This window comes from Fundidesulfovibrio sp. YSD1 (genome assembly GCF_055397115.1).
This window is the reverse complement of record NZ_AP043666.1, coordinates 947,641-1,003,444: the sequence shown is the minus strand read 5'-3', so window position 1 is coordinate 1,003,444 and position 55,804 is coordinate 947,641. Positions and strand designations below refer to the sequence as shown.

The following is a 55,804-nucleotide window of genomic DNA, read 5'->3' as shown; positions in this document are numbered from 1 at the left end:
TGGTAGCGGCCCGAGAGGATGGACATGAGCGTGGACTTGCCCGCTCCGTTCTCGCCCAGAAGCGCGTGGATCTCCCCGGCATGGGCCGTGAGGCTCACGCCGTCGTTGGCCAGGGTCTGGCCGAAGCGCTTGGTGATGCCGGAAAGCTCCAGGGCGGCGCTCATTTGGCCTCGCGGAAGACGGGGTCGGGAAGTTTCGCCAGGTAGACCAGGGGCGAGAGCGCCGGGTTGCCTTCCACGGCGGCGCAGGCCATGGCCAGCACCGGCGGGGCGTGGTCCAGGCGGGCGAAGCGGGCGGCCTCGTCCACCAGGGCCATGAGCGCGACCATGGTCGAGCCCGAGGAGACCACGTCGTCCAAGAGGATCACGCCGTCCGCGGCCTCGGTGACGATGGAGAGCGAGCGCTCGTAGAGGGCCAGGAACTTGTCGCCGCTGGTCACGGAGTCCGCGCCCACCTGGATCACCGGTCGGCGCGAGGGCTCCATGTGCGGCTTGATGCGGTTGTGGGCCACGGCGATCTCGTCGAAGCCCAGCTTCTCGGCCACCACCTGGGCCAGCTGGAGGGCCTTCTCGGTGGCGGTGAGGATGGTCACGCGCTTCTTGCCCTTGATCAGCGGGCGCAGCCGTTCGGCCAGCACCGCGCCCATGTCGCGGTTCAGGCGCGTCTGGCCCACCAGGTCCAGGGAGGCGATGCGCGTCTCCCCGCCGTCCGAGGGCAGCCAGACCCACGGCAGCTGGATGGAGTAGTCCAGGCCGTCCACCTCCAGGGTGTACTTCTCGCCGGATTCGCGCACCGGGCGCTCGTAGGACATCGCGACCTCTCGGAAAAAAACCGGGGACGGACCGGTGGCCCGGCCCGTCCCTTGTTGATATGATGAACTATTCAGGCAGCTTGCCGTTGACGCCCTTGAGCAGCCAACGCATGGTGTAGAGTTCCTTCACCGTGGCGCGGGTCCCCTCGGGGATCATCACCTTGCCGTCCTGGGCGGTCATGGGGCCGAGGAAGGAGTTGTCCGTGCCTTTCTTGATCAGCTCGAGCTCGGCCAGCACCTTCTGGCGCACCTCGGCCGGGACCTTCTCGCCGAAGGGCGACAGGGCCAGGGCGTTCTTCTCGAAGCCCCAGTAGAGCTCCTCGGCCTTCCAGGTGCCGTCGAGCTTGGCCTGGACCAGGTCGATGTAGAACGTGCCCCAGTTCCAGATGGTGGAGGCCAGCACGCACTTGGCGCCGAAGGCCGCCGCGTCCGCGCCGTAGCCGATGGCGGGCACGCCCTTGGCGCAGGCGGCCAGGGAGGCGTCCGGGGTGTCGGCCATCTGGCGGATCAGGGTGCAGCCGCGCTGCACAAGGGCCTCGCTCATGGCGGTCTCGCCGATGGGGTCGCGCCAGCTCTTCAGCCAGACCACGGTGTTCACGCTCTCGGGGTTGAACTTGGTCCCGGATTCCTTCAGGCCCTTGATCAGGCCGTGGGTGAAGCCGTTGATGCCGCGGATGGGCTCGGGGATGGGGTTGGTGGCCACGGTGCCCACGTTGGTGAAGCCCATGAGCCCGGCCATGTAGCCCACCAGGTACTCGCCCTGCTCGATGCGGGCCATGTAGTTGCCCATGTTCGGCGCGGTCTTGTAGCCGGAGCAGTGCATGAAGGCGGTCTTGGGGAAGTCCTTGGCCACCTGGAGCATGGGGTCCATGTGCTCGAAGGTGGTGCCGAAGATGATGTCGTAGCCGTCCAGGGCGTACTGGCGGAAGACGCGCTCGGCGTCGGCGGCCGTGACCTTCTCGGTGTAGCTGACCTCTATCTTGTCGCCGAGCTTCTTCTTGAGCGCCTCGATGCCCAGGTAGTGGGCGTGGTTCCAGCCCTGATCGTTGACGGTGTCCAGGAGCGCGAACGCGACCTTGAGTTTCGCGGCGTGGGCGAAGCCGGGCAGGACGGCGAGCACTGCTGCGCAGCAGAGCACGGTGAACGAGCGCCTTAGCATGGAGCCTCCTATGGGAATGTTTCTGATGTGCGGCCGTAGGCGGCCAAAGTGATGCCGCATTTGACCGCGATTGTAAATCATCCCGGGGCGCGTTGGGCGCGGGGCCGCCTCGCGCTTGAACTGCGCGGCGTTTCGGGTGTAGGCATGCCCATGGCCGATGAACCCAAGGACAAGCGGGAGGACGTCTCCGAACTCAAGGAGTTGGTGGCGGACCTGGCCCGCCGCGAGCGCCACTGCCAGATGCTCAGGCGCATGCTCGACGACCTGCGCGAGGAATACCTCTCGCTGGCCGAGTCCGCGCCGGACGCCATCGTCTCCGTGGACGCTGCCGGGCGCATCGTGTTCTGGAACCACGCCAGCCAAGTGCTCTTCGGCTACGAGGCGGCCGAGATCATGGGTCGCCACGTCTCCGTGCTCGTGCCCGAGCGCCTGCGCGACAGCCACGACAGGGGCTTCGCCAAGGCCCTGGACGCGGGCAGGGTGCTCAAGCCGCGAACCCCCACCGAGGCGACCGCCCTGCGCAAGGACGGCGGCGAGGTGCCCATCGAGATCACCCACTCCAGCTGGAAGCGCGGGGCCGAGATCTTCTTCGCGGCCTTCATCCGCGACATTTCCGAGCGCAAGCGCTACGAGAAACTGCGCGAGGACGTGGAGCGCATCATCCGCCACGACCTCAAGTCGCCGCTGCTCGGCATCGTGGGCTTCGCCAAGCTGCTCATGGGCGACAAGGCCCTGCCCGGGAAGCAGAGGGAGTGGGCCAGGCTCATCTACGACTCGGGGATGCAGATGAACCTTCTCCTGGCCAACTCCCAGGCCATGCTGCGCATCCACCAGGGCAACTACAGGCTGAACCCCAGGCCCGTGGACCTCGCGCGGCTGCTGGAGCGACTTGGCAGGCGCTTCGAGCCGGTGATGCGCGGCAAGGGCGTGCGCTACGAGTGCGCCCCGGACGGGGGCGAGCACGTGCACGCCATGGGCGAGGAGGCCTTCCTGGACGACATGTTCTCCAACCTGGTGAAGAACGCGGTGGAGGCCTCGGCCGAGGGCGGCGCCGTGAAGGTGCGGGTCTGGCGCGAGGGCGCGGACGTGCTGGTGGACGTGCACAACTCCGGGGTGATCCCCGAGGAGATCCGGCCGCACTTCTTCAAGCCCTACGTCACCAGCGGCAAGGAGGGCGGCACGGGCCTGGGCGCGCACAGCGCCCTGCTCATCGCCAAGGCCCACGACGGCGACATCTCCTTCACCACCGACGAGCGCGAGGGCACGCACATGCTGATCCGGCTGCCCGGGGCCTCCCCGGACGCGGGGCCGCTGGACTGACGCGCCGCCGGTTCGCGCGGCCTGTTCGAAACCGCGCCTTGCCGGCGAGGATTCCGGGACAGGCCGCTAGCGCTCCAGCACTTCCTCGAAGACCTCTTGAAGGTTGAACTCGTTGTAGTAGCGGCATTCCACGTCGGAGAGAAGCTCCAGCACCTTCTTCGCCTGCTCCGCGCACCCCGGTTCGGGGGCGTCGCGAAAATGCGCGGCCAGGGTGGCGCGCAGGTCGTCGAAGATGTGGGCGGCGGAGGCCTTGACCACTTCCTTGGCCACGAACTGGGCGTACTGCCTGGAGTACGCCTCGCATGCGGTGTTCTTCATCTGTGCGGATCGATGCGTTTGCCCCGCGCGAGCGCGGGCGTGTTTCTCGTTCTCGGACGGGCTAGGCGTATTCCTTGTCCAGGAACCCGGCCTCGTCGACGCAGCCCTTGAGGGGCAGCTTCACCGTGCACACAACCTCGGACCCGGCCTGGGCCAGGCGCACCTGGCCGAAGCACTTGCGCGCCGCCGCCCTGGCGATGGCCAGGCCGAAGCCCGTGCCCATGGGCTTGGAGGAGTTGAACGGCAGGAAAAGGTGCTCCACGTCCTGGCCCCGGGGCAGCTCCCCGCTGTTTCGCACCTGTACGTCCAGGTGCGTGGGCGAGGACCCGTCCTGCCGGGAGCTCAGCGTGAGGACGGCCCCGTCCGAGGAGCCGCAGGCTTCCAGCGCGTTGACCAGCACCTCCTTGAATATCTCCTTGAGCAGCGACGGGTCGGCCTCCACCTCGGGGTGCCCCGGGTCCAGGGCGAGGGCGGGGGTCAGGCCCTCGGGCCAGTTGGGGCCTCCCTTGAGCCCCTCCAGGGTCTGGCCCAGGAAGGCGGCCAGGTCCACCGGCTCGAACACGGGCTCGGCGTTCTGCACGGAGTTGAACGTGGAGATGTCTCTCGTCATGCGCTCCAGGCGCAGGGCCTCGTCCAGGATCACCTGGGCCATGCCGCGCACCTCCTGCCCGCCCGAGCGCATGATGCGCATGGCCGTGCCGCCGATGACGGTCAGGGGGTTTCGCGTCTGGTGGAAGATGCCCTGCAGAAGCGGCTCAGCGCACCGGGCCAGGTAGGAAGCGTGGCCCTTGGCGCGCACCATCAGGCACAGGTCCAGGAGGATGTTCACCGCCGAGATCACCTGGCCGCGCTGGTCCGGGGGCACGGTCTCGCGCACGGTCTTGACGAAGAGCTGGCGGCACTTGATCTCGCCAAGCATCACGTACTGCAGGTCGATGCCCGCCCGGGCCGAGTTGACCCCCTGGGTCCAGAGCTCGCGCAGGAAGCTCCCGTCCCACGGCCTGGTCCAGAGGGTGGAGTACCAATTGGTCCAGAACTTCCCGTAGGCGTACTCCTCGAAGTCCATGGTCAGCTCGAGCCTGGCGCGCGGGGCGGCCTTGCGCATGAGCGCGTCCAGGTACTTGCCCGCCTTGCGGCTGCGCTGGGCCAGGCTGGCGGCGTAGGGGCGCAGGGCGGCCATCTTGGCCTCGTCCAGGCCGATTTCCTTGCGGAAGTATTCCAGGCGCTTGAGCGGGATTTCCTTGGTCACGGCGACCTCCGGGAGGGGCGGGCGCGCGGGGCGCCGGGAGGGGCGGGCGTGGCGGTCATGGCTTCATGAAAACACATTCGCGTGCTTCATGAAAGCCTCAAATCAACCGTCGGCCTTGAGGGACTGGCCGGCGGCGAAGCCCGAGGCCCAGGCCCAGTGGAGGTTGTAGCCCCCCAGCTGGCCCGTGACGTCGACCACTTCGCCGATGAAGTAGAGCCCGGGGCAGGTCAGGCATTCCATGGTTTTGGAGGAGATGGCCTTGGTGTCCACGCCTCCGGAGGTGACCTCGGCCTTCTTGTACCCGGCCAGCTCCTTGGGGACCATCTCCCAGCCGCGCACGCGCTTGACGAGCCAGGCGGCCTCCTCCTTGCGCAGCTGGGCCACTGGCTTGGCCCCGAGCTCCGGCGGGATGAGCGCGGAGGCGAGCCTCGCGGGCAGGATGCGCCCGAGCAGCGTCTTCACCTGGGACTTGGTGCCCTTGGCCTTGCGCAGGGTGTCCTCGAGCCTGTTCTTCGGGTCGAGGTCCACGCTCACGGGCTTGCCCGGCTTCCAGTAGGTGGAGATCTGGAGCACCGCCGGGCCGGAGAGGCCCTTGTGGGTGAAGAGCAGGTCGTCCTCGAAGGAGGCCCCGCCGAACTGGATGCGCACGGGCAGCGAAATGCCCGAGAGCGAGGACATCTGCCAGCCCGGACCCGCGTTCAGCGGGGTGAGCGCGGGCTTGGGCTCGATGAGCTCCAGCCCGAAGGTCTCGGCCACGCCGTAGCCGAAGCACGAGGAGCCCACCTGCGGCCAGGCCAGGCCTCCGGCGGCCACCACCAGCTGCCTGCCGGGCACGGTGCCGCCGGGGTAGGAGACGCGGAAGGCGTCGGTGCGCTCGATGTTGTTGATGCGCACGCCCAGGTAGAAGTTCACGCCCGCTTCGCGGCAGAGCCGCTCCAGGAGTTCCGCCACGCGGACCGCGCCCTCGCGGCAGAAGAGCTGCCCGTGGCGCTCCTCGACGCTCGAGAGCCCGTGGCGTTCGAGGAGCTCCTTGAAGGCGAGGGGGCCGAAGCGGTTCAGGGCCGAGTGCACGAAGTGCGGGTTGGCGCTGACGTAGTTCTCCGGGCCGACGCTCACGTTGCCGAAGTTGCAGCGCCCTCCGCCCGTGACCTTGAGCTTCTTGCCGGTCTGGGCGTTGTGGTCGAACACGGCCACGGTGAGGCCCCTGCGGGCTGCGGTCAGGGCGCAGAAGAGCCCGGAGGCTCCCGCGCCTATGATGACGACGTCGTACCCAAGCATGGGGGCCTCATACGCAAACAACGCCCCGGGGGCAAGAATCCATTGCGCTATTGACCGTTTCCGGCCGGGTCGGGCGCGGTTACAAATCCATCTCCAGGCCCACCGGGCAGTGGTCCGAGCCCATCACGTCGGAGGCGATCCAGGCCCGCTTCACCTTGGGGCGAAGCTCCTCGGAGACGAAGAAGTAGTCGATGCGCCAGCCCACGTTGCGGCTGCGCGCCTGGAAGCGGTAGTCCCACCAGGTGTAGTGCCCGCCCTCCTGGGTGAACATGCGGAAGGTGTCCACGTAGCCAGCGGCCACGAGGCGGTCCATCCAGGCCCGTTCCTCGGGCAGGAAGCCCGAGGTCTTCTCGTTGGACTTGGCGTTCTTGATGTCCAGCTCCGTGTGCGCGGTGTTCACGTCCCCGCAGAAGATGATGGGCTTGCCCTTCCTGAGTTCCTGCGCGTGGGCGAGGAACGCGTCGTAGAAGGCCATCTTGTAGGTCAGCCTGTCCGAGCCCATCTGGCCGTTGGGGAAGTAGACCGTGAAGTAGTGGAAGGCCTCGTACTCCAGGTGCAAAAGCCTACCCTCGCCCTGGAAGGCCGGATCGGGCAGCTCGGCGTTCACGGCCAGGGGGTCGGCCTTGTAGTAGACGCCCACGCCCGAGTAGCCTTTCTTGACGCTGCTCGAACAGAACACGGCCTTGTAGCCCGGGGCCCGGGTGAAGCCGTCCTCGTGGTCCTTCTGGAGCTTGGTCTCCTGGATGCCCGCCACGTCCGCCCCGGAGGCCGCCAGCCACTCGGGAAAACCCTTGCCCGCGCATGCGCGCAGTCCGTTGACGTTCCACGAATAGAAGATCACAGGCCGGCCTCCCGGATGTTTTTCAGCTCGGCCCGAAGGGCGCGGCCGTCGTAGTCCATGCGCACGTAGCCCCCGGCGGCAAGCTCCCCGGGGTTTATGACCACCGTCGGGCCGATTCGGTCCACGCTTCTCGCCTCGTGGATGTGGCCCGTGATGCAGAGCGCGGGCTTCGCCTTCTCGATGAACTCCCGCACCGCGCGCGAGCCCACGTGCGCGCCCGAGCCGAGCATGTCCGCCCTGGTGCCCTGGGGCGGCGTGTGCGACACGAGCACAAGCGTGTCGAAGCCGGAGGCCTGCGCGTAGGCGGCCTCCAGCCACTGCCCGATCTGCTCGTCCGCGGCTTCGCTCGGCGTGCCGAAGGGCGTGGGCGTGGACCACCCGGCGGCCACGAGCCCGAGCCCGGGGGCGAGCTCCACGGCCCTGGCGTGGATGCCGTAGCCCTTCTCGTCGAGCCAGGCCTGCACGGGCAAGAAGTCCATGTTGCCGATCTGGGCCAGCACGCGGGGGTTGCGCCGGGCCACCGCCTCCACCACCGCGCCCGCCTCGCGCACGCCGCCCTTGACGGTCAGGTCGCCGGTGAGGATCACGGCCCGGGCCTTTTCCAGGTCCGGGATGCGCGCCAGGTTGGCGGTGTGGCCGTGTATGTCGCCGAAGGCGATCCAGAAAAGCTCGCCTGATGCCATCTTGGTCCTCGCTGCAAAGCTGCTTTTCCGCCGGAAGGTTGCATGATATCATCAAAATCCATGCCCCTCAACGCAAGCCCCCAGGGCCTTGGAAAGGCCGAGTTGAGAAGAGCCGTGCTGGCCAGGCGCGCGGCGCTTCCGCCCGGCGAGGTGCGCGAGGCGAGCCTTCGCGCCTGCGCCCTCGTTCAGTCGCTCGAACCCTGGCGGCAGGCCGACGAGGTGCTGGTCTACTTCGCCTTCCGGGGCGAGCTGGACCCGGCCCCGCTGCTTCAGGGGCTGTGGCGGCGCGGCGTGCGCGTGCTGGCCCCGCGCTGCCGCCCGGGCGAGGCCGGGATGCTGGACGTGGCCTGCGTCACCTGCCTGGAGGAGATGGCCCCCGGAGCCTACGGCATCCTGGAGCCGCACCCGGAGCGCTGTCCGGCGCTAAAGGACCACGCGCCCGGCGCGGCATTGATCCCGGCCGTGGCCTTCGACGCGCGCGGAGCGCGCCTTGGCTTCGGCCAGGGCTACTACGACAGGCTCCTGGCCGGTCCGGGGTTCGCGCGCACCTACCTTATAGGATTGGCCCACCCTTTCCAGGTGGTGGACACGCTGCCCGTGGAACCCTGGGACAGGCCCGTGCACGCCGTGGTCACCCCGGACGGGGTCATCAAGGCGGGGGAGTGACGAAGGGGGGGGAAGCCTCCGGCGGCCAAAGGGCTCCCGCCCCTTGGAATCCCTACGGAGGATGGAGCCCGCAACTTCTGGACATGGGAAGATTCATGAGCCCGACAGTGATTCCGTTCTGTTTTCCCGGCGTGCCCGGGGTGCGCGCCGCCTTCACCACGGCCCAGTCCGGCCCGGAACGCGGCAACATCGCGTTGGGCACGGCCCGCGACCCGCAGGCCGTGGCCGCCAACAGGCAGGCCCTCAAGGACGCCCTGGGCTTTTCCGGCTGGTGCTCGCTCAAACAGGTGCACGGGGCGGACATGGCCTTCGAGCCCGACCCCGTGGCCCTGGACGCGTCCTCCGTGCTGGTGGCGGACGGCTCGGCCACCAGCGCGCCCGGCATGGCCCTGGTGGTCAAGACCGCCGACTGCCAGCCCATCCTCCTGGCCCACGAGGGCGCGCGCCACGTGGCCGCGCTGCACGTGGGCTGGCGCGGCAACGTGATCGGATTCCCGCAGTCGGGCGTGCGGGACTTCTGCGCCCGCTACGGCCTGGACCCGGCGGAGCTGTGGGCCGTGCGCGGCCCGAGCCTGGGTCCGGCGGCCAGCGAGTTCACCAACTTCGAGGCCGAGTTCGGAGCGGACTTCCGGGAATTCTTCGACCCGGCCACGGGCACCGTGGACCTCTGGCGGCTCACGCGCCGCCAACTGGCCGAGGCCGGGATAAGGCCCGAGCGCATCCTGGGCATCGACCTGTGCACGCGCTCGCTTCGGGAGTTCCACTCCTACAGGCGCGACAGGGGAGCCTCGGGCAGGCAGGCCAGCCTGGTCTGGATCGAGGAGGGGCGGTGACGGCCCTCCCGCGAGCGGTCAATCGGCCGCGTCACCGGACTTTCGCTTGCCAGGGGGGCTTGCGGGCCTTATGGAGTGGCCTCCACAAATTCCGGAGAACCCCCGCATGAACACTTCCTCCAACGAGAGCATCCGCAATATCGCCATCATCGCCCACGTCGACCACGGCAAGACCACGCTCGTGGACGCCATGTTCCGCCAGAGCGGCACCTTCCGCGAAAACCAGGAAGTCGACGACCGCGTCATGGACTCCATGGACCTGGAGCGCGAGCGCGGCATCACCATCGCCGCCAAGAACTGCGCCGTGTCCTGGAAGGGCGTGAAGATCAACATCATCGACACCCCCGGCCACGCCGACTTCGGCGGGGAGGTGGAGCGCTCGCTGGTCATGGCCGACGGGGCCATCCTGCTGGTGGACTCCTCCGAGGGCCCGCTGCCCCAGACCCGCTTCGTGCTCAAGAAGGCCCTGGAGCGCGGGCTGACCATCATGGTGGTGGTGAACAAGATCGACCGCAAGGACGCCCGCCCCGGCGAGGTGCTGGACGAGATCTACGACCTCTTCATCGACCTGGACGCCAACGAGGAGCAACTCGACTTCCCCGTGCTCTACGCCATCGGCCGCGAGGGCATGGCCAAAGAGAGCCTGGAGGCCGAAGGCAAGGACCTGACCCCGCTCTTCGACGCGATCCTCAAGAACATCCCGGCCCCGCGCTACGACTCCACCGCGCCCTTCCAGATGCTCGTGGCCGACCTCGGCTACTCCGACTTTCTGGGCAGGCTGGCCATCGGCCGGGTGATGAACGGCTCGGCGCGCCAGAACGAGACCCTGGTCTGCATGGGCGAGGGCGGCGAGGTGAAGCAGCTTCGCGTCACGCGCCTGCAGACCTACCAGGGCCCGAGCCTCGTGGACGCCACCGACGCCTCGCCCGGCGACACCATCGTGCTCTCGGGCATCGAGGACGTGAAGATCGGCGACACCATCTGCACCGTCCAGGCCCAGAAGGCCCTGCCGCGCATCACCGTGGACGAGCCCACCGTGTCCATGAAGTTCGCCATCAACACCTCGCCCCTGGCCGGGCGCGAGGGCAAGATCGTGCAGTCGCGCAAGATTCTCGAGCGCCTGGAGCGCGAATCCCTCTCCAACGTGGCCGTCAAGGTGGAGCAGAGCGAGGACAAGGACAGCTTCATCGTCAAGGGGCGCGGCGAGTTCCAGATGGCCATCCTCATCGAGACCATGCGCCGCGAGGGCTTCGAGCTCTCCGTGGGCAGGCCCGAGGTGATCTACAAGGAGAAGGACGGCAAGCGCCTGGAGCCCATCGAGCGCGTCTTCGTCGACTGCGACGAGACCTTCCTGGGTGTGGTCACCGAGAAGCTCTCCATCCGCAAGGGCCGCATGGTCAACCTGGTGAACCACGGCAAGGGCCGCGTGCGCATGGAGTTCTCCGTGCCCTCGCGCGGGCTGATCGGCTACCGCGACGAGTTCCTCACCGACACCAAGGGCACGGGCATCATGAACTCCTACCTGGAGGGCTACGAGCCCCACCGGGGCGACTTCCCCACGCGCTTCACGGGCTCGCTGGTGGCCGACCGCCTGGGGCAGGCCGTGGGCTACGCGCTCTTCCACCTGGAGCCGCGCGGCGAGCTGTTCGTGGCCCCGGGCGACCCCGTGTACGAGGGCATGATCGTGGGCGAGCACAACCGCGACAACGACCTGGACGTGAACCCCACGAAAGAGAAGAAGCTCACCAACATGCGCGCCTCGGGCAAGGACGAGAACATCATCCTCACCCCGGTGCGGCCCATGACGCTGGAGCGCGCCATCCACTTCGTGCGCGAGGACGAAATGGTGGAGGTGACGCCGCAGTCCATCCGGCTGCGCAAGACCGAGCTGTCGGCCTCCAAGCGCCACATGCTCCACGGCCAGAAGAAGAAGGCCGGGGCGTAGGGAAGCGGGGCGCGAGGAGGCTCGGACATGGGCAGGCCGCGTCTTTCGAGATTGGCCGGGGCCGCGCTGGCGGCCCTGGCGCTCTGCGCCGGGCTCACCCGCGCCCCGGCGCGGGCGGCCGACCTCACGGCCAGGGCGGACAGCCTGCTCGGCATCCCCTACCGGCCCGACGGCGTGCGCGACGAGTCCGGCCGCTGGACGCTCTTCGAGCACCCCGAACAGTCCTTCTCCACCCCGGGGCTCAACTGCTCCGGGCTGGATTTTGCGCTCATGCGCCTTCTCGCCCCGGGCGGCCCCACCATCCGCCAGGCCGCGCGCGACCGCCTGGGCGACTCGGGGCCGGGCGCGTCCATGGGCCAGGACTGGGACTTCGGCTTCGACCTGATCCTGAACCTCACCGAGGGCCTGCCCAGACGCTGGCTGACCCCTGAGCCGAGGGCTCTCTCTTCCGCCGACAGCGGCAAGGCCAGCCTGGGCTTCCCCGTGGCGGACAGGGCCGCCTGGAAGAAGGCGCTCTCCCTGATCGGCCCGAACCAGGCCTGCCTGGTCAGCTTCAGCCAGACCGGCAGGCGCGCGGGCTACACCCTGCAGCACTACCACGTGGGCGTGATCCTGCCCGGCTCCTCGGGCTCGCGCTGGCTCTACCAGGCCACGCCCAAATCCGGCGCGCACAAGATGGACCTGGCCGACCCCAAGGGCATGGAGCGCTTCCTGGGTTCGTTCTCCGGCGGGGACAAGCGCGTGCTGCTCCTGGCCGTGGACCTGCCGGCGGCCGCCAGGTAGTGCGGGCCGGCGGGCAGCGCCGGGCGTCCCGCCGGGGGGAAGTTGCCCCCCGGGCGCAAACAGGCTACACCCCTTCGCCACCTCAATTTTCCCAAGGAGCACAGCGTGGGCAAGGAAAACATGAGCCTGGACAAGATCCAGACCCAGCCCGAATTCGACCTGGAATACTACATGGAGATCAGCGGGCTTATGCGCATCGAGCAGCCCCTGGCCGAACTCCTCGAGAAGTACTGGACCAAGTGGGAAGGGCAGATCAAGGCCTACCGCATGGATCCGACCAGGAAGGACGCGGACGACGGCTTTTTGCTGGTCTACCTGGACGAGGACACCGAGGCCGAGGTCCAGAAGGCCTTCGAGGAGAACGCCCAGCACGGCTTCGCCTTCCACCACCTGGCCATCACCCTGGTCTTGAGCGCGGCCCAGAGCGTGATGCCCGAGTTGATCGGGGGCTGCATGCCCATGCCCACGCCCTCGCGCGAGGCCCGCAAGAAGTTCAAGAAGCTGGGCCTCGAATGGAACGAGAACAGCACCATGAACAGGACCTATGTGGTCTTCACCGCCTACCCCTACAAGGGCGGCTGCGAGACGTGCCACTCCTGCGACACCTGCCCGTCCAGCCAGATGAGGGAAATCGGCCGGATGGAGGACTGATCCGCCGCCCCGCGTTCACGCGGACCCTTTCCAGGCGCGCTTTCGGGCGCGCCTTTTTTATTCCGGCATGAGGAAAAGGAAGGGATTTCCGTAGGTCGTGCTAGGGAAATCCTGCCACGAAAAGGGCCAAAATGGGGCAAAAAGACACATTTTCGATTGCCGCTTGCCGAAATCCTTTGTGTTGATAAGAAGATACCCATATGCCACTGCCTTACGCGGCCCTCTCAAGCGCGATCCCTTCCCGGACGGAGCAACCGCTGGTTCGTCGTGGAGCCCTCTTCATTCTGGCGTTCCTGGCCGTGCTCGTTGCGGCGTTTTTCCCGGGCAGGGCTTTTTGCGACGACGCCGGGCGCTTCGAGAACATCCGCATCGGCGTGCTGGCCAACCGGGGCCTGGAAAAATGCCCGGAAGACTGGGACGGCATGATGCGCGGCCTGCGCCAGGCCATGCCCGGGCACCGCTTCTCTCTCGTCCCCCTGCGCTTCGAGGACATCGAGCCCGCAGTGGCCGGGGCCTTCGTGGACTTCATCGTGGTCAACCCGTCCATGTACGTGAACCTCGAGGTCCGCTACGACGTCATCCGCATCGCCACCCTGGTCAACCGCGTCGGCGGCAAGGCCTCGGCCAGGTTCGGGGGGGTGTTCATCGCCCGGGCCGACCGGGGCGACATCGCCACCCTCAAGGACGTGAAGGGCAAGCGCATGGCCGCCACGTCGCGCTTCTCCCTCGGGGGCTGGCTCCTGGGCTGGGACACGCTGCGCCGCATGGGCCTGGACCCGGAGAAGGATCTGGCCGCGCTCATGTTCTCCGGCACCCACGACAAGGTGGTGGAGGAGGTGCTCGCCGGGCGCGCAGACGTGGGCACGGTGCGCACGGACACCCTGGAGCGCCTGATGATCGAGGGCAGGCTGGACCCGGGGGAGCTCAAGCTCGTGCAGCCCCCGGGGTTTCGCCCCGAGGGGGCCTTCCCCTTCCTCTCCTCCACGCAGCTCGTGCCCGAGTGGCCGTTCGCCAAGCTGAGCCACACCCCGGACAGCCTGGCCGGACAGGTCGCGGCCGCGCTCCTGCTCATGCGGGACGGCCCCGAGCAGGGGGGGCCGGGCGAAGGCCGCGAGTGGACCGTGCCGCTGCCCTACGAATCCATCCACCTGATCATGCGCGACCTGCGCGTGCCGCCCTACGAGGACTTCGGCAAGGTCCGCGTGGGGGATTTCATCAGCCAGCACCTGGCCCTGGTGATCCCGGCGCTCCTGATGTTTCTCTGGCTGGCCGCGTCCGTGGACTACCTGCGCAGGCTCAACAAGCGCCTGCGCCAGGCCATGGCCAAGCTGCGCGACGCCGAGGCCGAGCTCATCGCCCAGGCCAACACGGACATCCTCACCGGGCTTCGCAACCGCAAACGCTTCAACGAGATCGTGGAGCGCGAGATAGCACGGGCGCTTCGCTACGACAGGCCCCTGGCCATGATCCTCCTGGACCTGGACCACTTCAAGGCCGTCAACGACCGCCACGGCCACCCCGTGGGCGACGCCGTGCTCATGAGCGTGGCGCGGCTCATCGTGGCCACGGTGCGCGGCAACGACTTCGCCGCGCGCATCGGCGGCGAGGAATTCGCGGTGCTCTTGCCCGAGACCGGCCTGGACGAGGCCGCCACCGTGGCCGGGCGCATCCGCGAGGCCGTGGGGGGGGCGGTACTGGCCCGGGGAGGCGACGCCGCGCAGGCGGAGGTGCGCTGCACCGTGAGCATCGGCGTGGCCGACGTGTGCCCCTCCATCCAGAACTACTCCGCGCTCTACACCGCGGCCGACCAGGCCCTGTACATGGCCAAGGCCCAGGGCCGCGACAGGGTGGAGAAGTCCACCGCCTGCATGATCTGAGCGCGCCCGGGGCTCACTGCCCCCGGGCGTCCGAAGCCGCCAGCGGGAGCCGGATGATGAAGGCCGTTCCCCGGCCGGGCTCGGAATCCACCTCGATGTGCCCGGCGTGGTTGGACGTGACGATGAAGTAGGACACGGAAAGCCCGAGGCCGGTGCCCTCGCCGGGGCCCTTGGTGGTGAAGAAGGGCTCGAAGATGCGCCTGCGCGTGGGCTTGTCCATGCCCGGGCCGTTGTCGGCGATCTCCACGCGCACGAAGCCGTTTTCCGTGGACGCTCGCAGCGTGATGACCGGGGGGAGGCCTTCGGCCGGTCGCGCGTGCATGGCCTGGGCGCTGTTGCGCAGGATGTTCATGAACACCTGCTCGATCTGCGTGCGCGAGCAGCGCACGGGGGGCAGGTTCTCCTCGTAGCGGCGCTCGATGCGGATGTGCCGGAAATCGTAGTGCTTCTTCAGGTCGTAATCGCTCTGGCAGAGCTCCACGGCCCGGTCCAGCACCGCGCGCAGGTCCTCCTCGGCCGGGGCCGAGCCGCTGGGGCGCGAAAATTCGAGCATCCCGGCCACGATCTTGGCCGCGCGCTTGGCCGAGCCCCGGATGTGCTCCAGAAGGGTTGCGACCTCCCGCTTCTTCACGAACGCATGCAGGTTCTCGATGGAACACCCTGCCTCCTCGGCCGCCTTGCGGTTGACGGGTGAGTCGTCGCTCAGGCGCGCGAGCACCACCTGCGAGGCCTGGAGGATGCCGCCCAGGGGATTGTTGATCTCGTGGGCCATGCCCGCCGCGAGCCCGCCCACGCTCATCATCTTTTCCGTCTGGATCATGACCTCCTCCATGCGCACCCTGGAAGAGATGTCCTGGGCGACGCGCAGCAGGTAGGGCTTCCCGTCCACGTCGAAGCGCGCGAACACGCACTCGAGCACTGCCTCCCTGCCGTCCGGGTCCTTCACGCGGACGTCCTTGCGGCGCATGCCCAGGCCCGAGAGGGCTTCCTCGGCCGTGGCCGCGAGAGAGGTCTCGCGCCAGACGGGGTAGTCCCTGAAGCCTCGCGGGGTCAGGTGCCCGTCCCGGTCGCCCAGCAGGTCCCCGAGCACGTCGTTGGCCGCGACGCACTGGCCGGTTTCTCCATCGTAGACGGAGAGCCCCACGGGGGCGTGGCGCATGAGCATCTGGTTGAAGGCCAGGGCCTTGCGCAGGGAGTCCTCGGCGTTCTTGCGCTCGGTGGCGTTCTGGATCACCCCGTCCAGCCAGAGCAGCTCGCCCGAGGCCCCGCGCACCCCGCGCCCGCGCTCGTGCACCCAGGGGACCCGGCCGTCCTTGTGCAGGATGCGGTACTCCAGGTCGTAGACGCTTCCTCGCTTGACCGCGTGCTGCACGGTCTCCCAAACCATTTCCCGGTCCTCGGGGGCGATGACGTCCGCGAAGCACCTGGTGCCGCGCCCGGTGAAATCGGAGGCCGGGTACCCGGTGAGTTCTTCGACGCCGTCGCTCGCGTAGGCGACGGTCCAGCTCTGGTTATTGGCGCAGCGGTAGACCGCCCCGGGGATGTTGCCCACGAGCGTGCGGAAGCGCTCCTCGCTCTGTGCCAGGCGCTCCCTGTCGTCCAGCGCGCGAGTGACGTCCTCGAAGATCACCAGGAAGCGGTTTTCCCTGCCCAGGCGCAGCACGTCCACCTCTGCGGAGAAGTAGCCGCCGCCGGCGCGCCTGTAGCGCCGTGTCAGGCGCGTGGCCTGCCCCGGGCCCAGGTTGTCGCGCACGGCGCGGTCGGGCAGGGCCTTGAGGTCGTCGGGGTGGATGAAGGAGTCCGGGCGCGCGCCGACCATGTCCCGGACCCGCGCGCCGAACATCTCCAGGCCCTTGGCGTTGATCTCCAGGACGCCCCGGCCCTCTTCCAGGAGCATGATCCCCACCGGGGCCACGTCGAAGAGTTCACGGTACCGGCCCTCGCTCACGCGCAGGCGTTCCCGGGTCAGTTCGAAATACCACAGGAGCTGCCCGACCCCGGCCAGCGTGCTGAGCGCCGCCGCGATGACGAAGCCCCACGGCGCGAAGATGCCCAGGGGCCGAAGCAGCGGGTAGTCCATCTGGTGCAGGCCCCAGGCGATGAGGGCCCAGCCGGTCAGCCGGCCCGCCAGGCCCATGAGCCGCTCCTGGCGCAGGAATGTCACCCCGGCCAGGATGTGCAGGAACCCGGCGTAGAAATAGAGCGGATATTCGACCCCGGCCCTGGAGGCCCCGGCCAGCGGGGCGGCCGCGATCCAGGCGGCGAGGCACGCGCCCGCCAGGGGCCAGTACTTGCCCCAGGGGCGGCCCAGGAGCATTTCCGTGCCGCGCAGGATGGCCACGGAGCCCGCCAGGGTGATCAGGTTCTCGGCGGCAAAGAGCAGGGGCGGGCGGCCGAGGGAGAGTCCGGTCAGGAACAGGGCGAACTTGACTGCGTTGAAGATCCATGCCCACAGCCACCATTTGAGAAACGGTTCCCGGAAGCGGGCGCCCATGTACGCGAAGATGAGAATCAACGTGAGACTGCTGACCAGGCGTGCTGAAACCGCGGATATGATCCAGTTGGAATCCATTCGTTAAGGGCACCCGTTCGTTTCGAATCAGTCTGTCCGTATCGAAGACCACCCTCTATTATACTACGGATTCGTCCATGGGCGGTCAAGTCGCCCCGGGCCGGGCAGAGTTTATAGCCGGTGTCCGCCCTGCTCAATAGGCTGTGTCTATGGTGGCGTGTCAGCCGGATAACGACAAACGATTTGCCCTTTCTTTCCGCATGGTTTCCATTGTCGCGCAGACCTGTCCGGCCGGCGCCGGGCAAAGCGAGGCGGCATGAGAGAGCACAGGCCGGAGCACTGGAGCTTCGACGACGAATTCGACGGCGGCGAGGAGACGTGCGGGCGGGTGATCATCAACCTGCACACCTACGTCAAGCCCCTGCCACCAGGCACGCGCGTGCTGCTTGTCTCCAAGGACCCCGCCGCCAGGGTGGAGTTCCCGGCCTGGTGCCGCATGACCAGAAACGCCCTTCTGGACATGGACCATCCCTACTATCTGATCGAACTCAAACCCGAACTCAAGGAGCAGGGAAATGGCTGAGAAATTCTGCGTGACCATCACCCACTGCCGCACCGACGGCGACAAGGCCACCCTAGGTTTCGTGGTGGCCAACGCGGCCCTGGGCAGCGAAAAGGACACCATGATCTTCCTCTCCACCGACGGCGTGTACTGCGCCGTGAAGGGCGAGGCCGAGAAGATCGACGAGGGCGCGCCGTTCGCTCCGCTCAAGGAGCTCATCGCCAAGTTCCTGGGCGCGGGCGGCAAGATCTGCGTCTGCACGCCCTGCCTGAAGAAGCGCGGGCTCTCCGAGGCGGACCTGATCGAGGGCGCGGTCCCGGCGGGCGGGGCCGTGTTGGTGGAGTGGCTTTCCAACGGCTCGCCCTGCGTGGCCTACTAGTTTCGATCACTGCCCGCGCCGGGGACGCTCCCGGCGCGGGCGCTTCACGCGGGAGGACCGCTCGATGACGGCGCTCACACCCGAAGGCCTGTCGGCCTTGAGCCCCGCCGTGGTTTTCGACGGCGGCGACCTGGACTGCGGCTCCGGCCTGGCCCTGCTCATCCGCGAACACATGCTCACGGTCCCGCCCGGGGAGGTGATGGAGATGGTGAGCCGCGAACCCACCGTGGCCGACGACCTCCCTCCCTGGTGCAGGCTCTCCGGCCACGAGTACCTGGGCAGCCTGCCCGGCGAGTCCGGCGTGCGCTACTTCCTGCGCAGGGGCGCGGGCGCGCGGGCCGCCGGGGACGAGGACGAGCGCCGCGCCCTGGAGGAGGACAAGCGCCGCGCCAGGCAGTACGAGTGGCGCCTTCGGGTGCGCGCCGGGGAGGGGCAGACCGGCGTGGTCTACTGCCGCAATTTTTCCTGGAAGCTGGGCCAGCCGGCGAGCTTCGAGGAGCGCGACCGGCACCCCAGCGCCGTGGAGGCGCTCCTGGGCGCGCTCGGGGCCGCGCTGGCCACGGGCTACGCCACGGAGTGCTCGCGCCGGGGCATCGAGATGGACGACGTGGAGGTCACGGTGAAGGGGACGCTCGTAAACATCCTGGCGCACCTGGGCATGGAGGAGGGCGACCCGTCGTTCAAGTCCATCGAGGCGCGCTGCTTCGCGACCACCCTGGACGACGAGGGCAGGGCGCGGGAGGCCTGGGAGGCGGCGGTGGCCCGCTCCCCCCTGGCCGCCACCCTGGCCAAGGCCGTGGCGCTCAAGACCACGTTCACGGTGGCCTGAGCATGGCGGCCTTCACCACCACCCAGGTCGGCAGCTGGCCCCGTTCCAAAAAGATGCTGCGCGCCCTGCGCGACAGGCGCGCCGGAAGCTTGAGCCGTGCCGGGTTCGACCGCGTGGCCGACGAGGAGGTCCGCCGCACCGTGGCCATCCAGGAGCGCGCGGGCCTGGACGTGCTCGTGGACGGCGAGCACCGCCGGGACAACTTCTATTCGTTCGTCACCGAGAAGCTGGAGGGCACCAGGCTCATGAGCCTGGCCGAGATGCTCGACGAGATGGAGGACAAGTCCGGCTTCGAGGAGATGCTGACCACCCTGGACGTGCCCGCCTCGGCCATCCGCAACCCCACCTGCATGGGCAGGCTCTCGCGGCGCGAGCCCCTGGCGCTCGCCGACTTCCGCTTCGTCAAATCGCTCACGGACAAGCCCGTGAAGATCACCCTGCCCGGGCCCTACCTGCTCACGCGCTCCATGTGGGTCGGGTCCTACACGAAGAAGGCCTACGGCTCCCAGCGGGAGATGGGCGACGACGTGGTGCGCATCCTGCGCGAGGAGCTTTTGGACCTGGCCGCCGCCGGGTCCGAGTTCGTGCAGTTCGACGAGCCCGTGCTCACGGAAGTGGTCATGAGCGGGGAGTGCGGCCGCCGAACGTTCATGTGAGCCACGCTCGCCACCCGCCGTGACGTGGGTGAAGAACTCGATTACGCAGCCGAACTCGTGAACAGGATAGTCGAAGGCGTGGTGGACGCGCCCAAGGCCCCGCGCATCGGCCTGCACATCTGCCGGGGCAACTGGAGCACGCGCGAGGACGTTTTGCTCACGGGCGACTACCGCCCGCTTCTCCCCGCGCTGACCAAGATGCGCGTGCGCCAGTTCGTGCTGGAGTACGCCACGCCCCGCGCGGGCGAGATCGAGGTGGTGGGCCGGGCGCTCTCGGGCAACGTGCCGGGCACGACGCTCGCGCGCGAACTCGGCCTCGGGGTGGTCAACCCCAGGACCGTGGAAGTCGAGGAGCCGGAAGCCATCGCGGCCCAGGCCGAAAAGGCCCTGGAATTCTACGGGCCGTCGCAGCTCTTCTTGAACACCGACTGCGGCTTCGGCTGCTTCGCCAACCGCTGCGTGAACGTGGAGGACGTTGCCGAGGCCAAGATAACGAGCATCGCCCGCGCAGCCGGGCTGCTCCGGGCCAGGCACGGCGGCTGAGGGAGCAAGCTCCGGAGGGAGTCTTCCAGCTTTTCCGCGGGCACGAAAAAAGGACCCTCGCGGGTCCTTTTCCGGCTGTCGCCGGGCCTCTCCCGGACGTACCGGGAAAGGCTCGGCAGGCAGTAAGCGTGTACTAGTTGGCGGGGGCGGCCTTCTTGGTCTTCTTGGCCTTCTTGGCCATCTGCTCGATGTAGGAGCCCTTCTTCTCGATGGAGGACTTGCCTTCGAAGGCGAAGGCGGCGGAGGTCATGAGCAGAAAGGAAGCGATGGCGATGACGAGAGCCTTTTTCATTACGAATCTCCTTGAGTGTTGCGGACTGCGGACGGGCGTGGGGGCGCGCAGCATTGTTTCGCTGTCGCGGCACGTCCGCATCGTGTTTGAAGGTGGCTACGCGCGGGCCCATTACCGGCCCCTTTCCGCGCAGTTACAGAATTGAAATCGTGGCGTCGTGCGGTGTCGTTGACAGCGCGCCCTGCGCGGGTCTATCTCCCAGAATCATGCGCATTCTGCTCGTGGAAGACGATTCCAAGATCGCCGCGTTCATCGCCCAGGGCCTCAAACAGAACGGTTTCGCCGTGGACCACTGCGAGGACGGGGCGGACGGCCTGCACATGGCCCTCTCCGAAACCTACGCCGCCGCCGTGGTGGACCTCATGCTCCCGGGCCTCGACGGGCTCAAGCTCATCGAGGAGATGCGCAAGCACAAGGTGAACACCCCGGTGATCATCCTTTCCGCCAAGCGCTCGGTGGACGACAGGGTCAAAGGGCTCCAGACGGGCGGGGACGACTACCTCTCCAAGCCCTTCTCCTTCGCGGAGCTTCTGGCGAGGCTCCAGGCCCTGATCAGGCGCTCCACCAGCGCGGCCGAGACCACGCACCTGGGCGTGGGCGGGCTGTCCATGAACCTGCTCACGCGCGAGGTGGTGCGCGACGGTGCGCCCATAAGCCTCCAGCCCAGGGAGTTCTCCCTGCTCGAATTCTTCATGCGCAACCCCGGCAAGGTGCTCTCCAAGACCATGATCATGGAGCACGTCTGGAACTACAACTTCGACCCCCAGACCAACGTCGTGGACGTGCTGGTCTGCCGCTTGCGCAACAAGATCGACCGCGATTTCGAGCCCAAGATGCTCTCCACTCTGCGCGGGGTGGGCTATGTCCTCAAGCCTCCTCGGCAGGATTAGGCGCAGCACGGTCTTTAGGCTGACAGCCAGCTACGCGTTCCTCTTCATCGCGAGCTCGCTGGTGCTCTTCGTCATGGCCTACGTGCTCCTGGCCAACGTGGTGCGCGGCCAGGACCAGAAGTACCTCTCCGAAAAGATCAACGAATACGCCTTCATCGACCGCACCAAGGGGGCCTCGGCTTTGGTGGAGTACATCCGCCGCGACGCCGAGGAGTCCGAGGAGGTGGACTCCTACGTGCGCATCCTGGACCCCTCCGGCGCGGAGCTCCTGACCATCGCGCCCTCGGGCTGGGAGCTGCCTCCGAAGAAGGAGGTGGACGCCCAGGCCAGGGAAGGCTCCAGGTGGTGGCTCTGGGGGCCTTCGCGGCCCGGCGGCGGCATCTACGAGTTCAGCTCCCGGAAGCTGACCAGCGGCGCGCTGATCGTCGTGGGCGGCGACGCCAGGCAGCGCGAGCTGCTTCTCGCGCAGTTCCAGCAGATCTTCCTCTTCATCACGGCCACGGTGGTCATCGTGGGCGTGGGCGTGGGCGCGGTGCTGGCCAACCGGGCCCTGGCCCCGGTGCGCGACCTCATCGCCACGGTGAACTCCATCGGCGGCGGCAGCCTGGAGGCCCGCGTGCCCACGCGCGGCAGCGGCGACGAGCTCGACGAGCTGGCCAGCCTGTTCAACTCCATGCTCGGGCGCATCTCCACGCTCATCCAGGGCATGCGCGACGCCCTGGACAACGTGGCCCACGACCTGCGCACCCCCCTGACCAGGGCCAAGGCCGTGGTGGAGACGGCACTGCAATCGAACCTCTCACAGCGGGGCCTGCGCGAGGCGCTCATGGACATCGCCGAGGAGAACGAGCGCATCCGCACCACGCTCAACACGCTCATGGACATCTCCGAGGCCGAGACGGGAACCATGCACCTGGAGATGGAGCGCCTGGACGTGGCCGGGATCATCCAGGAGAGCGCCGACGTGTACGAGTACCTGGCCCAGGAGGGCGGGGTGAGCCTGGAGGTGGCGGCGGACCAAGGCCTGTACGCCATGGCCGACCGGGGCCGCGTGCGTCAGGTGCTGGCCAACCTGCTGGACAACGCGCTCAAGTATTCCCGGCCGGGCGGGAGGGTCCGCGTGGCCGGGCGGCTGGCCAACGCCATGGTCTGCGTGACGGTGAGCGACGAGGGGGAGGGCATCCCGGCGGAGGACATGCCCAGGATTTTCGAGCGCCTCTACCGGGGCGACAAGAGCCGTTCGCACCGGGGCCTGGGCCTGGGGCTCTCGCTGGTGCGGGCCGTGCTCAAGGCCCACGGCGGCGAGATACGGGTGGAGAGCGAGGTGGGGCGCGGCAGCGCGTTCACCTTCAGCCTGCCTGCCGCGTGATTCCTCGCCTCAGAACGGCTGGCCCTTGGGCCAGTGTTCGCTCCTTTCCTTGAAGACCTTCTCCAGCTTCGCGTATTCCTTCCTGTCCTCCTCGGACTTGGCCAGGCCCTTGGCCTTGTCCATCTGAATCATGGACTGGCGCGGGTTGTTGGAATACACGGCCGCGTAGGCCATGTTCAGGTAGGCGTGGAAGAGGTCGCCGGATTCGCCCTGGATGCGCCCGAGCTGCTGGCGGACCTCGGGCGATTCGGGCGCGAAGGCCGACACCCTGTTCATCAGGCGCAGGGCTTCCGTGTAGCGGCGCTCCTGGGCCAGGATCTGGGCGTATTCGGCAGAGGCCACCATGTCGTTGGGGTTGGCCTGCACGGCGCGGCGCAACACGTCGCCCGCGCGGGAGAAATCCCGCACCTTCAGGTAGAACCGCCCGGCCTCGCGCAGCCAGAGCGCGTCGTCTCCGCCCTCGCGCAGGGCCGCCTCGAAGGCCTCGCGGGCCTTGGCGTTGTCGTTGGTGCGCCCGAGCGCCATGGCCAGGCCCAGGCGGTCGACCTTGGTCATGGCCTGGCCCTTCTTGGCGTAGTAGGCGATCACCGTCTGCGGGTCGCCGTAGCGGGCGCGGATGATGGTCTGCACGCGCAGGAAGCGTTCGTCCTTGTCCGGGCGGTTGGCCACGTTCTTGGGCATGCGGCTCACGCGCTCGCCGAGGTAGCCGATGCGCTCGTTGATCTCCGGGTGGGTGGAGAGGTAGGCCGGGATGGAGCCGTAGCCCTTGAAGATCTTCATCTTCTGCATGATGTCGAAGGCCTCGGGCAGGCCGCGCGGGGGGTACCCGGCGGCGGTGAGGTAGTTCATGCCCACCTCGTCGGCCTCGCGCTCGTCGTCCCGGGAATAGTTGAGCATGGTCTGCTGGGCCGCCGCCTGCGAGCCGATCATCATGGCCCCGGCCGCGTCGCGCTGGCCCGTGGCCGCGCCCAGGGCGAAGCCCGCCAGGGCGCCCAGCATGGCCGCGATGCTCAGCACGCGCCCCTGCTCCACGCGCTTGGCGATGTGGCGCTGGGTCACGTGGGCCAGTTCGTGCGCCAGCACGCCCGCCACCTCGGACTCGTGCTCCATGTTCAGGATGAGCCCGGTGAACACGAAGACGTAGCCCGCCGGGGCGGCGAAGGCGTTGATGGCGTTGTCCTTGACCACGGCCACGCTGAACCGGAAGGGTTGCGGGGGCATCTGCTGGGCCAGGCGCTCCACGATGCCGCGCACGTAGTCCACGACCTCGGAGTCCTCGATCATGGGCAGCTTGGAGCGGATGAGCACGTTGAACTTGTCGCCGAGCTCCTTCTCCTCCTTGATGCCGAAGCTGAAGTAGCCCGCGCGGGCAGGGGCCACGGCCAGGGGGGAGGGGAGCACGAGGGCCACGGCCAGAATGACGGCCAGGGCGCGAAGGGATACGGCTGCGATGCGGCTCGGCATGGGCTCTCTTATAAACCCTTCGGGGCGGTTGGCAACATCCTCCGGGGGGCTCAAGGATTGTCGCCCGGAGAGGCGCCGGGGTTACGCGAAAAAAAAGAGGCGGACCATTGGCCCGCCTCGGCTTCTCATGGTGCCTGGCCGCTCGCGGCTACGCAAGCGCCCTGCGGGCCGCTCCGGGCAGGCCGGCCTGCCCCGCGCCCGCGCCGCTCTCCCGCTTCATCTGCTCGATGAGGTTCTTGAGCACCTGGGACTGGTTGGCGAGCTCGTCCACGGCCTGGGCGGACTGGCGCATGGCGTCGGACATCTCCGAGGAGATGCGGTTGACGTCCTCCAGGCTGCGGTTGATCTCCTCGCTGGCCGAGGACTGCTGTTCGGAGGCCGTGGCGATGGAGCGCACCTGGTCCGCGGCCAGGTCCACCATGTGCACGATCTCCTCCAGGGCCTCGCCGGACTGCCTGGCCAGGCGGGTGGCCTCCTCGATGGCCTTGGCCGTCTGCTCCACGTTGGTGATGTTCTTGCGCGTGCCCTGCTGCACGGCGCCGATGGCTTCGCCCACTTCCTTGGTGGCGGTCATGGTCTTTTCCGCGAGCTTGCGCACCTCGTCGGCCACGACCGCGAAGCCGCGCCCGGCCTCGCCCGCGCGGGCGGCCTCGATGGCCGCGTTCAGCGCCAGGAGGTTGGTCTGGTCCGCGATGTCGCTGATGACGTTCAGTATCTGGCCGATGCCCTCGGCCTGCTTGCCGAGCGCCCCCATGTCCGTGCGGGACTGCTCCGAATTGGTGAGCACCTGCCCGATGATCTCGACCACCTGACCGACGACTTCCGAGCCCTGCACGGCCTTGATCCTTGCCCCGGCGCTGGTTTCCGCGGCCTGGGAGGCGTTCTTGGCCACTTCCAGCACCGTGGCGTTCATCTCCTCCATGGCCGTGGCCGTCTCGCCCACGCGGTGCGCCTGCTGCTCGGAGCCCCGGCTGGACTGCTCGATCTGCGCGGAGAGCTCCTCGGAGGCCGAGGTGACCACCTCCACCACGCCCTCGAGCCTTCCGGCGGCCTGGAGCATGCCTTCGGCCTTGGCGCGCTCGGCCATGGCCGTGGCCTCCTCGGCGCGCCTGGAGGCCTCCTTGGCCGCCTCGGCCTCCCTGGCGGCCTCGCGGGACTGGTTCTCGGCCTCGGCTATCTTGGCCTTCAGGTTTTCCACCATCTTCACCAGCACCCCGTAGACGCCGCCCTGGCCGTGCACGGGCTTGAACGCGAACTCCAGGTTGCCCGAGGCGATCTCCCCCGCCACGGTGCGCAGGTAGCCCGGGTCCTCGCCCAGTTGGCCCAGCACGTTGCGGCTGAGCAGGAGGGCCAGGCCCGCGCCCAGGAGCACGGAGACGATCATGGCCGCCACGGTCATGGTCCTGCCGGTGGCGTAGGATTCCAGAGCCTCGGCAGCGGTCTTGCCGCCGCCCTTGGCGTTCACCTCCACGATCGCGTCCAGGTACTTCTGGGCGGACTGGAACGTCCTGGCCGAGTCTCCGGCCGCTATCTTGGTGGCCGCCTCGTTCTCGTGCTTGGCCGCGAGCTGTTGGACGGTCTTGTGCAAGTCGAGGTACTTCTTCCAATCATCAAGGAACTTCGGGAAGTTGGCTCGTTCCTCTGGCTCGCTGATCATGGGCTCGTATTTCTTGATTGTCTTGTCGATCTCCACGACCAAGTCGGACATGCGTTTCTCGTAGTCACGCATCTGGCTCTCTTCGCTGCTCAGAATGTGCACGAGCTCATAGCGGCGGAACTGGTTGATCTGCTTGCTCAACTCCCCGACCACCTGGATGCTGGGCAGCCAGTTGGTGGCCAGGGCCTTGGTGTCGTCGTTGATGTCGGACAGGCCCTTCAGGGCGAAGGCCCCGAGCCCGCAGGTCAGGGCCAGCATGAGCGCGAAGGAGAGGATCAGCTTGGTGGAGAGTTTCATCTTGAACTCCGTCTTCTGGTGAACATTGGTCCGCCGCCGCAAGGCCGCACCGGGGCACTTCCGGCCGGGACGCCTCCCGGGCCGGGGCCTGAAGGCCGTATACCGAATATTCCTAGTAGCCCGAAAGAACTGTTCGATGCAAGGCGGCCACAAGGCAAAAGACCTGGTCATGGAGCACGAAAAAAGGAGGCCGGAGCCTCCTTTTTCGCGTGGGGGGGCGCAAACCCGCCCGTGACGCCAGTCGCGGACTCTTCCCCCGGCGCGCTGCCGCGCCGGGGAAGAATCGCATTAAAGATTTGAAATCACTGACCGCTGCCGGGCGAAAAGCGCGGCCTAGCGGTTCATCATGTCCAAAAATTCCTTGTTGCTCTTGGTGCCGCGCATCTTGTCCAGGAGGAACTCCATGGAGTCGATGGGGCTCATGGGCGAGAGGAACTTGCGCAGAATCCACACGCGGTTGAGCTGATCCTCGGGCAGGAGCAGTTCTTCCTTGCGGGTGCCGGAGCGGTTGATGTCGATGGCGGGGTAGATGCGCTTCTCGGAGAGGTGGCGGTCCAGGTAGAGTTCCATGTTGCCGGTGCCCTTGAACTCTTCGAAGATCACCTCGTCCATGCGCGAACCCGTGTCGATGAGCGCGGTGGCGATGATGGTCAGCGAGCCGCCTTCCTCCAGGTTGCGCGCCGCGCCGAAGAAGCGCTTGGGGCGCTGCAGGGCGTTGGCGTCCAGGCCGCCGGAGAGCACGCGGCCCGAGGAGGGGGTCACGGCGTTGTAGGCGCGGCCCAGGCGGGTGATGGAGTCCAGCAGCACCACCACGTCGCGCTTGCGCTCCACCAGGCGCTTGGCCTTCTCCATGACCATCTCGGCCACCTGCACGTGGCGCTGGGGCGGCTCGTCGAAGGTGGAGCTGACCACCTCGGCCCTGACCGTGCGCTCCATGTCCGTGACTTCCTCGGGGCGCTCGTCGATGAGCAGCACGATAAGGTAGACGTCGGGATGGTTGGCGTTGATGGAGTTGGCGATGGTCTGCAGGAGCATGGTCTTGCCCGTGCGGGGCGGGGCCACGATCAGGCCGCGCTGTCCCTGGCCGATGGGGGCCAGCAGGTCGATGACGCGCGAGGAGTAGTTCTTGTCCCCGTTCTCCATCACGATGCGGCGGTTGGGGTAGAGCGGGGTGAGGTTGTCGAAGAGCACGATGTTCTTCGAGGCCTCGGGCGGCTGGAAGCAGATCTCGGAGACGCGCAGCAGGGCGAAGTAGCGCTCGCCCTCCTTGGGGGGCCTGATCTGGCCGGAGACCACGTCGCCCTTGCGCAGGCCGAAGCGGCGGATCTGCGAGGGCGACACGTAGATGTCGTCCGGGCCCGGCATGTAGCTGTACATGGGCGAGCGCAGGAAGCCGAATCCGTCGGGGAGGATTTCCAGCACGCCCTCGCCGAAGATGGAGCCGTTCTGGGAGGCGCAGTTCTGCAGGATGCCGAAGATCAGTTCCTGCTTGCGCATGCCGCTCGGGTTCTCGACGTTGAATTGGGCGGCCAATTCCATGAGTTCGGGCATGCTCTTGAGTTTGAGATCCGATAGGTTCATCGAAGACTCCGTCAGGATTGAGAAGAAGGCTGGAGGTTGTCCCGCCGGGCGGCAAGCCCGGCCAGGGGAGGGGGCGCGTCAGTAATCTCGACGCAGTGTCTCGTAAAAACGGTTCTAGGCATAGCAACTCGCCGCGGAACGAGGAACATTTTGTCTGTTGTTGGGGAGGCCCGGCTCCGCGCCGGTCACGGATGGGCCAGTGGCTGTAGCGTTGATACGGGTTTTGTTCCGCGAAAACGCACCTTTCGCGCAACGATCCGACAGAATCCGCATGCGGCGGATGCCTACCGGGACCGTCCGGCCCCGGGCGTTTTACTGGCGAAGTGTCGCGAAGTGTGTCGTGATTTAAATAACGAGTGTGCCCAAGGGCTCCATATATGATTTTGGATCGGTGTCAAGGGCGCGCGGGGAGGGAGGGGGAAAATGCGTGCCCCCAGGGCCTCATTCGGCTGTTTTCGGCTTGAGCACGTCCTCGAAGAGGGTGTTTATGCGCTCCTTGACGTCCTCCTGGGGCTGGCCCGTGGCGTAGGCCACCTCCAGGGTGAGCAGGCCCGTGGCCTGCTCCAGCAGGCGGCGCTCGCCGAAGGAGAGCTCCTTGCCGCCGCCGATGAGCAGAAGCTCCTTGAGCACGTAGGCCACGTCGGCCAGGTTGCCGCTTTTGAGCTTCTCGGAATATTCGCGGTAGCGCCGGTTCCAGTTCTGGCCCGTGTAGCCCGTGAAGGTGGAGCGGTCCGCCAGGGACTCCATGATCTCCTCGGCCTCGGAGGCCGGGCAGACATGGCGCAGGCCCACGTTGGCCGCGTTCTTCACCGGGACCATCAGCGTGACGTTGTTGGTCAGGATGCGCACGATGTAGAAATCGACGGACTGACCGCCGACGGTCTGCGATTCGATGCGCTCGACCTTGCCCACACCTTGGGCTGGATAAACGACCAACTCGTCCAGGGAAAACACTTGGGCGACACTCCTTGCTGTGACGAAAGCCGGGGAGACGCGATGGGAATGCCCGCTCCGTCCCGTCGCAGGACGGCCGCGACGGCTAGGAGCCGGGCCGCGCTCTGGCGAGGACGCGATTCGGCACGCTTGTCTTGTTACCCCAAGTGAAATAAAGAGTCTAGCCTTCCCCTCCCGGCCGGGGGACGGCCGAGAACTGTCCTGCCTCGCGCGAGGCCGCGTCCAGGCCCTGATTCAGGTAGAGCCGCAGGGCGGCCACGGCCGCGGGCACAACCTTGGCCACGATTTCGCGCTCGTCGGGGCGGAAATCCTGGAGAACCCAGGCGGCCACGTCCATTTTTCCTTCCGGGCGGCCTATGCCCAGGCGCAGGCGCGCGAAGTCCTGGGTGCCGGTCTCGGCCGCGATGGACTTGAGCCCGTTGTGCCCGGCCAGCCCCCCGCCCTTTTTCATGCGCATGCGCCCGAGCGGCAGGTCGAGCTCGTCGTGGACCACCATCAGTTCCCGCGGGTCGAGCTTGTAGTAGCCCTGCACCCAGGCCACGGCCCGGCCGGAGAGGTTCATGTAGGTCATGGGCTTGAGCGCCAGGACCTCGGCGTCGATGCCCGGCAGGCGCACGGCGTGAAGCTCCCCCAGCTTGCCCATGGAGAGCTGCCGGGAGCTCCCGGCCTCGATAAGCGCGTCCACGGCCATGAAGCCCAGGTTGTGCCGGTTGCGCTCGTACTTCTGGCCCGGGTTGCCGAGCCCCGCGATGAGGATGCGTGAGGATGACATTCTGGTCCGCGCCTAGTTCGTTTTGGCCGGGCCTTCGCGGCCGAGATCCGGCCACCTCTCGGCGATGGCCGCGCCGATGGCCCGGTAGCCCTCGGCCGTGCAGTGGGTGTCGGCGGGCTGGAAGTACGCGCAGCGCTCCGGCGAGGCGCGCAGGACGCCCGTGGTGTCCAGCACCTCGAGCCCGGCCTTGGTGAAGATGTCCACAGCCCCCTGGCGGACCTCGTCCAGGGCCGCCGCGATGCGCGGCAGCTCCGTGGCCATGGGCGAGGCCGGGTCTATGGCCGCAAAGTCCAGGTCGTTCTCCAGCACCTGCAGCGAGGAGGGCACGAGCACCACGCGGATGGTCAGCCCGCGCGACTCCAGGGCCTTGAGCTCCGAGATGAGCTTGTGCGCCAGGGGCAGCTGGGAGGTGAAGTTCTCGCGCGTGAGGTAGGAGGCGTAGCCCGGGTGCCAGGCGAAGGGCAGCCCGCCCGGGGTGGCGCAGGTGAGGGGCACCGGGGAGTAGCGGCCCGTGGGCGCGGCGAAGGCCGGGCGCAGGCCGTAGCTGCTCAGCAGGTACTTGGCCCAGGCGCGCAGCGGTCCGAGCTGAAGCTGCCAGGACGTGGCGTCCTCGGAGTACTTCTGGCGGACGCTGTAGAGCATCAGGTCCGAGCCCAGGTCGTTGCCCAGGTAGCAGATGACCACCACGTCGCGGCCCTTGAAGCGCTTGTCCTCGGGCAGGCCTTGGGTGAGCTTGTCGATGATGCGCACGTACTGGCCGATGCCGTAGCCGCCGTTGCTGGCGTTGTAGACCTTGGCCCCGGTGAGTCCGGCGTACACGGCCGGGGGCGAGAGCCTGGTCCCGGCCGAGGCCCCGTTGGTGAAGGAGTCGCCCGCGAAGAGCACGTTTGCCTGGCTGGGGAGGATGGTGTTGGGCCAGCCCATGAAGTCCGAATCGTCGTCGTCCACCTGGGTCTGGAGGATCTCGCCGTAGGCCTGGTAGGTGTCCATGGTGTAGGTGATGTCGCGGGGGGCGTCGGGCTTGCGCACGAAGTTGAGCAGCCAGTCGCGGTAGAGCGGGTGCGCCTGCGCCGAAACCACGCCCGAGGAGATGAGCGTGTCGCGCTTGGCCTCGGGCAGCATCTCGAGCACGGACCACGGCAGGTGGTAGATCCCGAAGGACAGCCCGGCCAGGGCCGCGTAGGTGACGATGGCCGCGAGCACGAGCCCCTTGAGGGCGGAAGCGGGCTTTTTCATTGGGGCAATCCAGGATTCGGCCGTTGCCGGCGTCGGGAAACACAAGCGGCCGGGACCGCCCCGGAGGCGGCCCCGGCCGGGGAAACGCTTGCGGCCGGAAGGCTATTTCGCGGCTTCTTCCTCGCCCTCGGCGGCGGGGTTGACCACGCCGACCATGGCGAAGGCCTGCTCGTAGACGGCCTTGACGCCCTCGGGCAGGACGAGGTCCTTCACGCCGATGTGCTGGTTCATGTTCAGTTCGGTCACGTCGATGACGATCTTGTCCGGGATGGCGGCGGGCAGGCAGACCACGGCCAGGGTCTCGCGGTAGATCTCCAGCTTGCCGCCCACGGTGACGCCCTTGGCCTTGCCCACGTACTCGACCTTGACGTCGATGTGGATGGGCTTGTTGGGGTCGACGCCGTAGAAGTCGACGTGCTGCACCTGGTTCTTCCAGGGGTGCGGGGTGACTTCCCAGATCAGGGTCGGGCGCGACTCGGTCTTGCCCTCGTTCTCGATCACCAGGTCGAACACGTGGGAGGTGCCCACCTGCTTGAGCAGCTTGCGGAAGGGCAGGTCGGCGACCACGACGGGGATGTTCACGCCCTTGTCGTCGTAGAAGATGCCGGGCACGAGGTTCTGTTCGCGCAGGCGGCGGTTGGGGCCTTTGCCCTTTTCGGCGCGGGCCTGCACGGTGAGGCTCAGTTGTTCCTTCATGGGATATCTCCTTAATGTAGCCTCGCGTCGAGGGCTAACTGGACTTGTTGAAGAGCACGCTCACCGAGGATTCGGTGTGGATGTTGTGGATGGCCTTGGCCAGAAGCCCCGCCACGGAGAGCACCTTGATCTTGCCGCAGGCCTGGGCCTCGGGGGACAGCGGGATGGTGTTGGTGACCACCACCTGGGAAAAGGGCGAGTTGCACAGGCGCTCGATGGCGGGCCCGGAGAGCACCGGGTGGGTCACGCAGGCCATCACGGCCTTGGCCCCGTTCTCCAGGAGCACGTGGGCGCCCTGGACCATGGTGCCCGCCGTGTCGATCATGTCGTCCACCAGCACGCAGGTCTGGCCTTCCACGTTGCCGATGACGTGCATGGCCTTGGCCTGGTTGGGGGCGTCGCGGCGCTTGTCCACGATGGCCAGGCCGCAGCCCAGGCGCTTGGCGAAGCTGCGCGCGCGCTCCACGCCGCCCGCGTCGGGCGAGACCACGGTGACCGGGCCTTCCACGTTGGCCACGTATTCGGCCAGGAGCCCGGCGGCGTAGAGGTTGTCCACGGGCACGTTGAAGAAGCCCTGGATCTGCCCGGCGTGCAGGTCCACCGTGAGCAGGCGGTGCATGCCCGCCACCTGGAGGAAGTCCGCCACCAGCTTGGCGCTGATGGGCGCCCGGGGCATGACCTTGCGGTCCTGGCGCGAGTACCCGTAGTAGGGCACCACCGCCGTGACCCGCGAGGCGCTGGCGCGCTTGAGAGCGTCCAGGATCAGGCAGAGCTCCATGAGGTGGAAGTTCACCGGGTTGGACGTGGGCTGGATCACGAACACGTCCGAACCGCGCACGTTGGCCCCGATCTCCACGCGGATCTCTCCGTCGGAGAACTTGCTGACCATGGAAGGCAGCAGGGTGCAGCCCAGGTGGTCGCAGATGGCTCTGGCGAGTTCCGGGTTGGCGTTGCCGGTGAGAATTTTCAGGTCGCCGTGGGTGGCCATAATCGTCCCGCTTGAATTAGGTGGCTGGGGAGGAAGGATTCGAACCCTCGGATGCGGGGACCAAAACCCCGTGCCTTACCGCTTGGCGACTCCCCAACAAGTTTCCGTCACAGCCTCGCGGAAAAAACAGCGGCCGTTGGCCCGAGAGCCGACGCGGCCGCGTCCGCCAGGGCGGCGCGCCTGAAGAGGCCGAACACCGCCGAACCGGAGCCGCTCAAGCAAGCAGCCGACGCGCCAAGGGCCAGGAGCCGCTCCTTGAGCAGGCGCGCGGCTGGGTTGGCCTTGAACACGACGGTCTCGAAGCTGTTCGCGAGAAACGCCCCGGAAACGCAAAAAGGCCGCATACTCGCAGGGCAGCCCCTTGTCAAGGTTCCCTTCGCATCTTGCCCCGCCTCGCTCGCGCGGGCCTCGTCCCAGGCCCTGTAGGCCCAGGCCGTGTTCACCGGCTCGGGCGGGGCCGCGATGACGATGCTGAACCCCGAAAGGTCGCAAGAAGCCTCGGAAAGTTCCTCCCCGATGCCGCGCGCCCAGGCCGGGCGGTTCATCAGGAAAAAGGGTACGTCCGCGCCCAGCTTCGCGGCCAGGGCCTTGAGCCTCTCCGGCCCCAGGGCCTTGCCCCCGGCCTGGGACTCCAGCCAGGAGAGCATGGCCGCCGCGTCTGCGCTGCCGCCGCCGAGCCCCGCCCCGTGGGGAACGCCCTTGGCGAGCAGCACCGCGACCACCGGCGCGAACCCCGTGGCCCCGGCGTAGGCGCGGAAGGCCTTGGCCACGATGTTGGCGGGGGTCTCGAGCGACGCGTCCGAGCACCACAGGCGAAGCCCTCCGCCTACGTCGGCGCAGGCCCTGCCGTCCGGGCCGCGCGCGCCCGGGGCGTCCCCGCCGTCCAGGACGGTCAGTTCGTCGTGGGGCTCGGGCACGGGATAAAAAAGCGTCTCCAACTCGTGGTAGCCGTCGGGCCGGACCCCCAGGATGTCCAGGTACAGGTTGACCTTGCACCCGGCGCGCAGGTCAGTCCTCATTTCCCCTCGCCCACGGGCACGGGGACGAACAGGTTCTGCTTGCCGCGCTTGACGAGGAGGAGCGCCACGCCCTTGCCGCGCGCGTCCTGCTCGATCACCGTGGAGAACTCGGCCACGGACTTCACCGGATTCTGGTTGACCTCCAGGATCACGTCGCCCGGGCGAAGCCCCGCCTCGGCAGCTGCCGAGCCGTCCTCCAGCCCGGTGACGCCGAGGCCCGTCCCGGCCTTCATGCCGAGCGCCTGGGCCTCCTCGGCAGTGAGCGGGCGAAGCGACATGCCAAGCGCCTTCCCGGCGGCTTCGGCCTGGGGCTCGCGTCCGTCCTCGGCGGCGAGCTTCGCCGTGTCGCGCTGGCCCAGCACGGCCGAGAGCGCCACCGCCTTGCCCTTGCGCCAGGCAGAGAGCTGGGCCTTGCCGCCCGGCGGGATGGCCGCGATGGCGCGCAGGAGCGCGTTGGCGTCGTCCACCTTGGCCCCGTTGACCGCGAGGATCACGTCGCCCACCTGCACCCCGGCCTTGTCCGCCGGGTCGCCCGCCATGACCGAGGTGATCAGCGCGCCCTTGGGGGCGGACAGCCCCAGGGCCTTGGCCGTGTTTTCGTCAACGGTCTGGATGGAGACGCCCAGCCAGCCCCGCCTGACCTCCTTGCGCTGCTTGAGGTCCTCGATGACGGCCTTGGCCATGTTCGAGGGGATGGCGAAGCCGATGCCCTGGCCAGAGGCCACGATGGCCGTGTTGATGCCCACCACCTTGCCGTCCAGGTCCAAGAGCGGGCCCCCGGAGTTGCCGGGGTTGATGGAGGCGTCGGTCTGGATGAAGTTGTCGAACGGACCGGCCCCGATCACGCGGCCCTTGGCGCTGACGATGCCCGCCGTGACCGTGTTCTGCAGCCCGAAGGGGTTGCCGATGGCCATGACCCAGGCCCCGACCTTGAGGGCGTCCGAGTCGCCGAACTCCAGGAAGGGCAGGTTGGACGCCCCGTCGATCTTGACCACGGCCAGGTCGAGCTCCGGGTCGCGCCCGGCCACCTTGGCAGTGACGGGCTTGTCCTGCCCGCGCAACTGGACCTTGATCTCGTCCGCGCCTTCCACCACGTGGTTGTTGGTGACGATGAAGCCGTCGGAGGAGACGATGAAGCCCGAGCCCATGGAGCGCTGGCGGCGCGAGGGGGAGTCGTCCTCGAAGAAACGCTCGAACTGGTCGAAGAACTCGTCGAACGGGCCGCCGCGCGGGTGGTTCTTGAAGAATTCGCGCATGCGGTCCTTGGTCTGCACGGAGCGGGTGGTGTTCAGGTTGACCACGGCCGCGCCGGCCTTGTCTGCGAGCAGGGTGAAATCCGGAAGCGCCGGGGCGGCCCGGGCGGGCAGGGCCGAGGCCAGGCACAACAAAAGAAGCGCTGCGGACAATGCGCGTGGCATGTGAGTCTCCTGGGGGGCCAATGTGGCGTAGAGAGGCGAGACTATAACCGTCTGCGTCCGAAAGTAAACAGGCCCGGGGCTGCGGGCGCGGGCCGGTTCCGGGCATTTTTCCGGGAAGGTGTTGACCGGGCGCGCCTGCTTGACTATCTAGACCTTCCCCACGAGGTCCCGTAGCTCAGGTGGATAGAGCGGCCGCCTCCTAAGCGGCAGGCCACAGGTTCGAATCCTGTCGGGACCACCATTTCGGAATGACAGGGCGTTACGGCTGAACCAAGCCGTGACGCCCTTTGTTCTTGCTAGCATAGTGCTGGCTGTTCAGTGGACTCGCCAAGAGTTGGCCTTCCGTCGAATCCGGCGGGCCTGGCGCCTGCCGCCACCGAGCGCCGCGTTTGCCTCCCGTGGGCATTTCGGGCTATCCAGCCTCATGAGCGATGAAAACGTGACCATCCCGTTGGAAGTGTCGAACCTGGCCCAGCAGGGGCGCAAGAGCTTGGCCCGCGCCTGGCGTGAACACCTGGGCCTCACGAAGGAGCAGGTGGCCGCCCGGATGGGCACATCGGTTGTCGCCCTGGAGCAGATCGAGGCCCGTTCGGCGAAGCCGCGCCGGGCGACCCTGGCCAAGGTCGCGGCGGCTCTCGGGCTCAAGGTCGAGCAACTGATGCCGTAGGGCCGGGCCGGGCGGGGCGCGGGGCTGCCGCGAAGCTGCTCCGGCCATTGTTGGAGGGTGTCGGGCGCCAGTCCGGCAGTTGATCTCCCCGGGGAAGGCCCTGGGCCATCACCACGAAAGGGCTTGCGGCCGTTCGCCGCAAGCCCTTTCGCGTTTCCCGCGTTGCCGGCCTTGGCCAACCTCTTCTCGGTATGCACGAAAGATGAAGACCATCCTTCCTCCTTTACCCCCGTTGCAGGCGGCATGTCCCAGGGGCGTCCTCCCCGCATCCGCGTCCGGCACGCAATCCAGTTCGACCGATGATTCCGTTTTCTAGAGGCCAGAAGAATAGACAGGAGGACATCCTTCGGTTAGCTTGGAATCATGTCATAAAGTCTAGACTTGGAGAGCACATGAACACCTGCCGCCCCCTCGTTGTTCTGCTTGCCCTCGTCATCCTGCTTGTCTCCTGCAAGAAGGCTTCTCAAACGGCAAACGAGATGGCCGACCAGACGGCCTACCAGCCCATCGAGTACGCCAACGCCAAGACCCCCGGCCCTGCGCTGATCGTCCTGCCCGGAGAGGCCAAGTCCGGGCATTTCCTCTTCCGAAAGCAGATCGGGGAGGGAAACATCGCGGATTTCGGCGAGATGGAGCTGGAAAAAGCAGGCTTCTCCATCCTGGACAGGGCCAACCTCGACGCCATCATCCAGGAAATCTCGCTCGCCGCCCAGATGGCCGACCCCGAAGCCCTCAAGCTGTTCCGGAAAGGCAAGTTCGCCAGCGCCCGCTACCTGGTCCGCTTCGACGTGATCAAGGCCGAGCGGGTTTCCCGGGCGCGCAAGTCCTTTGACGGGACCCTGGCCGGGGCCATCGCCGGGGGCGTCCTGGCCGGGCTTACCGACAGCAAGGAACTGGGCACGGCCACCGGGACGGCCATCGCCTCCATCAAGTCCGCCGAGGAGACGAGCGTCTGGAGCATGGGCATGCGCTACGCGGTCATCGACGCCGACACGGGGCAGGTGGCCGCCACGGGCGAGGTGGACGAGATCGTGGACGTGCGCAGGACGCTTCAGGGGTTTCTGGGGGCCACGGAACAGAAGGGCAACCTGCTGCCGTTGGACGCCGTGACCCTGAGGATGGTCCAGCGGTGCGTGGCCCGCATCGACTCCGAGAACAAGGCGGGCATGAACGCAGCCGGAAGCGGGGAACAGCGGAAGGTGGCCCCGGGCAAGGAAGGCGAGATCATCGCCCGCTACGGCAAGTTGAAGAAGCAAAAGGAGGAGGAATTCCAGGCCGCGGCCCAAGCGGCCCGCTTCGAGGGGGTCTACGCCGGGAAATTCGCGGGCGGCACCAAGGGGGACATGACCCTCGTGGTGAGCGGCGACAAGGTGGAGGGCACGGTGAGCAACGCCGACGGACTCTACGGCACGTTCGAGGGCGCGCTGGACTGCGCCACGGGGAAGATGAACTGCCAGCTGGCGGGCAGCATCGCCTTCATCAAGTTCACGGGGTCGGTGACCGGCTCCGTCCAGCCCGGCCAGGCGGAAGGCGAATGGGTCGCCAGCGGCTGGGGCACGGAAAAGGGCAGCTGGAGCGTGGCCAAGCAGCGGTAAGGCTCTCTCGGCCGGAGTGTTCGCCGGTTGCGCGGAGGCCAGGGAGGCCGACGGGAAGCAGCTGGGCCCGCGGCACCAGGAAAGATGTCCATGGGGGTTGTTTCCAGGGCAGCCGCCAGTCAATCTCTGATCTTGCGGGCAAAGGCCGTGGCGTATGCCGCGGCCTTTTTTTTATCGCCCGCGCTCATGGGGCTGCTGTTCCACACGAATTCCGGTCTGCGCCCGGGCAGTTCCCCCCCCATGACGTGCTTCGTGTCGCCAAGCTTAACGCAGGTGTCAATCAATCCGACATTACAGGGGCGAAATGAACTGTAATGAATGAATGTTGACGCTGGTTCAGTTTTTGCTGAATTCAGGGTAAATGGATGTTGTTCCTTTCAATAAGGAGGAGAGTGTCATGAAACGGATGTTCATTGCGATCACATGTTTATGTCTTCTTGCGTTGTCAGGCGTGTCCTATGCGGGGACTTATACTTATGATGGTCAGTATCTGCGTGTCGGAATCAGCAATTCCGGCGGACTTATAGACGACGGCTTCGTCGTGGGCATCGACTACGACAAGACCGGCACCTCGACCTGGACCGGCTTCGACTTCCTCAAGCCCGGCACCCCGTTCGAGTTCTACTCCATCGGCGTCAATGGCGCCTGGCAAGCCGCCGGTTACGACAGCGGCAACAATTTCGGGGCCACGACCACCGACACCAGCGCCGGGTCCGTCTTCTCGGCCATGACCACCTTCGCCTACGGCGACCTGACCGGCGTGCAGACCATGTCCTTCGCCTCGGGCGCGGGGACCATTTCCTTCAACGTGGTCCTGACCAACAGCGGCTCCACCGCCCTCGACGTGGTCTACGCCCGCGGCCTGGACCCCGACCAGGACGTGTACGCCGGCGGCGGCTACCCGACCACCAACACCATCGTCAACCCCGACCTGGTCACGGGCTCCGCGCCCATCACGGACTGGACGATCGGCATCTTCAGCAACTCCTCCTTTGCCCACGTCCCCGGCGTGTCCGCCCCGTGGTCCCAGGATCCCTACAACCTGCTGACCGGCCCCAACGACGGGTTCGGCGACTACACCATCAACATGGCCTGGGACCTGGGCACCCTGGCCCCCGGCGCGCAGGCCGCCTTCGGCTTCGAGTACCGCATCGCCGAGACCCAGGGCGGCGTGGTCAACCCCGGGGCCGTTCCGGAGCCCGGCACCATGCTGCTCATGGGTACCGCCCTGGCCGGGCTGTTCGGGGCCCGCAGGCGCCTTTCACGCAAGGTCTAGCACCCGCATCGCACGACATCCGAAAAGGCCGCCCCTGGCGGCCTCCTTCCTTTCTCACCGGCCGCCGCGCGAAGCTTTTTCCGCGCGGCGTTGCTTTCGGGAGCTCCCTCGGGTACGCAGCACGCCTGCCATCAATTCTTTTCCGCGAGGCGTTCCCATGCGCAAGTTGTTCAGGCTCGTCTGGCAGGCGGCGATACTTTGGGGCATCTACCGCGCCGGAGGCTGGTTCGTGGCCGCCACCGGCCTGCCCCTGCCCGCCAACGTGGTCGGCGTGTTGGCGCTTTTTTGCCTGCTCTGCCTTGGCGTCATCAAGCTCGAGCACGTGGAGGAGGCCGCCGACTTCCTGCTCAGGCACCTGGTGTTCTTCTTCGTGCCCATCACGGTGGGGCTCATGGAGTGGGGCGAGGTCTTCGGCAGGCACTGGGCCGTGCTCCTGGCCGCCGTGCTGGCCAGTTCGCTCCTGCCGTTCTGGCTGGTGGGCTTCGTCACCGAGTGGCTGCACCACAGGAGAAGGCCGTGCGACATCTGATCACGCCCTTTTTCGTGGCGGCGACGGTGCTGGCCTACGTGGGGATGCGCAAGCTCTACCTGCGCTACACGCACCCGCTGCTGAACGTGGTGGTGCTGAGTTCCACCCTGGTGGCGCTCATGCTCATGGGCCTGGACGTGCCCTACGCGGACTACGTCCCGGCCCGCGACGCCATGACCTTCCTGCTCGGGCCCGCCACGGTGGGCCTGGCCGTGCCCCTCTACCGCAACAGGCGCCTCCTGCGCACCTACGCCGTGCCCATCGTGGCCAGCGTGGCCCTGGGTTCGCTCACGGCCATGCTCTGCGCCGGGGCCATCGCCCGCTTCGGCGGGTTGCCGCGCGAGGTGGTGATGTCCATCCTGCCCAAGGGCGTGTCCATCCCCTTCGCGGTGGAGATCGCCAGGATCTACGACGGCGTCCCGCCGTTGGCCGCAGCGTTCGTGGTGGCCACGGGCACGCTGGGGGCGCTCATCGGCTCCCCGTTCCTCACGCGCCTGCGCATCAAGGACCCGGTGGCGCGTGGGCTTTCGCTTGGCACGGTGTCGCACGCGCAGGGCACGGCCACGGCGTTGATGGAGGGCGAGGAGCAGGGCTCCATGGCCGGGCTGGCCATGATCCTGGCGGGCGTGTTCACGGCGCTGTTCGCGCCGCTGGCTGTGATGATGCTGGGATGACGCATGCGGGCCGGAGCTCCCGGAAGGAGTCCGGCCCTATGTAGTCCGGGCGGGGCGTTTCGCGGCGCGAGGTCCGTGCGCCATGCCTCCGGGCGGCCCGGTTCCCGTTGGTCCGCGCCCGTCCCCCCTGGCCGGGCGCGGAGGCGGCGCCTTACGCGTAGGAGGCGTAATAGTAGTTCAGGTCGTCGTATTCCTTGTCGAGCATGTCGTTGAACGCCACCCCGATGTAGTCCTTGTAGTTCCAGACCACCTTGTAGTCCCTGTTGAGCAGGTACTGCGCGTCGTAGTAGTCGTTCTTGATCGATCCGTAATATCCATTCATGTTGTAGTCCGGGGCGTCCTTGATGCTGAATCGAGCCCCGCCAGAACTGATGTCCACGATGGATGCGTAGTAGTATTTTCCGTCGATCTCCAGGGCGTAATCATATTCGCCTGCGTGCCGCTGTACGTAGGTTCTTTGGTAGCGTCTGCGCTCTTCCATGTTCCCTCCGGTATCGTGATGCTGAGGTTGCCTTGCCTGAAATCGGCCACTGCGTCGATAAAGGAGAACATGAGGAACATGCGGGTCATTCCGCCGATCACGCCATGGCCGTCGAACAATGAAACGCCTATCTCGGCAATTCCCATTCGATCCTCCTGACGTTTGCACGGCTTGGTGCGAACAGGCGAAAACATCCACGCGATGCTGTTTTCTCTTTGTGCGCCAGCTCCCTCTGCGGCATGCCGCGAGGCGGCTGGATGCAAAGTCGAAGCAAAAAACGAACCAGAGTAGGGAGGCGATTATTTCAATGATTTCGAAAGGCCTTCCGGAAGCGGCCGATATGACGCTGTAAAATGAAACTGACTGTGTCGAAGGAGTTTACATGCAGTGTATAACGAAAATGATGCATTCATCCGGAAAACGTGGACTGGCGTGTTGCGTGTCTGGAATTGTTTGGAATCGCTTGATATTTGGAGGCGGAGGTTCCCTGTCCGGAAATACCGGAAACGGCCCGGGATACAACTTGCTGTAATCGCGAAGGTTGAAACAGGGGGGGAATGACGCCCGGGGAAGGCCCCCCGGGCAGGACGGTGTGAAAGCACGCCCTGAACCGCGCAAGGGCGCGGGCGGGCGGAGGGCGAAAGCGCGGCCGGGTCAGGCCGTACCCGGCGAGCACCCCCGGGCCGGGGGGCACATGCGCTCGCAATAGGCGATGAACTTGCGCGCCTCCAGAAAATCCGGGTTGAGCGACGTGGCGATGCCCAGGATGCCGATGCACTTGTCCACTTCGCCCTTGTCGAAATGCACGCGGGCCAGGTTGAAGTAGATGTGCTCGTCGTCCTTCTGCATCTCCAGGGCCCTGTTGAAGAACTCGATGGACTCGTCCAGCAGGCCCTGCTTGCGCAGGTTGATGCCGAAATTGTTGAGCTTCTGGCGGTATTCGACGCAGAAGGCGTCGTCCAGGCCCATGAGCACGCCCAGCACCTTGCGCAGCTTCAGGTAATCCTTCTTCTCGGCGTACACGTCGCCCAGGCCGTAGTTGGCGGGCACGTTCAGCTCGTCGATCATGAGCGCCTTGAGGAACTCCTTCTCCGCCTCGTCCAGGAGCCCCATGGAGAAGAACTTTTCGCCCTGGTCTATCTTGGCCTTGAGCGACTTGAGCGCCGGGACGGTGTTGGCCTCGTAGTAGCGGGGCTCGGGCGTGTGGGAGCGCAGGAACGCCTCCAGGGGGAGCCGCTTCTTGATGCCCGAGGGCACGTGGTAGAGGTTGAGCGGCTGGGTCTCGGCCACGGCCGGGTCCACCTGGCGGGCGTACCAGTAGGTGACCTGGGCGTGCCTGGCCTGCGTGGCGCCGGTGCCCACCTCTTCGTCCTTGCGCAGGGAGAACACGCCCAGAATCATCGGGAAATCGCTCATGAAGCCTGCCGGTTCGTGGTTCGGGTTTCATGCATGGGAAGGGCCTGGCGCGGCGTCCCGCCGCTGCCCGTGATCCGCCCCGCAATCCGTTCGCTTCCTGAATTATAGGCGATCCTGGCGGGGATCAAGGCAGGAAAACTGGAAAAGGGCGCGCCCGGACCGGGTCAAGGCGTGAGGAAGCGCCCGGTCACGGACTCCGGATCGGCCATGAGCGCCTCGGGCGTGCCCTGGGAGACGATCCTCCCGCCGTACTCTCCGCCGCCCGGGCCCAGGTCGATCACGTGGTCCGAGGAGAGGATCACCTCGGTGTTGTGCTCGATGACCACCACCGAGGCCCCCCGGTCCACGAGTTGGTGCAGCACCTGAATGAGCTTGCCCACCTCGTGCATGTGCAGGCCCGTGGTGGGTTCGTCCAGGATGTAGAGCGTGCCGGGCAGGCTTCGCTTGCCGAGCTCCCGCGAGATCTTGATGCGCTGGGCCTCGCCGCCCGAGAGCGTGGTGGCGGGCTGGCCCAGGCGGATGTACTCCAGGCCCACCTGCTCCAGTATCTCGAGCCGCCTGGCCAGGGCCGGGTAGTTCTCGAAGAGCTTGCGGGCCTCGCTCACGGGCAGGTCCAGCACCTCGGCGATATTCAGGCCCTTGTAGCGCACCTCCAGGGTCTCGCGGTTGTAGCGCCTGCCGCCGCAGACCTCGCAGGTGACGTGGATGTCCGGCAAAAAGTGCATCTCCACCGTGATCACGCCGTCGCCCTGGCAGGCCTCGCAGCGCCCGCCGCGCACGTTGAAGCTGAAGCGCCCGGGCTGGTAGCCGCGCTTCTTGGCGTCGGCCGTGGAGGCGAAGATGTTCCTGATCTCGTCGAAGATCTTGGTGTAGGTGGCCGGGTTGGAGCGCGGCGTGCGCCCGATGGGGGTCTGGTCGATGGAGACGATCTTCTCGATGCGCGAGGCCCCCTCGAAGCCGTCCACCACGCCGGGCAGGTCCACCTTGATGCCCTGGGACAGGGCCAGGTGCTTGTACAGGGTGTCCACCACCAGGGAGCTCTTGCCCGAGCCGGACGGGCCGGTGACGCAGGTCAGGCAGCCCAGGGGGAAGGACACGTCCAGGTTTTTCAAGTTGTTGGTGCGCGCGCCCTTGAGCGTGAGCACGCCGGTGGGCTCGCGGCGCTTCTCGGGCCTGGGGATCGCGAGGTCGCCCCGCAGGTAGCGGCCGGTGAGCGTCTCCGATTCCAGGAGGCTCTTCACGTCGCCCTGGTGCACGATCTCCCCGCCGAGGAGCCCGGACCCGGGGCCGAGTTCGATGACGTGGTCCGCGCTCTCGATGGTGGCCTCGTCGTGCTCCACCACCAGCACGGTGTTGCCGCGCTTCTGGAGCATGCGCAGGGTGCCCAGCAGGCGCTCGTTGTCGCGCGGGTGCAGGCCGATGCTGGGTTCGTCCAGCACGTAGGTCACGCCCACCAGGCCGGAGCCCAGCTGGCCCGCAAGGCGGATGCGCTGGGCCTCGCCGCCCGAGAGCGTGGACATGTTGCGCGCCAGGCTCAAGTAGTCGAGCCCCACCCCGGCCAGGAAGCGCAGGCGGTGTCCCAGCTCCTTGACGAGGGGTTCGGCGATGACGGCCCGCGCGCCCGAAAAGTCGCGCCCGTCCATCCATTTGAGCGCGCGCTCGATGGGCATGGAGCAGAACTCGAAGACGTTGGTCCCGTCCACGCGCACGGCCAGGGACTCGGGCTTGAGGCGCGCGCCCTGGCAGACCGGGCAAGGCCTGCTCTGGCGGAAGCGGGAGAGCTCGTCGCGCCAGATGGAGCCCAGGCCGTAGCCCTGCTCCATGAGCTCGCACACGCCCTTCCAGCCTGTCTCGGCGTCGCCCGAGAAGAGCGCGTCCCAGGCCTGGGGGGAGTATTCCCTCAGGGGCGTCGAGAGCGCGAACCCGTGGCGCGCGCCGAGCTTTTCGAGATCGGGCTTGAAGCGCTCGAACACGCGGTCGTTCTTCCAGGGCAGGATGGCCCCGCCAAGAAGCGAAAGGCCCTTGTTCGGGGCCAAGAGGTCCGGCTCGAAGTATTCCACGCTGCCGAGCCCCGAGCAGGTGGGGCAGGCCCCCTGGGGGCTGTTGAACGAGAAGAGCTGCGGCGACGGCGGGGGCACGCTCACCTTGCAGGTGGGGCAGACCGAGGTGGTGGAGAAATAGCGGTCCTGGGCCTTGCCCATGTCGTGCACGATGAGCCGGTCCCCGCCCTGGGCCAGGGCCAGCTCCACGGAGTCGGCCAGGCGCTTGCGGATGTCGGGCTTGGCCACCAGGCGGTCCACCACCAGTTCCAGGGTGTGGCGCTTGTTCTTGTCGAGCTCGGGCAGGGGGGCCAGGCCAGTGACCTCGCCGTTGACCCGCACGCGCGCGAACCCCTGGGACTTGAGCTTCTTGAGCTTCTCGGCCTGGGTGCCCTTCTGGTGCTCCACGAGGGGGGCGAGCACCAGGAATTTCGAGCCCTCGGGCAGGCCCAGGATGTCGTCCACGATCTGGTCCGTGGTCTGGGCCGCGATGGGCAGGCCGCACTTGGGGCAGTGGGGCGTGCCCAGGCGGGCGAAGAAAACGCGCAGGAAGTCGTATATCTCGGTCACGGTGCCCACGGTGGAGCGCGGGTTTCGCGTGGCGGACTGCTGCTCGAGCGAGATGGCCGGGGAAAGGCCCTCGATCTTGTCCACCTGGGGCTTGTCCATCTGGGGCAAAAACTGCCTGGCGTAGGCCGAGAGGGACTCCACGTAGCGGCGCTGGCCCTCGGCATAGACGATGTCGAAGGCCAGGGTGGACTTGCCCGAGCCCGAGGGGCCGCACACGACCACCAGCTGGTCGCGGGGAATGTCCAGGGATATGTTCTTGAGGTTGTGCTGGCGCGCTCCCTCGATGCGGATGACTCGCTGACTCATGAAAACTCCGGAATCGTTCTGAACAAGCCCAGATAATCCCTTGGCGGGAAAAGGCAAGCGCAATCGCTCGCCTGCGCCGGGCCGTTACAGGAAGAGCAGAAGCGAAACGGCCATCACGGCCATGCCCGCGATCAGGCCGTAGATGGCCATGTGGTGCTCGCCGAACTCCTCGGCGGCCGGGAGCAGTTCGTCCAGCGAGATGTAGACCATGATCCCGGCCACGCTCGCGAAGAGCACGCCAAAGACCACCGGGGTGAAGAAGGGCATGAGCAGCACGTAGCCCACCAGCGCGCCCACCGGCTCGGTGACGCCCGAGAGGAAGGAGAGCGCGAAGGCCTTCTTGCGGCTGCCCGTGGCGTAGTAGAGCGGGATGGACACCGCGATGCCCTCGGGGATGTTGTGGATGGCGATGGCCGTGGCGATGACCACGCCCAGGGCGGGCTCGGTCAGGGCGGCCGTGAAGGTGGCCAGGCCCTCGGGGAAGTTGTGGATGGCGATGGCCAGGGCCGCGAACAACCCGGTGCGCCTGAGCTTGGCGAAGTCGTGGGTCTCGTTCTTGGGCAGGTTCTCCTGGCCCCAGTCCATCTCCTCGATGGTGTGCATCTCGTGGGGGTTCTCGTAGCTGGGCACGAGCTTGTCGATGAGCGCGATGAGCGCCACCCCGCCGAAGAAGGCCCCCGCCGTGCTCCAGGCCCCGCCCACCTTGCCCAGGGACCCGGTGAGCACCTCCTGGGCCTTGGCGAAGATCTCCACGAAGGAGACGTAGATCATCACCCCCGCCGAGAACCCGAGGGCCATGGACAGGACTCGCGTGTTGGTCCTGCGGGTCAAAAAGGCGATCATGGAGCCGACGCCCGTGGCCAGGCCCGCGAAAAGGGTCAGGGAAAAGGCGATCAACACCGTTTCGGAATCGAACTGCATCCGTGGTCCTCTGGGAAGGCTGGTTGGATCGGCTGAAGGGCCACCCTAGCCGGACAGGGTGTCGATGAGAAGCGCGACGTTGAGCGCGATGACCACCGCTGCTATCACGGCGAGCAGCGCCGTGGTGGAGGGCTTGTTGGCCCACTTGCCCATGACCTTCTTCGACGAGGTCAGGTAGAGCTGGAGCAGGATGGTGAAGGGCAGCTGGATGGACAGGGCGATCTGCGAGTAGATGAGCCCCGTGAACGGGTCCGGGATGACGAGGATAATCAGGTAGGCCAGGCCAAGGGTCAGGGCGACGCCCAGGCGGGTGTGCAGGTCGCGGATGTCGTAGGGCTCCTTGAAGATGCCCGCGAAGATGGCCCCTCCGGCCATGCCCGCCGTGAGCGAGGAGGCCACGCCCGCCAGCAGCAGGGCCAGGGCGAAGACCAGCGCGGCCGACCCGCCCACCAACGGGGTGAGCAGGTTCTGGGCCTGCTCCAGTTCCGTGACGGCCACGCCGTGGGTGAAGAACGCGGCGGCGGCCAGGAGGATCATGGCGGAGTTGATGGCCCAACCGATGATCATGGACACCAGCGTGTCCAGGAACTCGTACTTGAGCTGGTGGTGGATCATGGAGTCGTTGTCCAGGTTCCACTGGCGGCTCTGGATGATCTCGGAGTGCAGGAAGAGGTTGTGCGGCATGACCACCGCGCCCAGCACGCTCATGATGATGGGCACCGAGCCGTCGGGAAACGAGGGCACGACCCATCCGGCCACGGCCTGGGGCCAGTCGATCCTGACCATGGCCAGCTCGAAGATGAAGGACAGGCCGATGAGCGAGACGAAGCCGATGATGTAGCGCTCGATGCGCCTGTAGGAGTTGGCGAAGAGCATCCAGGCCACCACGAAAAGGCACAGGAGCGCCCCCAGCCACAGGGGCAGGCCGAAGAGCATCTTGAGCGCGATGGCCCCGCCCAGAAGCTCGGCCAGTGCCGTGGAGACCGAGGCCAGCACGGCCGTGCCCAGCACGAAGTTGGACGCGGGCTTCGGCAGGTGGTGCGAAGCGCCCTCCGAGAGGCAGAGCCCCGTGGCGATGCCCAGGTGCGCGGCGTTGTGCTGCAGGACGATGAGCATGATGGTGGAGAGCGTCACCATCCACAGGAGCTTGTAGCCGAACCCGGCCCCGGCGGCCACGTTGGCCGCCCAGTTGCCCGGGTCGATGAAGCCCACCGTGACCAGGAGCCCCGGGCCGATGTACTTCCAGATCTCCAGGGCCATGAAGCGCGGCTTGTGCGAGTAGGCCAGCGCGGTCAGGCGGGCGAAGGGATTCATTGCGGAGCCTTTACGCGCGAGGCGCCCTCACGGAAGGGCGCCTCGCATGGGGTTTTACGGATGGCGGCATCTAGCGGATGCCGCTCATGTAGTCGGCGGCGGCCTTGGACACGATGTCGTAGAAGCTGGGCTCCTTCTTGGACGCCTTGAGCTCGGCCTCGGCCGATTGGGCCTTGTGGAAGGCCTCCTCGAAAGCGCCGGCGTCCAGGCCGGAAATCTCCATCGCCTCTTCCTTGGAAATGCGCCCCATCTGGGCGAACACGGCCGCGGTCACTCCGAGCACCTTGCGGGCGTTGTCCTTCGCCATGGCTTTGCCTCCTTGTTTGCGCTGCCCTGAATACGGTTCAACACAAGCATATCCTGCAAACCGGCGGGATTGTCCAGAAAAAGGGCCCGGGGCGGCCGGGAGGCCACGAAAAAGGGGGGAGCCAAGCTCCCCCCTCGAAGGCTCGGGCGATTGCTTGCCTATTCCTCTTCGTCGAACCACTGGGCGGCCATGACCGGCCCGTAGTACAGGGCTTCGTCCTCCAGCTCCTCCTCGATGCGCAGCAGCTGGTTGTACTTGGCCAGGCGGTCCGAGCGGCAGAGCGACCCGGTCTTGATCTGGCCGGAGTTCACGGCCACGGAGAGGTCCGCAATGAAGGAGTCCTCGGTCTCGCCGGAGCGGTGCGAGACCACGGTGGTGTAGGCGGCCTGCTTGGCCATCTCGATGCAGTCCAGGGTCTCGGTGACTGTGCCGATCTGGTTCAGCTTGATCAGGATCGAGTTGGCGATGCCCTCGTTGATGCCGTCGGCCAGGATGTCCGGGTTGGTCACGAACACGTCGTCGCCCACCAGCTGGATGGTGTCGCCCAGCTTGTCGGTGAGGATCTTCCAGCCGTCCCAGTCGCCCTCGGCCAAGCCGTCCTCGATGGAGATCACCGGGTACTTGCGGGTGATGTCCATGTAGTAGTCCACCAGTTCGGAGGAGGTGAACACGCGGTTCTCGCCGGAGAAGGCGTACTTGCCGTCCTTGAAGAATTCCGAGGAGGCGGCGTCGATGGCCAGGGCGATCTCGGGGCCGGGCTTGTACCCGGCGGCCTCGATGGCCTTGATGATGTACTCGAAGGCCTCCTCGTGGGACTTCAGGTTGGGCGCGAACCCGCCTTCGTCGCCCACGGCGGTCATGTGGCCGTCCTTGGCCAGGATCTTCTTAAGCGCGTGGAAGGTCTCCGCGCCCATGCGCAGGGCGTCGGCGAAGGTGTCCGCGCCCACGGGCACGATCATGAACTCCTGGATGTCCAGGTTGTTGGGGGCGTGCGCGCCGCCGTTGATGATGTTCATGAGCGGCACGGGCAGCACCTTGGCGTTGACGCCGCCCAGGTAGTTGTAGAGCGGCAGGCCCAGGAAGTTGGCCGCGGCGCGGGCGTTGGCCATGGACACGCCCAGGATGGCGTTGGCGCCCAGGCGGCCCTTGTTCTCGGTGCCGTCGAGCTCGATCATCAGGTTGTCCAGGGCGGTCTGGCGCAGGGCCTCCATGCCCACCACGGCCTCGGCGATCTCGCCCTGCACGTTCTCCACCGCGCGCGAGACGCCCTTGCCGCCGTAGCGGTCCTCTTCGCCGTCGCGCAGCTCCAGGGCCTCGCGGGTGCCGGTGGAGGCTCCCGAGGGCACGGCCGCGCGGCCCACGGCCCCGGAATCCAGGGTGACTTCCACCTCCACGGTGGGGTTGCCGCGCGAGTCGAGAATTTCCCTAGCCCAGACAGCAGCGATGGTGCTCATGATTTTCTCCTTTGGGGATGATCGTTGTCTTATTCTAGCGATGGCGGCGGGGGCTGCCCTTCGCCGCCTCTTCATACACGAGACGCAGGCCGTCGAGAAGAAGTTCGGGCCTTACGTTGGCGATGGCGGGGCAGACCCGCGCCAATTGCGCGGCGAATCCGCCCGTGGCCACCACGGTCACGGGTTCGCCCAGGTGGTCCTCCAGGCGGTCGAGTATCCCCTCCACCATGGCCGCGAACCCGAACAGCAGGCCCTGGTTCAGGCTCTCCACGGTGGAGCGCCCGATGGTCAGCTTGAGCGAGGCGGGTTCCAGGTCGATCTGGGGCAGCTTGGCCGTGTCCTGGGCCAGGGCGCGCGCCGAGGAGAGCACGCCCGGGCAGATCAGCCCGCCCAGGTAGCTCGAGCCGCGCACCACGTCGAAGGTTGTGGCCGTGCCGAAGTCCACGCTGACCACGCAGTGCGACGTGGCCGCGCGCCTGGCCGCGTAGGCGGCCACCAGCCTGTCCGCGCCCACCTGCTCGGGGCGCTCGTAGCGGTTCTCCAGGGGCACGGGCACGTCCTCGGGCACGAAGCGCGGGGGCTGGCCCAGGAAGCGGTTGCAGGCCTGGCGCAGCATGGGGTTCACGGGCGGGACCACGCTCACGGCCAGGATGGCCGTGAGGCTCGCGGGGTCCAGGCCCTCGCGGGCGAGCAGCGCTGCCAGGTCCAGCCCGAGCTGATCGGCCGTGCTGGAGCGCGGCGTGGGCAGCACGTAGGAGGACAGCCCGGCCTCGGGGCGGTAGAGGCCAATTTTGATGTTCGTGTTGCCGATGTCGAAAAAAAGAAGGGCCATGTGCGTCTCCGCGCGCGCTTTGGCGCACCGGGAATGGAAGATAAGGCAAAGACGACCTTAAGTAGACTATTTTCCAGGCCTTGAAAAGCTGATACGCCTCAAGTGGGGCACAAGCATTTCACGCAAGAGTCAAGAGGGGGGATCATGGACGCGTCGGCGCTGATACCGGCGGCGGATTCGATTCCGGCCGCGCCGTGGTTTTTCAGGCTTCTGCTGGACGTCACCTTCGCGGTGCACATCCTGCTCGTCAACGCCATGCTGGGGCTGACGCTCCTGGGGTTCGCGCGCTCGCTCAGGCCCTCGCACGGGCTCGGGCGCACGGCCGGGCTGGTGCCCAACATCGCGGCCCTGGCCGTGAACACGGGGGTGGCGCCGCTTCTCTTCGTGCAGGTGCTCTACGGCCAGTTCCTCTACGTCAGCTCCACGCTCATGGGCGTGTACTGGTTCGGCCTGGTGCTGGCGGTCATGGCGGCCTACGGCCTGGCCTACCGCCAGAAGTACGCCCTGCACGCGGGCAAGGGGCCGGGCACGGCGGTCTGGGCGGGCATGGGGCTCCTCATGATCTACGCCACCCTGGTGCAGACGCACAACGCCGTGCTGCTCGTGCGCCCGGAGCTCTGGGCGGGCTATTTCGACAACCCCTCGGGAACAATGACCGCCTGGGGCGACGCCACGCTCGTCCCGCGCTGGCTGCACTTCGTCACGGCCTCGGTGGCCGTGGGGGGGCTGAGCCTGGCCATGATCGGACACGGGCGCGCCAAGCGTTCCGACCCCGGCGGGTGGGCGCTCAAGAGCGAGGGCTTGGCCGTGTTCGGCTGGGCCACGGTGGTCCAGGCCCTGCTCGGGCTCTGGTGGCTCCTGGCCCTGCCGCCCCAGGTGCTCGCGCCCTTCCTGGGCGCGGCCCCGGTGGCCACCGGGCACCTCGTGGCCGGGATCGCTGGAGCGGCGGCCACGGCGGCGCTTGCCTTCAAGGGCAGGCTCATGGCCTCGGCAGGGGCATTGGTATTCACCGTGGGACTGATGGTGGCCATGCGCGGGATGCTCCGCCAGTTCTACCTGGCCCCGCACTTCGACGCGTCCTCGTTGCCGGTCGTTTCGGAGCCGTCCACGGTGGCCATGTTCCTGGGCTGCTTCGCGCTGTCGCTCATCGTGGTGGTCTGGGCCGCGAAACACCCCAAGGCCGACCCCAAGGGGGTGAAGTAGCATGGAATATCCCATCCTCCACTGGAACTTCTGGGGCGGGGGCCTGCTCATCGCCCTGGTGGCCACCATCCACGTATTCATCGCCCACTTCGCCGTGGGCGGCGGGCTCTTCATCGCCGTGATGGAGACCAGGACCCAGCGTTTGGGGCTGACAAGCCTCAAGGACTACCTGCGCCGCTACGCCAAGTTCTTCCTGGTGTTCACCATGGTGGTGGGCGGGCTCACGGGGGTCGGCATCTGGTTCTCCATCTCCATCGGCGCGCCAGGGGCCACCTCTGCCCTGATCCATTTCTTCGTGCTCGGCTGGGCCACGGAGTGGACGTTCTTCCTGGCCGAGATCGTCACGCTGCTCACCTACATGCGCTCCTTCGAGGCCGAGCGCTCGCGGCGCCGGCTGATACTCGCCTGGCTCTACTTCGCCTTCGCGTTCGCCTCCCTGGCCATCGTGCAGGGCTTCATCTCTTACATGCTCACCCCGGGCGACTGGCTGGAGACCAGGCGTTACTGGGACGGGTTCTTCAACCCCACCTACGCCCCGGGCCTGGTGTTTCGCGCTGGCCTGGCGGCCGTGCTCGCGGGCGTGTTCGGGCTGATGACCGCCCAGGGAGTTCCGGACGAGGGCCAGCGCAGGAGCCTCTCGCGCTTCTGCTCGCTGTGGGCCGTGCTGCCCCTGCCCGTGGTGGTGCTGGCCGGGTGGTGGCACATCGCCGTGCTCTCGCCCGAGCAGCAGGCCCTGGCGCTGGGGCGCTCGCCCGAGGTGGCCGCCGGGATGCGCGTGTTCTGGTGGGTGGTCCCCGCCGTGCTGGCGGGCGGGGCGCTCCTGGCCGGGGGGTTGCCGCGCAAGGCCGCCAGGATCGTGGCCACTCTGACCCTGGCCGCGTCGTTTCTCTTCATCGGCTCCTTCGAGTACATGCGCGAGGCCGCGCGCAGGCCGTACCTGATCACCGGCTACATCTACTCGAGCGGCATCCTGGTCTCCCAGGCCAAGGGCCTGGACGAGACCGGCGTGCTGCCAAAGGCCAAGTGGTCCAAGGTGAAGGCCGTGACGAGCGAGAACCGCCTGGAGGCCGGGCGCGAACTGTTCTTCCTGCAATGCGCCAGTTGCCACAGCACGGGCGGCCCCATGCTGGACATCCTGCCCCGCTCGGCCAAGTACACGGCCTCGGGCATGGAGTCGCTGCTCACGGGCATGGGCAAGGTCGGCCGGTACATGCCCCCCTTCTTCGGCACCCAGGCCGAGAAGAAGGCCCTGGCCGCCTACCTCACCGAGGGATTGCACGGGGTGAAGCCCGCGCCCGAAGTGTCCATCGCCCAGGTGGAGGAGTCCGTACCGCCTTTCGACGAGAAAACCTCCCCCTACGTGCTCACCGCCGTGGCGGACAAGGGCGTCAACCTGCTGGCCGACGCCGACGGACGTTTCAGCCTGGGCATCGGGACCCAGGGCGTCACCGCGTACCTCATCCGTCGCGACGCCTCGCCCCAACTGGTCACCGAGAACGTGACCCTGACCTACTCCGTGGACGGGCAGGCCGGGGGCAGCCTGAACCCCTCGGGCCGGGCCTTCCGCGCCGAGGGCGTGAAGGTCTCGCCCTACGCGGCGGGCGGCTTCCAGCCCTATCCCGTGGCCGTGGTCCAGGCGCACGACGCCTCGGGCAAGCTCCTGGCCGAGACCAAGGCGGTGTTGCCCGTCTCCACGGAGCTCGGTTGCAGGAACTGCCACGGCGGTCCCTGGAAGCGCGAAGTGGCGGGCATCTCGCCGCAGACCGCCCAGGACGTGCTCAAGGCGCACGACCGCCTGAGCCTCACGGCCCTGGCCAAGTCCTCCGGTCAGGTGGACTGCCGGTCCTGCCACGACGGCAAGTCCGGCCAGGCCATGAACCTCTCGGCCGCCGTGCACGGCCTGCACGCGGTCTACATGGCCGGTCGCGGGGGCGAGGCCTGCAACATGTGCCACCCCACCGACCCCAAGGGCGCCACGCGGGCTTTCCGCGATCCCCACGCGGCGGCGGGGTTCGACTGCTCCAACTGCCACGGCAAGATGGAGGACCACGCGCTCTCGCTGCTGGTGCGCGAAAAGGAACGCGGCGTGGCTTCCGCCGCGAGGCTCGCGGCGCTCATCAAGCCGACCGGCTCCATGCCCGCGGGGCGCGAGCCCTGGGTGAACGAACCCAAGTGCCTGACCTGCCACGTGGGCTACCAGTCGCCCCAGAACGACCAGGCCTTCGGAGCCTGGACCGCCGGTGAGAAGGAGCTCTTCAAGTCCAAGCGCGACGACCTGGATTCACTGACCTGCGCCTCCTGCCACGGCGCGGCCCACGCGGTCTATCCGGCCCGGAACCCCTACGGGAAGGACCGCGACGTGCTCCAGCCGTTGCAGTACCAGAAGAAGGCCATGACCCTGGGCGGCGCAAAGAACTGCAAGGCCTGCCACACCGTGGACATGGACGCGGCCGCGCACCATCCCGGCATGGGCGTGGAGTAGGGCGGACGCGTCCGCAGCCAGGGATTCCCGTTTCCAGTGCGGCCCAGGCCGGAAGGCCTGGGCCGCTCCTTCTTGACGGACGCTCGCGGAAGATGTTTATCCACAACCCATGGGCACCCCTATTGTTGTTGGGGTGACGGCCGATACTCCCTGCGTGAGAACCGCCATGAAGAAACTCCTTGCCGCGCTGTACATCGTCGCCGCCATCGCCTCGGCGGCATGGGCCCAGAATCCCGGAACCCGGGAGGAAGCCGTGGCTCTGGTCAAGCGGGCGGTGGACTATTACCGGAATGAAGGCAGGGAGAAGGCCTTCGCGGCCTTCAACACGCGAGGCGGGCCTTTCACGGACAGGGATCTGTACATCGTCGTCTACGATCTGGAAGGCAATTGCCTGGCGCACGGGGCGAATCCCAGGCAGATCGGGGTCAACCTGCTGGACATGCGCGACCCGGAAGGGAAGTTGTTCGTGCGCGAACGCGTGGAGCTCGGCAGGAAATACGATTCGTTCTGGCAGAACTACAAGTTCGTCAACCCCATGACGCGCATGATGGAGAACAAGAGCATGTACATGGAGAAGGTGGACGGGCTGCTCATCGGCTGCGGGGCGTATCTGCCCTGACGCGGCCGCGAATCCCTCAATACACGGGCGTGCCGTATCGCCCGGCGAACCCCCTCATTTCACCAACCGGCAACTGCACGAGCACGGGCTTCCTCGACGCGTCCAGCCAGGCGGCCACGCGCTCGAGCTCCGGCAGGGGCATGGCCGTGCAGCCCGACGTGTAGGCCCCCGCGGCCTCGCGCACGTGCAGGAAGATGCAGGATCCGGCCCCGGGCACCGCGGGCGCGGTGTTGTGCTCCACGATCACCCCGAGCTCGTACTGGCGGTCCCGGCGGCGCATGACCTCGAAGCTGCGCCAGTCCCGGTTGTCGATCCCGGAGGCGTCCAGGACGCTGTTGTACCTGGCCGAGGCCGGGTCATCCACGCATTCGTGGCCGGGCGTCACCTGGATGTAGCCGGTCTTCAGGCGGCGCGAGCCCTCCGGGGCGTAGCCGAAGGCCCGGCCCAGGGCGAACACGCCCGCCGGGGCCTTGCCGTCGCCCTCGCGCTTCGTCGGGCCGTCTCCTTGGCCGTTGTCCGCCAGGCCGCGTCCCCAGCCCAGCCCGTTCTTGCCAAGCTCCACCGTGACGGCCTTGCCGCGCTGCTTCCAGGGCTTGCCCGGGGCGCGCTCGAAGAGCCGCATCTCCCCGCGCCGCGAATCCCAGGACTTGGCGGTGACGAGGATCGCCTGCGAGCTTTCGGCCAGGACGTCCGCGGCCGCCGGGGCGGCGAAGAACGCGCCAGCGGCCAGGGCCAGCGCGAGAAGCCAGGCCGCGCGAAAAGGCCCCCGGCCGCGCGCGGGCGCGGACAGGGGGCCTTGGATGCCGGAGAGGGCGTGCGGGAGAGCGGGCGCTAATCCCACTCGATGCCCTTGTACTCGTCGGGCTTGTATTCGATCGCCGGGGCCTTTTCCTTCTCCTGGGCCTCTCCCGCTTCGCCCTTGGGCTTGGCCTTGGACTTGGGGCGCGAGCGCGAACGGGAGCGGGACTTGGGCTTGGCCTCGTCTTCCCCGGCCGCTTCGGCTTCGGGAGCCTCCCCGGCGGGCGCTTCCTCGGCGGGAGCGGGCTTGGCCTTGGCTGCGGGCTTCACGGAAACGGAGTGGAAGCCGTAGTCGTCGTCGGCGTAGTCGTCCTCGTCCCCGGCGCTCTCGGGCGCTTCCCCGGCTGGCGCGACGGACTGGCCGCCCTCGCCCGCAGGCTTCTTCTTGCGGCGGCGGCGACGGCGCTTCTTCTTTTTCTGCTCGCCCTCGTCGGCGGCAGCGGCCTGGGCGTCGGGGCCGGCGGGCGCGGTTTCCGGAAGCTCGGGGGCCTCCAGGAACTCGGCCGGGGCCTCGTCGGCGGGAGCCGAAGGTTCTGCCCGGGCGGGGGCTTCCTCGCGGGGAGCCTGGGCCTGGCGGGGCTTGGCTTCGCGGTCACGGTCACGCTCGCGCCTGGGTTCGCGCTCACGGTCACGTTCGCGTTCGCGGCGCGGTTTGCGCTCGCGATCACGGTCGCGGTCACGGTCACGGTCACGCTCGCGCCTGGGCTCCTCGGGCGCGCCCTCGGGCTGCGGCGGGAGGGCGTGGAGCGTGGCCTGATAGCGCTCGTCCAGGAGCATGGCCAACAGCGAGGCGTCCTCGGTGGCGGCCAGGTCCTTGGCCAGGGGCAGGAAGCGCTGGAGGCGCACCTTCTTGAGCGGCGGCATCTGGCGCAGCTCGGCCTCCAGGAGCGCGGTGAGGCGCTCGGAGACCACGGCCGAGACGTCGTCGTCCGTGGGCGCGGGCTTCTTGAGCAGGTCGATGCCGAAGCGCTGCCCGATGCGCTTGATCGCCAGTTCCTCCATGATGTTCACCAGGGTGATGGCCGTGCCGGAGGCTCCGGCGCGGCCGGTGCGCCCGGCGCGGTGCACGTAGGACTCGGGGTCCTCGGGCGGCTCGTACTGGAACACGTGGGAGAGCTCGGGCACGTCGATGCCGCGCGCGGCCACGTCCGTGGCCACCAGGAAGCGCAGGTTGCCCTTGCGCAGGCGGGCGAGCACTTCTTCGCGCTTGGCCTGGGAGAGGTCGGCGGAGAGCTCCTCCGCGTCGTACCCGAAGCCCTTGAGCACTTCCGCGATGTAGTGGACGTTGGCCTTGGTGTTGGAGAAGATGATGGCGGAGGTGGGGTTTTCGATCTCGATCAGGCGCACGAGGCAGCGGTCTTTGTCGAGCCCCGAAACCTCGTGGTAGACGTGCAGGATGTCCGCCACGTGCACCTGCTTGGCCGAGAGCGAGAGGAAATTCGGTTGGTCCATGAATTCCTCGGCCAGGCGCAGCACGTAGGGCGGGTACGTGGCCGAGAAGAGGAACGTGGAGACGCGGCGCTTGGGCAGGTAGCGCTTGATCTCCTTCATGTCCGGGTAGAACCCGATGGAGAGCATCCTGTCGGCCTCGTCGAAGACGAGCACCTTCAGGTTGTCCAGGGTGAAGTTGCGCCGCAGGAGGTGGTCCAGGATGCGCCCCGGGGTGCCCACCACGAGGTGCGCGCCCGCGCGCAGGGCGTCGGTCTGCGGGCCGTAGCCCACTCCGCCGTAGACCGGGACCACGGTGAGCCCGGTGTCGCCGAAGAGGGTCTCGGCCTCCACGGCCACCTGCT

General features: G+C 67.4%; 51 protein-coding genes and 2 tRNA genes (2 of these 53 running past the window's edge). 22 read left to right on the top strand and 31 right to left on the bottom strand.

Features of this window, described 5'->3' with window-relative positions; genetic code table 11:
• The 3 genes from ACZ5V4_RS04780 to ACZ5V4_RS04770 all read right to left on the bottom strand — a co-directional run.
• Positions 1-164 carry the beginning of an ABC transporter ATP-binding protein gene (locus ACZ5V4_RS04780; RefSeq protein WP_464317029.1) on the bottom strand. Its footprint begins 1,336 nt before the window's first position, so only the first 164 of its 1,500 coding nucleotides appear in the window; it begins with the start codon at positions 162-164; its stop codon lies off the left edge, out of view.
• Positions 161-811 carry a type I phosphoribosyltransferase gene (locus ACZ5V4_RS04775; RefSeq protein WP_464317028.1) on the bottom strand — a complete coding sequence of 217 codons (651 nt, stop codon included), beginning with the start codon at positions 809-811 and terminating at the stop codon, positions 161-163. Before ACZ5V4_RS04775 ends, ACZ5V4_RS04780 begins: the two co-directional genes overlap by 4 nt.
• A gap of 67 nt (positions 812-878) precedes the next feature.
• Positions 879-1,970, bottom strand: a complete 1,092-nt coding sequence (locus tag ACZ5V4_RS04770; RefSeq protein ID WP_464317027.1) for a BMP family ABC transporter substrate-binding protein — start codon at positions 1,968-1,970, stop codon at positions 879-881.
• 150 nt (positions 1,971-2,120) lie between these two features.
• Here ACZ5V4_RS04770 and ACZ5V4_RS04765 point away from each other — a divergent pair, with 150 nt between their 5' ends.
• A complete protein-coding gene (locus tag ACZ5V4_RS04765) occupies positions 2,121-3,290 on the top strand; it encodes a two-component system sensor histidine kinase NtrB (RefSeq protein ID WP_464317026.1) in 1,170 nt (389 codons plus the stop codon).
• 66 nt (positions 3,291-3,356) lie between these two features.
• Here ACZ5V4_RS04765 and ACZ5V4_RS04760 read toward each other — a convergent pair whose 3' ends face one another.
• The 5 genes from ACZ5V4_RS04760 to ACZ5V4_RS04740 form a co-directional block, all read right to left on the bottom strand.
• Positions 3,357-3,608, bottom strand: coding sequence for a hypothetical protein (locus tag ACZ5V4_RS04760; protein ID WP_464317025.1), 252 nt, complete (start codon positions 3,606-3,608; stop codon positions 3,357-3,359).
• 61 nt (positions 3,609-3,669) lie between these two features.
• Complete coding sequence (locus ACZ5V4_RS04755; RefSeq protein WP_464317024.1) at positions 3,670-4,857, bottom strand: sensor histidine kinase; 1,188 nt, start codon at positions 4,855-4,857, stop codon at positions 3,670-3,672.
• Positions 4,858-4,959: 102 nt separating this feature from the next.
• Positions 4,960-6,135, bottom strand: a complete 1,176-nt coding sequence (locus ACZ5V4_RS04750) for a BaiN/RdsA family NAD(P)/FAD-dependent oxidoreductase (RefSeq protein ID WP_464317023.1) — start codon at positions 6,133-6,135, stop codon at positions 4,960-4,962.
• Between the two features lie 79 nt (positions 6,136-6,214).
• Positions 6,215-6,976: an exodeoxyribonuclease III gene (locus ACZ5V4_RS04745; RefSeq protein ID WP_464317022.1), complete on the bottom strand. Its 762-nt coding sequence runs from the start codon at positions 6,974-6,976 to the stop codon at positions 6,215-6,217.
• On the bottom strand, positions 6,973-7,659 hold the full coding sequence (locus ACZ5V4_RS04740; RefSeq protein ID WP_464317021.1) for a metallophosphoesterase: 687 nt from the start codon (positions 7,657-7,659) through the stop codon (positions 6,973-6,975). The genes ACZ5V4_RS04745 and ACZ5V4_RS04740 overlap by 4 nt, the downstream gene beginning before the upstream one ends.
• A 42-nt stretch (positions 7,660-7,701) precedes the next feature.
• Here ACZ5V4_RS04740 and ACZ5V4_RS04735 point away from each other — a divergent pair, with 42 nt between their 5' ends.
• From ACZ5V4_RS04735 to ACZ5V4_RS04710, 6 genes are all read left to right on the top strand, one after another.
• Positions 7,702-8,325: a 5-formyltetrahydrofolate cyclo-ligase gene (locus ACZ5V4_RS04735; RefSeq protein ID WP_464317020.1), complete on the top strand. Its 624-nt coding sequence runs from the start codon at positions 7,702-7,704 to the stop codon at positions 8,323-8,325.
• A gap of 95 nt (positions 8,326-8,420) precedes the next feature.
• A complete protein-coding gene (locus ACZ5V4_RS04730) occupies positions 8,421-9,158 on the top strand; it encodes a purine nucleoside phosphorylase YfiH/LACC1 family protein (RefSeq protein WP_464317019.1) in 738 nt (245 codons plus the stop codon).
• Between the two features lie 106 nt (positions 9,159-9,264).
• Complete coding sequence (typA, locus tag ACZ5V4_RS04725) at positions 9,265-11,103, top strand: translational GTPase TypA (protein ID WP_464317018.1); 1,839 nt, start codon at positions 9,265-9,267, stop codon at positions 11,101-11,103.
• A 27-nt stretch (positions 11,104-11,130) separates the two neighbouring features.
• Positions 11,131-11,886, top strand: a complete 756-nt coding sequence (locus ACZ5V4_RS04720; RefSeq protein ID WP_464317017.1) for a hypothetical protein — start codon at positions 11,131-11,133, stop codon at positions 11,884-11,886.
• A gap of 105 nt (positions 11,887-11,991) precedes the next feature.
• The gene (locus tag ACZ5V4_RS04715) at positions 11,992-12,537 is read left to right on the top strand and encodes a hypothetical protein (RefSeq protein WP_464317016.1); all 546 of its coding nucleotides are present in this window, start codon (positions 11,992-11,994) and stop codon (positions 12,535-12,537) included.
• 299 nt (positions 12,538-12,836) lie between these two features.
• Positions 12,837-14,414, top strand: a complete 1,578-nt coding sequence (locus ACZ5V4_RS04710) for a diguanylate cyclase (RefSeq protein ID WP_464317015.1) — start codon at positions 12,837-12,839, stop codon at positions 14,412-14,414.
• A 13-nt stretch (positions 14,415-14,427) separates the two neighbouring features.
• Here ACZ5V4_RS04710 and ACZ5V4_RS04705 read toward each other — a convergent pair whose 3' ends face one another.
• Positions 14,428-16,929, bottom strand: coding sequence for a PAS domain-containing sensor histidine kinase (locus ACZ5V4_RS04705; RefSeq protein ID WP_464317014.1), 2,502 nt, complete (start codon positions 16,927-16,929; stop codon positions 14,428-14,430).
• Positions 16,930-17,242: 313 nt separating this feature from the next.
• On the opposite strand from ACZ5V4_RS04705, the gene ACZ5V4_RS04700 reads away from it, so the two are divergent.
• The 4 genes from ACZ5V4_RS04700 to ACZ5V4_RS04685 all read left to right on the top strand — a co-directional run bounded on the left by ACZ5V4_RS04700 (position 17,243) and on the right by ACZ5V4_RS04685 (position 19,895).
• A complete protein-coding gene (locus ACZ5V4_RS04700; protein ID WP_464317013.1) occupies positions 17,243-17,509 on the top strand; it encodes a sulfurtransferase TusA family protein in 267 nt (88 codons plus the stop codon).
• Positions 17,502-17,867 carry a DsrE family protein gene (locus tag ACZ5V4_RS04695; protein ID WP_464317012.1) on the top strand — a complete coding sequence of 122 codons (366 nt, stop codon included), beginning with the start codon at positions 17,502-17,504 and terminating at the stop codon, positions 17,865-17,867. The genes ACZ5V4_RS04700 and ACZ5V4_RS04695 overlap by 8 nt, the downstream gene beginning before the upstream one ends.
• Positions 17,868-17,931: 64 nt before the next feature.
• A complete protein-coding gene (locus ACZ5V4_RS04690) occupies positions 17,932-18,696 on the top strand; it encodes an OsmC family protein (RefSeq protein WP_464317011.1) in 765 nt (254 codons plus the stop codon).
• A 2-nt stretch (positions 18,697-18,698) separates the two neighbouring features.
• Entirely contained in the window at positions 18,699-19,895 is a 1,197-nt protein-coding gene (locus ACZ5V4_RS04685; RefSeq protein ID WP_464317010.1) for a vitamin-B12 independent methionine synthase, read from the top strand.
• Positions 19,896-20,028: 133 nt separating this feature from the next.
• On the opposite strand, the gene ACZ5V4_RS04680 is transcribed toward ACZ5V4_RS04685, so the two are convergent.
• Positions 20,029-20,187, bottom strand: coding sequence for a hypothetical protein (locus tag ACZ5V4_RS04680; protein ID WP_464317009.1), 159 nt, complete (start codon positions 20,185-20,187; stop codon positions 20,029-20,031).
• Positions 20,188-20,393: 206 nt separating this feature from the next.
• Here ACZ5V4_RS04680 and ACZ5V4_RS04675 point away from each other — a divergent pair, with 206 nt between their 5' ends.
• A complete protein-coding gene (locus tag ACZ5V4_RS04675) occupies positions 20,394-21,077 on the top strand; it encodes a response regulator transcription factor (RefSeq protein WP_464317008.1) in 684 nt (227 codons plus the stop codon).
• Positions 21,049-22,446: a sensor histidine kinase gene (locus ACZ5V4_RS04670; RefSeq protein WP_464317007.1), complete on the top strand. Its 1,398-nt coding sequence runs from the start codon at positions 21,049-21,051 to the stop codon at positions 22,444-22,446. The genes ACZ5V4_RS04675 and ACZ5V4_RS04670 overlap by 29 nt, the downstream gene beginning before the upstream one ends.
• A 9-nt stretch (positions 22,447-22,455) precedes the next feature.
• Here the strand turns inward: ACZ5V4_RS04670 and ACZ5V4_RS04665 are convergent, their stop codons facing one another.
• From ACZ5V4_RS04665 to ACZ5V4_RS04615, 11 genes are all read right to left on the bottom strand, one after another.
• On the bottom strand, positions 22,456-23,910 hold the full coding sequence (locus ACZ5V4_RS04665; protein WP_464317006.1) for a M48 family metalloprotease: 1,455 nt from the start codon (positions 23,908-23,910) through the stop codon (positions 22,456-22,458).
• Between the two features lie 148 nt (positions 23,911-24,058).
• Positions 24,059-25,864 carry a HAMP domain-containing methyl-accepting chemotaxis protein gene (locus tag ACZ5V4_RS04660; RefSeq protein ID WP_464317005.1) on the bottom strand — a complete coding sequence of 602 codons (1,806 nt, stop codon included), beginning with the start codon at positions 25,862-25,864 and terminating at the stop codon, positions 24,059-24,061.
• 333 nt (positions 25,865-26,197) lie between these two features.
• Positions 26,198-27,445 (bottom strand): transcription termination factor Rho, encoded by a 1,248-nt coding sequence (gene rho / locus ACZ5V4_RS04655; protein WP_464317004.1) that lies wholly within the window; start codon positions 27,443-27,445, stop codon positions 26,198-26,200.
• 441 nt (positions 27,446-27,886) lie between these two features.
• Complete coding sequence (locus ACZ5V4_RS04650) at positions 27,887-28,399, bottom strand: CarD family transcriptional regulator (protein WP_464317003.1); 513 nt, start codon at positions 28,397-28,399, stop codon at positions 27,887-27,889.
• 160 nt (positions 28,400-28,559) lie between these two features.
• Entirely contained in the window at positions 28,560-29,171 is a 612-nt protein-coding gene (gene pth / locus ACZ5V4_RS04645; RefSeq protein WP_464317002.1) for an aminoacyl-tRNA hydrolase, read from the bottom strand.
• 12 nt (positions 29,172-29,183) lie between these two features.
• On the bottom strand, positions 29,184-30,407 hold the full coding sequence (locus ACZ5V4_RS04640) for a GDSL-type esterase/lipase family protein (protein WP_464317001.1): 1,224 nt from the start codon (positions 30,405-30,407) through the stop codon (positions 29,184-29,186).
• A 102-nt stretch (positions 30,408-30,509) separates the two neighbouring features.
• Positions 30,510-31,103 carry a 50S ribosomal protein L25/general stress protein Ctc gene (locus ACZ5V4_RS04635; protein WP_464317000.1) on the bottom strand — a complete coding sequence of 198 codons (594 nt, stop codon included), beginning with the start codon at positions 31,101-31,103 and terminating at the stop codon, positions 30,510-30,512.
• Between the two features lie 34 nt (positions 31,104-31,137).
• The gene (locus ACZ5V4_RS04630) at positions 31,138-32,091 is read right to left on the bottom strand and encodes a ribose-phosphate diphosphokinase (RefSeq protein WP_464316999.1); all 954 of its coding nucleotides are present in this window, start codon (positions 32,089-32,091) and stop codon (positions 31,138-31,140) included.
• Between the two features lie 21 nt (positions 32,092-32,112).
• Positions 32,113-32,187 (bottom strand) — tRNA-Gln (locus ACZ5V4_RS04625).
• 11 nt (positions 32,188-32,198) lie between these two features.
• Entirely contained in the window at positions 32,199-33,110 is a 912-nt protein-coding gene (locus ACZ5V4_RS04620; RefSeq protein WP_464316998.1) for a 4-(cytidine 5'-diphospho)-2-C-methyl-D-erythritol kinase, read from the bottom strand.
• On the bottom strand, positions 33,107-34,528 hold the full coding sequence (locus tag ACZ5V4_RS04615; RefSeq protein WP_464316997.1) for a DegQ family serine endoprotease: 1,422 nt from the start codon (positions 34,526-34,528) through the stop codon (positions 33,107-33,109). Before ACZ5V4_RS04615 ends, ACZ5V4_RS04620 begins: the two co-directional genes overlap by 4 nt.
• Positions 34,529-34,692: 164 nt before the next feature.
• Here ACZ5V4_RS04615 and ACZ5V4_RS04610 point away from each other — a divergent pair.
• From ACZ5V4_RS04610 to ACZ5V4_RS04585, 6 genes are all read left to right on the top strand, one after another.
• A tRNA-Arg gene (locus tag ACZ5V4_RS04610) sits at positions 34,693-34,769 on the top strand.
• A 183-nt stretch (positions 34,770-34,952) separates the two neighbouring features.
• On the top strand, positions 34,953-35,195 hold the full coding sequence (locus tag ACZ5V4_RS04605; protein WP_464316996.1) for a helix-turn-helix domain-containing protein: 243 nt from the start codon (positions 34,953-34,955) through the stop codon (positions 35,193-35,195).
• A 392-nt stretch (positions 35,196-35,587) separates the two neighbouring features.
• A complete protein-coding gene (locus ACZ5V4_RS04600; RefSeq protein WP_464316995.1) occupies positions 35,588-36,790 on the top strand; it encodes a hypothetical protein in 1,203 nt (400 codons plus the stop codon).
• A 541-nt stretch (positions 36,791-37,331) separates the two neighbouring features.
• Positions 37,332-38,066 (top strand): PEP-CTERM sorting domain-containing protein, encoded by a 735-nt coding sequence (locus ACZ5V4_RS04595; RefSeq protein WP_464316994.1) that lies wholly within the window; start codon positions 37,332-37,334, stop codon positions 38,064-38,066.
• Positions 38,067-38,223: 157 nt separating this feature from the next.
• Positions 38,224-38,595, top strand: coding sequence for a CidA/LrgA family protein (locus tag ACZ5V4_RS04590; RefSeq protein WP_464316993.1), 372 nt, complete (start codon positions 38,224-38,226; stop codon positions 38,593-38,595).
• Entirely contained in the window at positions 38,583-39,269 is a 687-nt protein-coding gene (locus tag ACZ5V4_RS04585) for an LrgB family protein (protein WP_464316992.1), read from the top strand. Before ACZ5V4_RS04590 ends, ACZ5V4_RS04585 begins: the two co-directional genes overlap by 13 nt.
• A gap of 151 nt (positions 39,270-39,420) precedes the next feature.
• Here ACZ5V4_RS04585 and ACZ5V4_RS04580 read toward each other — a convergent pair whose 3' ends face one another.
• The 8 genes from ACZ5V4_RS04580 to ACZ5V4_RS04545 form a co-directional block, all read right to left on the bottom strand.
• The gene (locus ACZ5V4_RS04580) at positions 39,421-39,750 is read right to left on the bottom strand and encodes a PilZ domain-containing protein (protein WP_464316991.1); all 330 of its coding nucleotides are present in this window, start codon (positions 39,748-39,750) and stop codon (positions 39,421-39,423) included.
• A gap of 654 nt (positions 39,751-40,404) precedes the next feature.
• A complete protein-coding gene (locus ACZ5V4_RS04575; protein ID WP_464316990.1) occupies positions 40,405-41,166 on the bottom strand; it encodes a tetratricopeptide repeat protein in 762 nt (253 codons plus the stop codon).
• A 164-nt stretch (positions 41,167-41,330) separates the two neighbouring features.
• Positions 41,331-44,081, bottom strand: coding sequence for an excinuclease ABC subunit UvrA (uvrA, locus tag ACZ5V4_RS04570; RefSeq protein ID WP_464316989.1), 2,751 nt, complete (start codon positions 44,079-44,081; stop codon positions 41,331-41,333).
• A gap of 84 nt (positions 44,082-44,165) precedes the next feature.
• Positions 44,166-45,002 carry a zinc transporter ZupT gene (gene zupT / locus ACZ5V4_RS04565; protein ID WP_464316988.1) on the bottom strand — a complete coding sequence of 279 codons (837 nt, stop codon included), beginning with the start codon at positions 45,000-45,002 and terminating at the stop codon, positions 44,166-44,168.
• 45 nt (positions 45,003-45,047) lie between these two features.
• Positions 45,048-46,316, bottom strand: coding sequence for an Nramp family divalent metal transporter (locus ACZ5V4_RS04560; protein WP_464316987.1), 1,269 nt, complete (start codon positions 46,314-46,316; stop codon positions 45,048-45,050).
• A gap of 70 nt (positions 46,317-46,386) precedes the next feature.
• Entirely contained in the window at positions 46,387-46,623 is a 237-nt protein-coding gene (locus ACZ5V4_RS04555; RefSeq protein ID WP_464316986.1) for a hypothetical protein, read from the bottom strand.
• Positions 46,624-46,781: 158 nt separating this feature from the next.
• Positions 46,782-48,077 carry a phosphopyruvate hydratase gene (gene eno, locus ACZ5V4_RS04550; RefSeq protein WP_464316985.1) on the bottom strand — a complete coding sequence of 432 codons (1,296 nt, stop codon included), beginning with the start codon at positions 48,075-48,077 and terminating at the stop codon, positions 46,782-46,784.
• 34 nt (positions 48,078-48,111) lie between these two features.
• On the bottom strand, positions 48,112-48,909 hold the full coding sequence (locus ACZ5V4_RS04545) for a type III pantothenate kinase (RefSeq protein WP_464316984.1): 798 nt from the start codon (positions 48,907-48,909) through the stop codon (positions 48,112-48,114).
• 144 nt (positions 48,910-49,053) lie between these two features.
• Here ACZ5V4_RS04545 and ACZ5V4_RS04540 point away from each other — a divergent pair, with 144 nt between their 5' ends.
• The 3 genes from ACZ5V4_RS04540 (at position 49,054) to ACZ5V4_RS04530 (ending at position 53,213) form a co-directional block, all read left to right on the top strand.
• Positions 49,054-50,112 carry a hypothetical protein gene (locus ACZ5V4_RS04540; RefSeq protein WP_464316983.1) on the top strand — a complete coding sequence of 353 codons (1,059 nt, stop codon included), beginning with the start codon at positions 49,054-49,056 and terminating at the stop codon, positions 50,110-50,112.
• Between the two features lies 1 nt (position 50,113).
• Complete coding sequence (locus ACZ5V4_RS04535) at positions 50,114-52,594, top strand: c-type cytochrome (RefSeq protein ID WP_464316982.1); 2,481 nt, start codon at positions 50,114-50,116, stop codon at positions 52,592-52,594.
• Positions 52,595-52,760: 166 nt separating this feature from the next.
• Positions 52,761-53,213, top strand: coding sequence for a cache domain-containing protein (locus tag ACZ5V4_RS04530; RefSeq protein WP_464316981.1), 453 nt, complete (start codon positions 52,761-52,763; stop codon positions 53,211-53,213).
• A gap of 16 nt (positions 53,214-53,229) precedes the next feature.
• On the opposite strand, the gene ACZ5V4_RS04525 is transcribed toward ACZ5V4_RS04530, so the two are convergent.
• Positions 53,230-54,054 carry a L,D-transpeptidase family protein gene (locus ACZ5V4_RS04525; protein ID WP_464316980.1) on the bottom strand — a complete coding sequence of 275 codons (825 nt, stop codon included), beginning with the start codon at positions 54,052-54,054 and terminating at the stop codon, positions 53,230-53,232.
• Positions 54,045-55,804, bottom strand: the 3' portion of a protein-coding gene (locus ACZ5V4_RS04520; RefSeq protein WP_464316979.1) for a DEAD/DEAH box helicase. 319 nt of this gene lie beyond the right edge of the window; the window shows 1,760 of its 2,079 coding nt (coding positions 320-2,079); its start codon lies beyond the right edge, outside the window; its stop codon occupies positions 54,045-54,047. The genes ACZ5V4_RS04525 and ACZ5V4_RS04520 overlap by 10 nt, the downstream gene beginning before the upstream one ends.

What these genes read in the sequence shown, in the direction of transcription:
- ACZ5V4_RS04775 (WP_464317028.1), bottom strand. Translation starts at nt 811, where the DNA reads ATGTCCTACGAGCGCCCGGTGCGCGAATCCGGCGAGAAGTACACCCTG.
- ACZ5V4_RS04770 (WP_464317027.1), bottom strand. Translation starts at nt 1,970, where the DNA reads ATGCTAAGGCGCTCGTTCACCGTGCTCTGCTGCGCAGCAGTGCTCGCC.
- ACZ5V4_RS04765 (WP_464317026.1), top strand. Translation starts at nt 2,121, where the DNA reads ATGGCCGATGAACCCAAGGACAAGCGGGAGGACGTCTCCGAACTCAAG.
- ACZ5V4_RS04760 (WP_464317025.1), bottom strand. Translation starts at nt 3,608, where the DNA reads ATGAAGAACACCGCATGCGAGGCGTACTCCAGGCAGTACGCCCAGTTC.
- ACZ5V4_RS04750 (WP_464317023.1), bottom strand. Translation starts at nt 6,135, where the DNA reads ATGCTTGGGTACGACGTCGTCATCATAGGCGCGGGAGCCTCCGGGCTC.
- ACZ5V4_RS04740 (WP_464317021.1), bottom strand. Translation starts at nt 7,659, where the DNA reads ATGGCATCAGGCGAGCTTTTCTGGATCGCCTTCGGCGACATACACGGC.
- ACZ5V4_RS04735 (WP_464317020.1), top strand. Translation starts at nt 7,702, where the DNA reads ATGATATCATCAAAATCCATGCCCCTCAACGCAAGCCCCCAGGGCCTT.
- ACZ5V4_RS04730 (WP_464317019.1), top strand. Translation starts at nt 8,421, where the DNA reads ATGAGCCCGACAGTGATTCCGTTCTGTTTTCCCGGCGTGCCCGGGGTG.
- typA (WP_464317018.1), top strand. Translation starts at nt 9,265, where the DNA reads ATGAACACTTCCTCCAACGAGAGCATCCGCAATATCGCCATCATCGCC.
- ACZ5V4_RS04720 (WP_464317017.1), top strand. Translation starts at nt 11,131, where the DNA reads ATGGGCAGGCCGCGTCTTTCGAGATTGGCCGGGGCCGCGCTGGCGGCC.
- ACZ5V4_RS04700 (WP_464317013.1), top strand. Translation starts at nt 17,243, where the DNA reads ATGAGAGAGCACAGGCCGGAGCACTGGAGCTTCGACGACGAATTCGAC.
- ACZ5V4_RS04695 (WP_464317012.1), top strand. Translation starts at nt 17,502, where the DNA reads ATGGCTGAGAAATTCTGCGTGACCATCACCCACTGCCGCACCGACGGC.
- ACZ5V4_RS04690 (WP_464317011.1), top strand. Translation starts at nt 17,932, where the DNA reads ATGACGGCGCTCACACCCGAAGGCCTGTCGGCCTTGAGCCCCGCCGTG.
- ACZ5V4_RS04680 (WP_464317009.1), bottom strand. Translation starts at nt 20,187, where the DNA reads ATGAAAAAGGCTCTCGTCATCGCCATCGCTTCCTTTCTGCTCATGACC.
- ACZ5V4_RS04675 (WP_464317008.1), top strand. Translation starts at nt 20,394, where the DNA reads ATGCGCATTCTGCTCGTGGAAGACGATTCCAAGATCGCCGCGTTCATC.
- ACZ5V4_RS04670 (WP_464317007.1), top strand. Translation starts at nt 21,049, where the DNA reads ATGTCCTCAAGCCTCCTCGGCAGGATTAGGCGCAGCACGGTCTTTAGG.
- ACZ5V4_RS04665 (WP_464317006.1), bottom strand. Translation starts at nt 23,910, where the DNA reads ATGCCGAGCCGCATCGCAGCCGTATCCCTTCGCGCCCTGGCCGTCATT.
- ACZ5V4_RS04660 (WP_464317005.1), bottom strand. Translation starts at nt 25,864, where the DNA reads ATGAAACTCTCCACCAAGCTGATCCTCTCCTTCGCGCTCATGCTGGCC.
- rho (WP_464317004.1), bottom strand. Translation starts at nt 27,445, where the DNA reads ATGAACCTATCGGATCTCAAACTCAAGAGCATGCCCGAACTCATGGAA.
- pth (WP_464317002.1), bottom strand. Translation starts at nt 29,171, where the DNA reads ATGTCATCCTCACGCATCCTCATCGCGGGGCTCGGCAACCCGGGCCAG.
- ACZ5V4_RS04640 (WP_464317001.1), bottom strand. Translation starts at nt 30,407, where the DNA reads ATGAAAAAGCCCGCTTCCGCCCTCAAGGGGCTCGTGCTCGCGGCCATC.
- ACZ5V4_RS04635 (WP_464317000.1), bottom strand. Translation starts at nt 31,103, where the DNA reads ATGAAGGAACAACTGAGCCTCACCGTGCAGGCCCGCGCCGAAAAGGGC.
- ACZ5V4_RS04630 (WP_464316999.1), bottom strand. Translation starts at nt 32,091, where the DNA reads ATGGCCACCCACGGCGACCTGAAAATTCTCACCGGCAACGCCAACCCG.
- ACZ5V4_RS04620 (WP_464316998.1), bottom strand. Translation starts at nt 33,110, where the DNA reads ATGAGGACTGACCTGCGCGCCGGGTGCAAGGTCAACCTGTACCTGGAC.
- ACZ5V4_RS04615 (WP_464316997.1), bottom strand. Translation starts at nt 34,528, where the DNA reads ATGCCACGCGCATTGTCCGCAGCGCTTCTTTTGTTGTGCCTGGCCTCG.
- ACZ5V4_RS04605 (WP_464316996.1), top strand. Translation starts at nt 34,953, where the DNA reads ATGAGCGATGAAAACGTGACCATCCCGTTGGAAGTGTCGAACCTGGCC.
- ACZ5V4_RS04600 (WP_464316995.1), top strand. Translation starts at nt 35,588, where the DNA reads ATGAACACCTGCCGCCCCCTCGTTGTTCTGCTTGCCCTCGTCATCCTG.
- ACZ5V4_RS04590 (WP_464316993.1), top strand. Translation starts at nt 38,224, where the DNA reads ATGCGCAAGTTGTTCAGGCTCGTCTGGCAGGCGGCGATACTTTGGGGC.
- ACZ5V4_RS04580 (WP_464316991.1), bottom strand. Translation starts at nt 39,750, where the DNA reads ATGGAAGAGCGCAGACGCTACCAAAGAACCTACGTACAGCGGCACGCA.
- ACZ5V4_RS04575 (WP_464316990.1), bottom strand. Translation starts at nt 41,166, where the DNA reads ATGAGCGATTTCCCGATGATTCTGGGCGTGTTCTCCCTGCGCAAGGAC.
- uvrA (WP_464316989.1), bottom strand. Translation starts at nt 44,081, where the DNA reads ATGAGTCAGCGAGTCATCCGCATCGAGGGAGCGCGCCAGCACAACCTC.
- zupT (WP_464316988.1), bottom strand. Translation starts at nt 45,002, where the DNA reads ATGCAGTTCGATTCCGAAACGGTGTTGATCGCCTTTTCCCTGACCCTT.
- ACZ5V4_RS04560 (WP_464316987.1), bottom strand. Translation starts at nt 46,316, where the DNA reads ATGAATCCCTTCGCCCGCCTGACCGCGCTGGCCTACTCGCACAAGCCG.
- ACZ5V4_RS04555 (WP_464316986.1), bottom strand. Translation starts at nt 46,623, where the DNA reads ATGGCGAAGGACAACGCCCGCAAGGTGCTCGGAGTGACCGCGGCCGTG.
- eno (WP_464316985.1), bottom strand. Translation starts at nt 48,077, where the DNA reads ATGAGCACCATCGCTGCTGTCTGGGCTAGGGAAATTCTCGACTCGCGC.
- ACZ5V4_RS04545 (WP_464316984.1), bottom strand. Translation starts at nt 48,909, where the DNA reads ATGGCCCTTCTTTTTTTCGACATCGGCAACACGAACATCAAAATTGGC.
- ACZ5V4_RS04540 (WP_464316983.1), top strand. Translation starts at nt 49,054, where the DNA reads ATGGACGCGTCGGCGCTGATACCGGCGGCGGATTCGATTCCGGCCGCG.
- ACZ5V4_RS04535 (WP_464316982.1), top strand. Translation starts at nt 50,114, where the DNA reads ATGGAATATCCCATCCTCCACTGGAACTTCTGGGGCGGGGGCCTGCTC.
- ACZ5V4_RS04530 (WP_464316981.1), top strand. Translation starts at nt 52,761, where the DNA reads ATGAAGAAACTCCTTGCCGCGCTGTACATCGTCGCCGCCATCGCCTCG.